Here is a 57,671-nt window from a genome sequence, read left to right as displayed (position 1 = left end):
TCATGCTGATGCAATCTGCTGAGGATTATTATCAGCGGTATATTGCGGCAACATGGATCCGCTGGATCCGATATATTTTTCTGATGGCGTCACTATTACTGCCCTCTATTTATATCGCAGTTACCACCTTCCATCCGGAGATGATCCCGGCCAGGCTGCTGATCACGGTAACGTCATCCAGAGAAGTTGTGCCATTTCCGGCTCTGATCGAGGCGTTTATGATGGAGCTTTCCTTTGAAGCCTTACGGGAGGCAGCGGTGAGGATTCCCAAAGCGATCGGTCAGGCAGTCTCTGTTATCGGGGCCCTCATTATAGGCACAGCGGCTGTTCAAGCGGGCATTGTATCGGCAGCGATGGTCATCATTGTTTCGCTGACGGGTATTGCCTCTTTTATAAGTCCACACTTCGATCTTGGCTTGGCCTTTCGGCTGCTGCGTTTTCCAATCATGATCTTGGCGGGGGCATTTGGTCTATTCGGGATTTCCTGCGGGATGATACTTATTTATCTTCATCTCATCAATTTGCGTTCGTTCGGAACGCCTTATCTAACTCCCTTTGCCCCTTTGGTGATAAGTGATCTTAAGGACACCTTTTTAAGAGTGCCTTGGTGGTTAATGAATAAACGTCCAATCTTATCAGGAGCCAACCGTACCAGACAGCAAGCCGATTCACGTAAATGGGCGCAATCACAGGAGGAGAATGGGGATTGAAAACCATATTTGTTAGCTTGTCCCTGCTATTACTTACAGGCTGCTGGTCATCCGTTGAATTGAATGATCGCGCATTTGTGAGAATGATGGTTCTGGATAAAACCAAAACCGGTATAGAGCTGTCTCTTGACTTTTCATTGCCGAATCGGTTAATTCCTGGATCAGCAGGGGGAGGAGGATCGGGAGAACAAGGCGGCAAGCCATACACGTACATAAGTGCAACAGGCATTGATATCAGTGAGGCTTATCGAAAAATACAGTCCGACCTGTCGCGTAAAATCAGCTTCGGACAAACACGTGTTGTGGTAATTGGCAGAGAATTGGCCGAGGCGGGAATCGAGCCTATTTTGGATTTTCTTGCTCGCGAACCGGCGATGCATATTAATGCCTACCTGTTTGTAGCACCTGGCAGAGCCCGAGAAGTTGAAGCCATCACGACCTTATTCGAAAGATTCCCTTCTGACATCTTAGCCGCATACGGCGAAACCCATGTAGTCCTGGATACGACTATAAAAGACTTTCTAGCAGCGAACTATAACGGGGGAGATATGGCTGTACCTATGCTCAAATTTGGTACGAGAATCATAACAAGCGAAAAGCAAAAACAACAAAAATGGATGGGAACCAGTGGGGCAGCTATTTTTAAACAAGGCAAAATGGTAAGTACGTTAAATGTAATTGAAATGCGGGGGGGACTATGGATCCTTGGAAAACTGAAAAATGCGGAGATTTCGGTTCCTTCGCCCACCGATGGCAAAAATATAAGTTTTATCGTACAAAGGGCAGATACACGAATCAATCCACGAATCAAAGAAGATCAGATCGAAATTCAACTTGAAAGCAGAGCTGAAGCCGAAGTGCTTGCTTCGAGCTCGAGGATTAATTTAAAGGATAAGAAGCAGTTAGAGAAACTTGAACAAAGTCTCAACCAGGTAGTCACGAAGCGAATAACGAATGCGATTGCGAAGACAAGAGCAGTAAGCTCAGATGCCTTTCAGCTTGGAAATTACATTGATTGGCATTATCCGCTGAATTGGAAAAGCATCAAGCCCAAGTGGCGTGACGTCTACAGCAACGAGCTAAAATTTGACGTACAAACGGATGTTACGATCACACGTCTGGGTACTTTCCAACATGCTATCAAAGAAACGGAAACGTCAGTCTCGGAGGCAGAGCAATGATTATTATCGGTATCTTGTTTGGCAGTATTGCTTGCTTTGAATGGCGCTATATGGTGTTACACAAACGCAAGCAGCGGACGATTCGATACGTACTGGGTACCATAGTGTTTTTGTTTCTCGCCTTAGAGGCCATCTTTTTCTTCAGAGAGCAATGGACGATTGGGGACGCCATCGAAATGGTGTTTGCCTCTATCGAAAAAATTATTCTCATGCAGCATTGAAAGGGAGGATCAACATTGGAACGGGTATCCCAGTCGCAGATTTATATGTTGTTCACCCATTTTTTGTTTACTACGACACTTGGTTTCTTTGCGAACATCCTTGTGAAAAATGGCCGTTATACAGTCTGGCTTCCCTTACTTATAGGTGCGACCCTCGGAATAATGATAACCTATTTTTCCTACAGACTGGCAATCAAAAGGCCAACTCAGTTTTTGGGGAATTACGGTAAGGAAATATTGGGTAAATGGTTGCACTATACATTGATCATTGTGTTAATATGCTCGTTTTTGTTTGCGGCCGCCTCGGTTTTACGGCAATTACAGGATTTTATGATAGAGGTTTACTTGCCCGCTACACCAGGATGGGCCGTTGCTGCTATGTTTGGAGTATGCCTTGCCTATGCAGTGCGGTCAGGAGTTGAAACGATCTTTCGCAGCTCGCAGGGGATTTTTTTCTTAAGCGTTGCTGGAGTACTTCTTGTTCCTTTTTTTGTGCACAAGGAAATCAATTATCATATGGCAATTGCGATGCTAAATCATTTCGAATTCAAAGGTATTTGGAACGGCACTTATATGGTCACAGCACTATTTGGAGAAATGGCGTTTATCCCCTTCCTGTTCCCGTATTTCACCCGTCAAAACAAGACAATGAGGTCGTTGATATGGGCCGTAATTACGTCTGTGTTTATAGTACTGACTAATTTAATTTCGATGATTTTGGTTTTTGGTCCCGACTTAGCGGCTAACCTGCAGTATCCGCAGCTTGAAATGATCCGATATGTTCGGGCCGCAGCCACTCTTGAAAATTTGGACCCTGTGCTTATTGCCATCTGGTTATCCAGTTTGTTTATCAAGATCAGTTTGTTTTTGTATTTAGCCATTCTCTGCGTCACGCATGTCTTTTCGTTAAAGGACCACAAGCCTTTCTCATTATCGATGACGGTTATGGTCGTTGGCATATCTTTATATATGGTCAGGTCAAAGCCTGAATTTGACGACCTGTATCGACATGGCGAATTCACGTATCTGTTGTTCACAGAACTGATCCCTGTTGTGTATTTGTTGGTGGATCGGATCCGTTCTTCTCGTTTGAAGCAGGGATAGCTCGGTAATTGTTTGGAAATCGTTGTTACAGCACCTTAACACAAAAAAGCTAAGTCCAAGGGCCCTGCACCCGGACTTAGCTTTTTTGCTATGCTCTCTACTCCTCCAACAGAGGAGTCAGGCGAATATAAGTGGAGCGGCCATGGTGTTCTGGAGAAGCGGAGCGTTCGCCTTTGTTTCCGGAATTTCACCTCTAAATGGTTTATCCATTCAGAAATTCTGGAAACGACAGCTAAGAGTTTGCCCAAGCAAACTGGCTTCGTAAGCATCCTCTTGTAAGAACACCATGGCCGCGCAGCGACACTCTTCACCACGCATACCTGTCTTATTCACTTATTCACCTGACTCTCTCCCGCCATACAACGTTCACCTTTACAGCCCTCCAGCTGTGATCGATATCATAGTTGATGCAGGCTGGAACCTTTTACAATAAGCACAGAAAGCACAGTTGAAAGGATGGAATCAGGATGAAAAAGGATCACAAGCACAATGATGAATCATTAAAAGGGACCCTTGTGTCGGTCCTGCTGCTCGGAGCTTTTATCGCAGTAAGCTGGTTAGGAGTTTATGCACTCTTTATAGCCCGCGGCTAATAACTACCATAGATCAAGGGGAGATGGTCACATGCATTTGCATCGATATGAAAAGATTTGGTTACTATTCGGGGTATCCATGCTGGTCGTGTTTTTAATCGTGCTGGGAGTCGGTGCATTCGCACAGGGAGCACAGCCGCCAGGCCAGCAGCATAGCGGACATGGTGCGCAGCGTGAGACTGTGAATCCGGAGACGGTGGAATCAACAGCGCCGTTCAATCAGCTGGGTCTGAAAAAAATCGGTGAGAACGAATACGACGCCTATATGCTTGCGTTCGCTTTTGGATACGGACCGGAGAAAATGGAAATTCCGCTTGGGGCAACAGTGCATTTTCACATTACGAGCAAGGATGTTGTCCATGGCTTTGAGATTCCGGGAACGAACGTGAACATGATGGTCGTACCTGGCGAAATCACCCAGATGACATACAAATTCACCCAGGCTGGAGAGCTGCTGGTGCTGTGCAACGAATATTGCGGTGTCGCACACGAAATGATGCAGACACGGATTATTGTGAAATGACTACATGAGGAGTGTTGAGTAAGATGATAACCGAAGAACAAGCATTTGACCGCCGCGATACGAGACTGGTGCTGGCTCATATTTTGTTCGCTTTTCTGGCATTGCTGCTGGGTGGTGTGGCGGGTGTACTCCAGGGTCTGGTGCGAAGCGGAAGCATCACGCTGCCTTATGAGATAGGCTATTACCAGCTGCTAACAGCACATGGTATCTTGATGGCGATCGTATTCACGACCTATTTTATTATTGGATTCCTGTATTCCGGTGTCGCTCGAACGTTGGGCGGCCAGCTGCTGCCCATATCCAGATCACTGGGTTGGCTTGGATTTTGCATGATGACAGCAGGTACGGTGATCGCGACGATTCTGATTTTGCTGAACAAGGCAACGGTGCTGTATACCTTTTATGCGCCGATGATGGCATCACCCTGGTTTTATGTGGCATTAGTGCTGATTGTCGTAGGCAGCTGGATGAGCGGGTTTGGGATTTTTATCCAATATAGATATTGGAAAAGAACGCATACAGCCAAGCTGTCGCCGCTGTTCTCCTTTATGGCGGTCGTTACCATGCTGTTGTGGCTGATAGCTACATTGGGCGTGGCTGTGGAAGTACTGTTTCAATTGATCCCGCTATCGTTTGGTTGGGTGGAAACGGTAAATGTGACGTTGAGTCGGACCTTATTCTGGTATTTTGGTCATCCATTGGTTTATTTCTGGCTGCTTCCCGCTTATATCTGCTGGTATGTGATCATTCCCAAAATCATTGGCGGCAAAATATTCAGTGATGCATTGGCCAGATTGTCATTCATTATGCTCTTGCTGTTCTCCATTCCGGTAGGACTTCACCATCAACTGATGGAGCCGGGGATTTCACCTGTATGGAAGTATGTTCAGGTTGTACTTACATTCATGGTCGTGATTCCTTCATTAATGACGGCATTCTCGCTATTCGCGACTTTTGAACTGCATGGTCGTTCCCTTGGTGCCAAAGGGCTGTTTGGCTGGTTAAAAATGCTTCCATGGAAGGATGTTCGCTTTTTTGCACCGTTTATGGGAATGCTGATCTTCATCCCGGCAGGTGCTGGCGGTATTATTAATGCGAGTGACCAGATGAATGCTGTTGTCCATAATACGCTATGGGTCACAGGTCACTTTCATTTAACTGTTGCAACCAGTGTGGCTCTGACGTTCTTCGGAATGACCTATTGGTTAATTCCTGCAATGACCGGACGGGTCCTTACACCGTTCTTGCACAAGCTGGGAATTGCCCAGACGATTACCTGGCTCATCGGTATGTTCTTTATGTCGGGTGCTATGCATACGGTAGGATTATTTGGATCACCGCGCCGTACTGCGTTTACAACGTATCAGGATCATCCTGACGCCATATTATGGATGCCCTACCATGTGGTGATGGCGATCGGCGGTACGATACTTTTTATTGGAGTATTGATGATGATTATGAATGTGATATTGCTGTTGAGAGCGCCTAAGGGTTATACGGAGTATCCAATTGGTGAGGTTACGGAGTCTGCAGAGCCGACGCCTGTTATTTTTGAAAAATGGAGCATTTGGGTGGCTGTATTGGTTGTTTTGATTTTTGTGGCTTACACAGTTCCTGTGATGGAGCTTTTGAATAATCCGGGGACAGGCGCTAAAGGGATGGTTACGTGGTAGATTATAGGGTATCCTTGCTTGAGACATAAGCTTATAAGAATAGAGGAATACACCTAAATGCCATTAATCAACTATAAGCTTGATGTTTTTAGTCCCAAATTGGAGCCATATTTAACCGAGCTATATGCATTGCACCGTAAACGTGCCTCTGAAATAGATTGGAGTTATCATGAATTTATACCTTGGGAATTAGGTCGGTCCTTCATCACAGAGCCATGGTCAATTGAACAAAGAAAGCTGCCTTTGCCCATTTATCTTGCTGTTGAGACCTCGCTATTGACTGAAGTCAACCTGCCGTTTTTTTATCATCATTTGGCTACAACCTTTAAGGGGTCGCTTAAGGTACTGCAGGATTTTGTTCACACCTGGGTATCAGAAGAGGATCAGCACTCCAACTTGCTCGAAACCTACCTGATCATTACCCGCAATGCGGACCCGCACGAGCTGCACCAGCTGCGCAAAACAGTGGTGGAGGGTGGATTTGTTCCTGATTTTGATACGGCCATGGAAACGATGGTGTATACAGCGATTCAGGAGCTTGCGACGATGGTTTTCTACAACAATGTAGCGAAGGCCGCTGGCCCTCATGATCCTTATTTGGCTAAGCTGCTGAGAAGGATTGCCAAGGATGAAACACTGCATTTTGCTTTTTATCGGGATGCGGTAAAGGGTTATCTGGGGGTCGATCATAATTTTGTGTATTACATCCATAAAGCAATGACAAGCTTTGCCATGCCGGGCACTGCAATGCCATCGTTCAAGGAACGGATGGATGTGATTGCCAAGGAAGCCAATTATGGACCGGTCTCTTACTTTAATCAGGTTTTTGATTATTTGATCCAATTTTGGGCGATTGCGAAGCTGCAGCCAAGTCGGGCTGATGCGTAAAGCGCCAGGCAGGATTTGCTGCAATACCATGTGAAGCTGCAGAGGATCAGCCAGCGGCTGGCAGCCAAAGGGGTTAGTTAAGCAAAATAAGCATAAGTCCCATGATAGGGCTTATGCTTATTTGTTGTGAGTTTCCGCACGCAGGTTGCTGTACATTGTAAAATGCAAGCATACGCCAAAGATTATGCAAGGTTGTCCTTGCGTATTCGGGACTCCAGGATAAAAGGACCAAAAGGGATAAATGCCGATAAAAACGCGCCTAACACACGGAGGATGGACCAGCGATTCATAATGGCCGCGAAAACAATCGCAACGCAAAAAATTACGAATAAAACGCCATGCAGCATACCGACAATGGGAACAGGATTGTAGAAATCGGTAAAGTATTTGATAGGCATTGCGATAAAGAGGATGACGAGGAAGGATATACCCTCTGCATAACCAATAATCTTCAACAAGGACAGGGACAGCTTCGACAATAGGAACGCCTACTTTCTAACATAATGGTGAGTGTACAACTCCATTTTAGTGGATAAATCGCGCCATGCATAAGATGAATGTGAAAATAATATGAATTCCAACAAGAACTTCAAGTTGATATGAAGTTACATGCAAAAAGCGCCCTTACTCTACGTGTGCAGGTGAAGGGCGCTTTTTGCATGTAACGATTAGATGTGCTGAATTTTAATCAAATTGGTTGAACCTGCTTTGCCAACTGGAACACCAGCAGACATCACAACCAGATCTCCTGCTGAGACGATTTCACTCTGTAAAGCGCTGTGGATAGCTGAGTCAAACATGTCATCTGTAGAAACGACTTCCCTGCCCGATACGGGAATGACTCCCCAGCATAAGCAAAGACGGCGTTGTACCTGTTCACTCGCAGTGACCGCGATAATAGGAGCCTGCGGACGGTATTTGGCTACCATGCGTGCGCTGAATCCGGTGCTGGTCGAAACCACAATCGCTTTGGCATCCAGATCGAGTGAGGAGCTAACTGCAGATTGGCTGATGACCTCGGTAATCGTGGCTTTCTGTTGAGCGGCTTTCACCCGAAGCATATCCTTGTATGGCAGTACCTCTTCGATATTGGCTGCTATGGACGCCATCATTCGAACGGATTCCAGCGGATACTTACCTGCGGCAGTTTCGCCTGACAGCATCAGGACATCGGTACCGTCATATACGGCATTGGCTACGTCACTGGCTTCGGCTCTTGTTGGACGTGGATTGTATTGCATCGAATCCAGCATATGGGTAGCCGTAATGATCGGTTTGCCTACTGCATTGCCTTTTTGGATCATCTGTTTTTGGATAATCGGGACATCCTCGACTGGAATTTCTACTCCAAGGTCACCGCGGGCAACCATTAAGCCGTCCGATACCTCCAGGATTGCATCTAGGTTATCGACGCCCTCCTGATTTTCAATCTTGGAAATGATCTGAATGTGGGACGCTCCGCGTTTTTCCAGCAGCTCGCGAATTTCCAGAATGTCGCTCGCTTTACGTACGAAGGAAGCTGCGATAATGTCGATATCCTGCTTAATACCGAATTCAATATGCATAATATCACGTTCGGTAACACCGGGCAGCGAGGTATGGATTCCCGGCAGGTTGACACCCTTGCGCGATTTGATCAAGCCACCGTTAAGAATGCGGCAGTGGATTTCGGTACCTTCAATGAATTCGACCTGAAGCTCGATCAACCCGTCATCAATCAGAATGCGGGAGCCTGGTTTGACGTCTCGGGTCAAATCCTGATAGGAAACCGAGATACGGTTGGCATTTCCTTTAATTTGTTCAGTCGTTAAAGTGAGGCGGGCATCGGTCTTCAGCTCATAGGACGACTCCTCAAGCAGACCTGTACGAATTTCCGGTCCTTTAATGTCCATTAATATGGCAACAGTTGCGCCTAGTTCCTTGGCAGCTTGTCTGACTCTATCGATTCTTCCCTTATGCTCGTCCAGATCTCCATGCGCCATATTCATCCGGGCTGCGCTCATACCAGCCTGAATCAGTTTCTTTAGCATATCGACGGAATCACAGGCAGGTCCCATGGTACACATAATTTTCGTTTTGTGATGTGTCATTGTTAGCACTCCTTTATTTCTGCTTGATTGGACTTATTGTAGGCAATAATATTGGATTAGACTATGAATTATAGTACTGCATTTGTATAATAGTATTTATAATCAATGAAGGTTCAAGTGCTGTAGTACGGAATTTACTGCTTTTTCAGAAGAGAGGTGCAGCAATGGTTGACATCAAGTATGTTCGGCTGGACGCAGGAACAAGCTGGTTTGAGGAGTATGAGCACGGGGCTTCTCATCACACCTTGATTATGGTCAGTTATGGCAAATGTGTGTACTGGCTTGAAGGAGAGAAGGTACTGCTGGAAAAGGGAGACCTGCTCTTTATTCCCGCCAGTAAAGTGTATTATGGCAAGTGCATTCCTACTGTTACGCATGAGAAATATGTTGTGTGCTTCCACGGCTCTGCGTCTTCGCTGCTGCCAATGGTGCATAATTCGCAATATTGTATATGGAAAACGGGTAAATACGAGCTGCTGCACCAGCGATTTCGGGTATTGCAGCAGGAGTGGAGTGATCGGCTGACCTATTATGAATCAATGTGCGGGGCGCTGGCGCAGGAGATTCTGACTCACCTGAACCGGGAAATTGATGATGGACGTCCTTCGGCATTGAAGGAGAAGCATGTGGGCCTGATGAAAGGCTACATCCAGAATCATTACCGTGAGAAGGTAACCAAGGAAGAATTGGGTGAAGTTATAGGAAAAAGTCCGAATTATGCGGCTGCGGTGTTCAGCGAGGTTACCGGTCAGACCATCGGGGGTTATGTTCATGCGATGCGTGTCAAAACCGCTGTTTATTTATTAAGTCATTCCCAAAGAACGATCGGTGATATATCCGATTATTTGGGTTATTGTGATCCGTCCTATTTCCACCGCGTATTCAAAAGAGAAACAGGCAAGCCGCCTGCCCAATATATCAAGGACAGGGATATTCCCGTTCATTAAAATATCACCGCAAACCGACCGTAAATCATCGGAACATTCAAATATAGTTAACATCTATTAAGCCCCGAAAAGTTCGGGGCTTAATGGATTCGAGAGCATCATATTCTTTTTCCATTTCCAGAAGTTCTTACACTACCCTTTTACAGAACCTGCTGTAATGCCTGCTATGATATACCGCTGCATAAACAGGAAAAACAGGATGATCGGTATAATCGCCATCGTCAACGCAGCCAGAGCCAAGTGCCATTCGTTGGTGTACTCTCCAAAATAGACGGAAGAGGCTAAGGGAATGGTTCGATTTTGCTTCGAGCTGAGTGTGATAAGAGGCAGCAGAAAGTCGTTCCATATCCAAAGAGAGTGCAAAATAGCAATTGTCGTTGTGATCGGCTTTAAAAGCGGCATCAGGATTCGAAAGAATACGCCTGCGGGCCCGCTGCCGTCGATAAGAGCCGCTTCCTCCAACTCCCGAGGAATGGACTTAATAAAACCGTGATACAGAAATAGCGCCAATGGTATTCCGAAGCCCCAATACATGATGATGATACCATGAAGCGAATTAATCAAGTGCAGATCCTTCGCAACTTTTACCAGTGGAATCATCATGGATTGGAAAGGGATAATCAAGGAGGATAGAATAGTAAGGAATATTATCTGGCTAACTCTGCCAGGGCGGCGAACCAATTGGTAGGCGGCGGCCGAACTGATCAGTAAAATTCCTGAGACGGATGTAACCGTGATTATTAGGGAGTTCATAAACACCCCAAGAAAGTTGATTTGCTTCCATACTACCGCGAAGTTTTTAAACTGAAATACGTGAGGGAGCGCCACAGTGGATGTTACAACCTCATTATATGTTTTAAACCCGTTGACAAAGGTCAAATATAAGGGAAAGAAGAAGGCTAGAGCAAGCACGATCAACGATAGCTCGAGCACCAATTTCCCTTTACCGTATCGGTCGTTGCTCATGCTTCGACCTCCCTGCGTTTCATTGCAGCCACCTGGATTATTGTGATGATAGCGAGTACAAGAAAGAATAAGACGGATTTAGCTGACGCGTAAGTAAACAGATTTTTTGTGAAGGCATCCAAATATATATGCAGCGCTAACGATTCCGTTGTCCCAAATGGCCCCCCCTTGGTGAGAGCAAAATTCAGGTCAAAGCCTTTAAATCCGTTTGAGATTGCCAAAAACAGGTTGATCGTCATAGCCGGACGAATTAATGGTAACACAACAAACCAAAGCTGCTTTAGACGTCCTGCTCCATCTATATCAGCAGCTTCCAGAATATCTTTTGGCACTCCTTGAAGTGCTGCTAAATATATAATCATGAAGTACCCGACGGAATGCCATATCGTTACCAATACAAGCGCCCAAAAGGCAAAGTTGGGGAGGCTAAGCCAGTTTTTCTGAAATAAGGCCCACCCAGTTGCGGCTCCAATCTCCGGAAACCATTGGGTGATAATAAACTGCCATATGAATCCGATAATGACCGAGCCAATGACATAAGGCAAGAAAAAAGCGGTACGAAGCAGGTTTTTAGTTTTTAGTGCAAGGTTTAACACCAGGGCCAGTGCCAGCCCAAGCAGGTTGAGCAAGATGGTGGTGACGATAACATACTTACTCGTGAAGATTAACGACTTTATAAAACCGGTATCGCTAAAAATCCTTTGATAATTGTCCCATCCAGCCCAACGAATGTCGCTGCTTATTCCATTCCAGTCTTGAAATGAATACAGGATCGCTCTTAGAAAGGGAATCAATATGATCAACGTGAAAATGATAACTGCAGGTGCTACAAAAACCGTATAAGTTAACAGCTGTCGAGTTTTTATTTTCGTCAAGTCCTTCTTCCTTCCTATCTTGATGTAGAGGAAAAAACGGTGCATAACCCTATTAGGAGGGTATGCACCGTCTTCCTAGTGGCTCGCTATTTTTTCACTCTTGCATTCCATATATTCTGTACTTCAGCCAATGCTGCTTCTTTATTCATTTGACCACCTACATAGGCTTGCAGCGGCTTCGCGAACTCTTGGTTCGAACCGGACGGCCAAAGCGTGTGTGCCCATGGAATGGTTTGGTTTTTCTCTACATAAGCGGTGAGGTCTGCAGCCAACGGGCCAAGATCCGGTGTCGTTTTCAAATCAGTGAATGCCGGGATCAGCTTAAAGGAATCAACCAGGTACTTTTGACCGTTTTGATGCAACCAATTCAGAAACTTCTTGCTTTCTTCCACGTTTTTAGAATTTTTGTTGACAACATAATAGCCAGGAACACCTACCGGCATTTTTGTATCGGACGCATTGTCATTCAGCGGAATAGAGAACATACCGATCTTGATATTCGGATTGATTTTTATGATGGAATCGATTACCCAAACTCCCTGCTGCATCATCGCTGTTTTGCCTGAGGAGAAATCGGCAACTTGATTATCGTAGCTTACCCCAACAGATTGCTCACCTTTACCGTATTTAACGGTCATATCCAAGACATCAAAGAAACCGTTCATGTTGACTATGTCGTTAACTTTAGCTTCACCTTTATTGATTTTTCCAATGGTCGCCACTGGTGCTTTCTCGTAAGCGAACGGTAGGTTGAACAAGTGCTGGCCGAGTGTCCACCATTCTTTATAAGCTTCGGAATAGGACGAAATATTTGCCGCCTTCAACTTTTCGTTTACTTGCTTCAGTTCAGTCAGCGTAGTCGGTACTTTATCGATGCCTGCTTTTGCAAACAAGTCTTTGTTATAAATAAATCCGTATCCTTCAATTGCAACAGGAAAACCAAGCTTCTTACCCTTCACTGTCATTCCCTCAATAGCAGATGGAGAAACTTTAGACATCCAAGGCTCGTTCGATAGGTCAGCGAGTCTGTCAGACCAATCTTCAATATCGGTGAATGCTTTGACCATGAATACATCCGGCTCTTCCCCAGAAGCAAAACGGGTCTTAAGCAGTGTAGCGGATTCTTTGGACACTTCTGCTTCAATGACTACGTTCGGGTTTTGCGCCATGTAATCAGCAGCCATCGCCTTTACTTTATCTGTGATTTCAACTTTAAATTGTATTAAACTGAGTTTCACCTTTTCTTTGTCTTTGGTTGTACTGTTGGTATTTCCGCTTGTTGACTTGTTAGCGTCTGTGGTTTGTGGTTCATTACCACCAGCGCAGCCTACAAGCGAAGTTAGGAGTAGTGCACTAACGGTAAACATAGATAGCGATTTTTTCATAAATCTTTGTTCCCCCTAAATAGAATATTTGTTATTTGAACTAATCCTACTTGCAAGTCAGTTAAAAAAACAGAGAATATCTTCGCCCAAAAGAGGAATCTATGAATCTCGCTGTTGTTTACGAAACTGCAAGGGGGAAATTCCATTTTGTTTTTTAAATACCTTACCGAAATAATTTTCGTCTGTGTATCCGAGAGAATTTGCCATTTCGGACACGGGCATTTCGGTATGGATAAGAAGTGATTTGGCTTTTTCCATCCGCAGTTCTATTAAGTAAGTCATTACGGTGGTGTTGTAAAGCTCCTTGAATTTTTTGGCAATATATTGGGGACTGAAACGGAATTGCTCGGAAAGCGTCGATAAAGACAGGTTCTCTTGAAAATGCCCATGAATATAATCGTGAATTGCTTGAATTCTTGAGTTACTGAATCCTTCGATCCCACTTTCTTCGATTAGCGCCCACCATTGTTGTATTAGTACCTTTTCCCATTCGTCCAAATCGCTAATCCACAGCGGTAAGAAAGTAATGGCCGATTCCCTGTGGGATAGTCGCACCCGGCTCGCTTGCTCCAAAAGCAAATTAGCTTCAATTGTGTGACCCTGCAGATCTTTTAATCTGAGGCTTCCGCGTATGCGCAACATTTGCGTGAAGGAGCGAATGATTTCTGCAGCATAGACCTTGTCTTCATTTTCCAAGGCTGTTTGAAGAAGCATTTTCTGATCCGTAAATCGAAGTTGTTCCTTGACTTGGTTTTTTGGGGGAGCAGGGAGCAGAAGCTCGTATTTCAACAGCGCTACCCTTGCGGCCCCGATCGAAGCGTTCAGTGTATCCGCATCCGTTTCGGTTTCGCATAGACCAATGAGTGCTTCCAAACCTAATGTAGACTTCCAGGCTTTCATCATCTTTTCCATATGGCGCCGATGTTCGTATTCTCCATTGTTGCCCTCGGCAGTCGTTAGCAAGAGCCATTGATAATCATCTAACCGACACAAATAATGAGATCCATAATTCTTCAAGGTTTCATGGGTGATGTTGTTGACAGCAAATAAAAACAGTTCTCCATCACCAAAAAAACGTTGATCCACCAATTTCATTTTGTTTTTTGGCAGCACCATGGCTACCCTGATATTGTTCATAGAAAACCCTATTTTATAGAACAAACTTCGCATTCCTTCATGAAAAGCGGCTTCACCCTTGAAATACGATGCTAATTTCTGCTCATCCAGAAGGGCATCAGCTCGGCGTATGCGATGCTTGGTTTCGCGTTCGTCCCGTAATGTGTTTTCCCGCTGTTTACAAGCAGCTATCGCTCGTTCAAGTGCTTGCTCCAAATCGTTCTTTCGAAATGGTTTTAGCAGATAATCCACTCCATTTGCTCGTATTGCCGCCCGCGTGTATTGAAAATCATCATACCCACTTACAACGATGATCTGAGTGTCCCAACCTTCTTCGCGAATTAAGCTCAGCAGCTTCATTCCATCCATTCCGGGCATACTCATATCACAAAACAAAACAGCGGGGTTATATAAACGAATCAACTCCATTGCCTGCGTTCCATCCTCTGCCATCAGCCGTTTAGAAACTCCAAACTTCGCCCAGTCAACGGCTAATTCGATACCTTCCCGTACATGTTCTTCATCGTCAGCTATCAATATCTTCAATTTCTTTTCCCTCCCTAGTAAGACAATCGATCGAAATTCGCAGCGAAATAACGGTCATTTCATAGGGTACACTTTGGATCTCCCAGTCAAATTCTTGACCATAATATAGACGCAGCCTTTGCAGTACATTGATTAGTCCGATCCCGCCTTCCTGCCCGGATTGAAGTTGAAAATCGGAGTATTCCCGATAGATTCGTTCAATGGTTTCGGGGTCCATACCCTTTCCGTTATCTATTATACGAATGCACAACACCTGATCCAGTTCCATACTGATGTGCAAAGTACCGGACCCACGACCTTTTTCAAATCCGTGAACTATACTGTTTTCAATTAAAGGCTGTAGAATCATCTTGGGGACAAGCACCTGGAACGCTTCGTTTGGACATGATAATGTATAGGACAATCTATTTTTAAAACGTCCCGTCTGCAAAGACATGTAGTGTTCAATATGCTTGATTTCCATTTGTAAGGTTACAGTTTCCGTCTTCAGGTCCATCGTGTATCTAAGGATGGCACCTAATTCAGCAATTTTATCATTGATCTCCTGGGAACCATGGCGAAGTGCCAGTGTTCCAATGGACTGCAGCGAATTGTACAGGAAATGCGGATTTATCTGTGCTTGCAGCATTTTTAATTGAGCTGTGGTTAATTCTATGCGATTTCGATATTCCCGGTTCATAAGGTCGTCTAAATTTTGAATCATAGTTTGAAAACGGACTTCCAACACGCCTAACTCGTCGTTGCGACCTGTCGTTAAATTAACGTGAAAATTACCGGTTTCTACTCGAGCAATACTGCGAAGAAGCCGTTTGACTGGCGAGATAGTCAGATACGACAGGACCGAGGCCAAGATAATAACAAAAGCGATCGCAATGAATTGAATGAAGAGTGACTGATTAAGTGTCCGATCGGCCGACTCATTGATGGCTGCGGTAGGTACAAATTTGACCATTGTAAGCGATAAATCCATATACTGATCTCTAACGTAAATAAAGACCCCTTCCCGACCGTCTAGCTTTCCCTTATATGATCCTTGATTACCTAACAAATTGGATTCCGAGGTACCTTCTCCTTTCCTAAGTTCTTCCCCTTCTCCAGAGGTATATAATAGCTTTAATTCTTTGTGTATATACAAAAAAACTCTATCCCCTGTTGAAGGTTTCGAATGGGAGCGGATGAGTATTCCGATTTCATCCAAACCTACATGAATAGACAGCAAACCTAATACTTTGGGACCCGGATAATCGACAAGCAGCTTATTCAAAACCAGAACTTTTTCTTTTCCCAGAATTTCTACTTCATATTTGCCGTATTCGTCCCAATTTTCTTCCTCGCTTTTTGGGATTAAGATATTAGAGGTTTGAACAGTCAGTCCAACGTTGGTACTCGTATATTTCTGTTCATTTAGGCTGCTTATATAGCGTACAGCGCGAAATTCGGGACGGTTCCTGTACAGGTTATCCACTTGATTGTTTATATATAGTATTTCAATGGGGAGAACTCTTGTAGATCTCAAATAATGCATAAGTGTCTGGTCCTGGTAGAAGGAAACAGAAACTCGATTCAAATCATGGAAATAACGCTTGACGTTTTCCATATTAATATTCATTAAATTTTGGTTCAACTCGATTACTTGATCCGCCATTGAGTTCGAAGTCGTATTATACGAAATGATGTTGGACAAGGAATAAGGGATTATAGCTGAGACCAGCATGCCTACCAACAATTTTGCAAACAAGCTTCTTTTGAGCCATATCATTGTACTTCTCCTTACTGTTTATGGGATTTGTATGGGTCAACACTTTAAACTGAATGATGCGTAACCTCATGTTACAGCAGAACTCCCTATCTGAAAAGTAATGCAGAAGAGCAGGTTATTATTTTTTATCAGTTTGATGTTGGAATATGGCCTGTGCCTAAACATTTTCAATCAAAGGCGCCTGCTCAATATATCAAAGACAGGGATATTCCGAGAAAGGTTATCCCTGATTGAAGTCAACAAAAAAAGCGGCGATGCAGCTGTCTGTGACAGGGACCGACGCTTGTTTGTATCTTAATTCGCAATTTCCAAAAATGACCGTTATTTCTTCCCGACCCATACCAGCATTTCCCCAGGTGCACGATTGCCCCATGCATAGTAAGGAACTGCCCGGAATGGAACAATCTCCTTGGCTTCATCATCACATCTGGCTTCGGCGCGTCGATACAAGCGGCCCTCCCAATTCTGAAGCGTGGAACGGCTGGCGGTACCTTCGAGAATGGTGATACCATTAAGCAGGGCTGCCTCATGGCGGGCCTTAGGCAATTCATTAAGGGACAAGCTCAAATCCCGCAAATTGGTGCTGTTATCGGTTTCCTCCAGGCAATAGACGATGGGGCCACGCTGCAAAGCGATTCGGCCGATATTGGCACGTACCTCGGGGTGAGCCTCTACAGCCTCCACGGGCATCTGCAAAATGAGCTCAATCTGATCATCGGGTGACCATGTGCGAGTAAGCCGTATATAACCTTTATTCACAAGTGGAGTGCAATCTATCGATTGACCATTAACCTTGACCTGGGCGTTGCGGCACCAGCCCGGCAGTCGCAGGCTGATGGAAAATTCGGCGACTCGCTCTGGGGATACCTTGATGGATACCGTTTCATCCCATGGATAGCTGGTCTGCTGCTGCAGCTCGATGTGTTGGCTTCCGATATTCAAACTGGCATGGCTTTCACCATACAGGTGAACGATTGCCTCTTCGCTGCCTTCGGCGTACATGTACTGCCCAAGCGAGGCAATTAACCGTGCGATATTAGGCGGGCAGCAGGAGCAGCCGAACCATTCCTGACGCTGCTCGGCGACCGCAGTTTTATTGAATTTCAAGGTGTTGAAATGATGGGCGGCAGGCAGCACCTCGAGATGGTTGGCGTAAAAGAACCGGCTACCATCCTGCGACACTCCGCTGATGGTACCGTTATATAAAGCGCGCTCCAGTTCATCCATATAGCGGCTGTCTCCACTTTGCAGAGCCATTCGATGTGCCCAAAATATTAATCCGATCGAAGCACATGTTTCAGCGTATGCGGTATCGTTAGGTAAGTCGTAATCATAAGTGAATCGTTCGTAATGATCAGTCGATCCGATACCTCCGGTAATGTACATTCGCTTTTCAACCATATGGTTCCACAACTGCTCACAAGCTTCATATAGCGAAGCGTCCTTGATTTCGGCTGCCAGATCAGCCACTCCACTGTACAAATATACCGCTCGGACGGAGTGGCCTTCCACCGTACGCTGTTCCCTGATAGGAAGATGTGCCTGATAATGATCGTAGGGTGCATATCCGGTTCGTGAAGGCTGCTTGCCTCGGTTCGCGGCTTCCTGATCAAAGAAGTGGGGCTGTTGTCCACGTTCGTCGACAAAAAATTGACATAGCTCTAAATAACGCTGCTCACCGGTTGTCCGGTACAATTTGACAAGAGCAAGCTCAATTTCAGGATGACCGTCATAACCACGGATTTGACCTTCATCGGGACCAAATACCGTATCGATATAGTCCGCATATCGGCACATGACATCCAAGAGCAGCCGTTTGCCCGTCGCTTCAAAATAAGCAACAGCCGCTTCGATCAAGTGTCCTGCGCAATATAACTCGTGACCATCCTTTAAATCCTTCCAACGATTGTGCGGCTCGACGACGGTATAAAAAATATTCAAATAGCCGTCCTCCTGCTGTGCCGCAGCGATCAGATCGATAGCGTCATCCACCTGACGCTCCAATTCGGCATCGGGGTGGGTAGTCAGACTGTAGGCTGCCGCCTCAATCCATTTGGCAATATCCGAATCCCAGAATCGGTGTGGCTGATTGGCGTCACCCTGCTTCCAGTCCAGCTTCCAGGCATTCAGTCTGCCGGTTGACTGACATTGCTCATATTGAATTTGCAGGGTGAGGTTGCGGTTGGTTTCTTGTCGCTGCAGCCAGAAGCCCCCGTCGATAGAAACTCTTTTTAATGGAACAGGTGTAATTTTGCGAATGTTGACAGCTTCATTGATCGTTGACAATGAAATTTCACTCCTTATTGTAATGAATCGATTTGTGAATAAAGAACAATAGTAATACCATTAGGATATCAATAGGGCGTCATGCTGTCAGTGGACGATTCATCAGAATAGGTGGAAAAAACCGACTATATAGGATTGATGGAGGAACGGCAGGATTTTGCAGGCAAATATCGAATTGTATAAGGCTGGGATACAAAGTATGAATGTTGACACAAAGCTGTACGAGGTTTTAACTTGAAGGGGAGAGACAGAATTGAATAACAATTTGCTGGATAAATATTGTGTGGATACGATCGGCTTCGCGGTTTCCAAGATTGGACTCATTAAAAAGGTGACCAATCGTACGATCCATGTGGATTGGGGCCATAAAGTGATGATTTATATAAACAAGGATTTCAGATGGGTGCCGTTAACCAAGGAAGAGATTGAAAAGAAATATAAAAAGAACAAGTTTACTGAGGATGCGCTGCGAAGAGCTGCAGCATTGGGGATAGTTATTCAATAATAAGTAAATGCCTATGTATCCAATAAAGTAAGGAAATATCGTCATCCTACTATGGCTGCTGAAGCAGCTTATTCAGTTGGAAGGACACGGAAATCAGTCGATGCAGTATATGACTTGATTTCCGTGTCTTTATGTCCGTTACGGGAGAGCTGGCGGTATCAGCAAGAAGGTCCTTTTACTTCCAGGACTTCTATATTTTTGGCTGATAGCTCTGTTTCCGACGTTCTGCCTCCGCTACCGCCAAACTACAATCCAGTAAATATCGTGCATACGCCATCGGATTGTCGTAGGTTGCTCTCCATTCCTGCAGCATACCTGCTTCACGAAAGCTGTAGCGTTGATCTTTGCCATTGCATTCGATTAGCATGGGAAAGCCTTCTATCGTAATTCCGACATCAAGTCCGAGATCGGCCATATGCGGCAGATGGCTGCCCAAATGCTCGGCCACCTTTAGTGAAAACTGCTCAATGCCTTTGATTACGGTCTTTGGCTGAAGGTGCGGATATTCTGCGATAAGAATGGGCTCCAGCCTGTAAACAGTTCCGCCTTGCGCGACATTGGTTAGAAAACAGCGTTTGGAAGCGACCTTCGCGACAATCCCGGTAACCTGCCACTGTCCCTTTGCTCCACGCTGCACGGAGACACGCAGGTCAAAGGGTAGACCCTCAAAGGTAGCAAGGGGGAGTCGCTGCTGCACGATATAACGTGCCCGCTGCAGTCTGCTGCGGAGCAGGAGTGGCAGTCGATTGCCTTGAAAAGTTAGCGTACGCCACGTTTTATTATGAATGCTTAATGATGCCGGATACGTAAGCTTCCAGCCTCGAGCTGTTTTTTCCAGCTTCATGACCCCGCGCCCGACACTGCTTTTGTTCGGCTTAATAATCAAATCATTATACAACTTCATCATCATGTTAATGTGGCTTATGGTTGCATCGTAGGTGATTGGAATGTGCGGACGTAAGCTCGGCTCCTTCATCAAAACATTTTGAATGTACAACTTTCCATAACGGTTCCATTGGTTAAACAGCTGTTTGCCTTCCTTGATCCATGAGTTAATTTGTCTAAATTGCTTGCGCCCGTTATAAATCGCACGATTGTGAATGACCTCAGGTACGGGTACGTTTTTGCGTATGAATTGTCCGCTGTCCATGACGTAAGCATTAACGGTTTCTGCACCCGGCTCTATATCGTCTATCCGGAAAAAGCAAGGGGTAAATCCATATTTGGCGCCTGCCTTCACATACAAGTGTACGGCTTCATACTTGGTTTTGCCTAAGGGGATGCAGCGATGCAGCTTATCATTCACGAGAATGCCCACACAGGGATAGGGCATGGTATCCACTCCCTCCAATGATTTGAGTTTCCCCTTAGTGTATGTGTAAGCGGACAGACCCGTTATGGACAGGTGCTGTAGGAATACAGTGGAATTTGACGAGTCTCTCTCTTATAGTGACCAGGTTCTAAAAAATGCTATCCAAAGCACCACAAAGCTGATTAAACATAAGGTCGATGTCGGTTGTGGACACGATTAAGGGAGGCATTAAACGAATGGTTAACGGATTGGGGGCGTTGATCAGCAAGCCCGCCTCCAAGCCCGCTGCAACCAATTCGGCGCCAACCGGCTCCGGCAGGTCAAAGGCTAACAGCAATCCCTTGCCACGAATGTGCTTCAGGTTATACTTGTCCTCAATTTGATGCAATCGTTCCACAATATAACGGCCCTGCTGCTGTGCATGAAGCGAAAGCTCCAGACGAATCAGCTCTTGAACGACGGCCTTCCCCACCGCCATAGCGAGCGGCTGTCCAGTGTAAGTTCCACCTTGATCCCCGACAGCAAAAATATTAAAGGCTTCCTTGGTCAGCATAGCCGATAGTGGAAATCCGCCACCTATGCCTTTGCCTAATGTCATCACATCCGCTTGAACCCCATAATGCTCATAGGCAAACAGCTTGCCTGTCCGGCCGAATCCGGTTTGTATCTCGTCAAAGATCAGCATGATGCCGGAGTCGTCGCAAATTTTGCGAAGCTGCTGCACATATGCCACTTCAGCCTCATGGACGCCACCCTCACCTTGAACCAGCTCCAGCATAATAGCACATGTATTGGGAGTGATTGCAGCCAGACAAGCTTCCAGATCGTTCAAGGGAACATGCTTGAAGCCCGGTATTTTGGGCGCAAATAGAGGCTCCCACTGCTGCTTGCCAGTTGCCGACATCGTTGCCAGTGTACGTCCGTGAAAACCATTAATGGTAGTAATAATTTCAAAAGCGCCGCCACGATGAATCGAGCCGTGTTTTCTGGCAAGCTTGATGGCTCCTTCATTGGCCTCAGCGCCGCTGCTCGTAAAGAAAGCCCGGTCATAACCAGTGAGGTCGGTTAAGAGCTTGGCAAATTGAATCATCGGTTTGTTGTAGAAGGAGGGACTGGAATGAACCAGTGCAGCCGATTGCTGCGTTAGGGCGTCCTGAATAACTGCGGGAGAATGACCCAGACACGTAACCGCCCAACCCCCGACAAAATCCAGATAGCGCTTTCCATCTGTGTCCCATAAATACATACCTTGTCCGCGCTCCATCACAAGCTCAGGCCTTACTGCGGTTGATAAAATCGAGGTATTTGCAGCTGCCAGTAAAGCTGCAGTGCTCATATCAGTTTGTATACCCATACCTATCACTCCTTTTCAATAATGAATTATTATACTTATAAATGAATAAATATACAATAATAAAATCGTTATCCTTTGCATGATGACTACGCTGCCGTGCCCGTGGTTTGTGGTGATGAATACACTGGTGTAATTGAAGCTGGCCAACGCTCGTGAGGCAGATTTCACTAAATTAGGAGGATTTCCATGAAGGCACCTGTCATTGCGATCATTACACCCGGGTCATTCGTAGTGCCCTGTGCGACGAGCAGCTCGGTAGAGCTTGTGGTCGAGCAGGTAGCACGTCGGGTGACAACTGAGGTGTGTCCAGTTATTTTTGGCAAGCAAAGTCCGGATATGCCGGGCTCAGAAATGGTGGATGGAGTTCAGTATATTCGGGTGCCGGCCCGTTCTCCGGTTGGCTATATATCGCAGGTTAGCCAAAGGCTGAAGGGACTTCGTCCATCCCTGCTGCAGGTGGAGAACCGTCCTCGGTTTGTCCGTTATTTGCGCAAGCGGCATCCACAGGCGGTTATTTGTCTTGTTTTGCATTCGACTACTTACATTTCGAGTCCTCATATTAGTCGAGTGGAGCTGCAAAGCTGTCTGAGAGCTGCTGACTACATCATGGTCAATAGCCGTTTTATGAAAGAGCAGCTTATTCATCTAGCACCGAGCATTCGCAGGAAAATAAGGGTGAATTACCTGGGCGTAGATACGCAACAATTTACTTCCCGTTGGTCTGCCGAGGGATCGGCACGAAGACAGCAATCAGTGGATCAGCTCGGTTTGGGCGGTAAAAAGGTCATCTTGTATGTAGGGCGTTTACTTCGGATGAAGGGTGTTCATCATTTGCTGGAAGCCATGCCGGAGGTTGTGAAGCGGGTACCTAATGCGGTTCTGTTTGTGGTTGGCAGCGCTTTTTACAGTTCCCACAGGACTACCCCCTATGCCAGAGGGCTTAAGCGCAGGGCTGCCAGACTGAGGGCTTCTATTCGATTCATTCCATACGTGCCGCATACGGGGATTGCCGATTGGTTTCGTCTGGCTGATGTGCTGGTGGTGCCCTCGGGGAAAAATGAAGCTTTTGGATTGGTAAACGTAGAGGCAATGGCTTCAGGTGTTCCCGTCGTGGCGACACATGTTGGGGGAATGAAAGAAATTATTGACCATGAGCGAACCGGATTAAGCATTAAACCTGCACACTTGAAAAGTGAACTGGCACCTTCTATTGTCAAGCTGTTGACACACCCGGAATGGAGTCGAGTCTTGGGCGAAGCGAGTGTACGCAGGGTTCATGAGCAATTCACGTGGGAACGAACAGCAGAAAGATGGCTGAAATTTTATAGAGAGCAAATAAATGTAAAAATGAAATAAAGTCCCTGTGTAAATCAGAGTATTCCCCTCTTCAAAGACGAATATTCGTTATATAACCGGATCTTTTTAAAAGCAGAAGAAACTTTTATACTATAGTTTATTCCAAAAAGAAATTAAGTGTTGTATAATGAATATAGAAGCTAAAGACAGGGGATGCTGCGACATGACTAACAATGAGCAGAAGTTGACAACTGTATTAGGGCAAATTTTTTGGTCCTTTTGCAAAATCAGTCCAATCTCTTTCGGCGGCGGCTATGCGATGATTCCGGCTATTGAGAAAGAAGTTGTTGAACAGCGTAAATGGATGGACGAGGAAGAAATAAGCGGTGCCTTGTCGATTGCCGGATCGGCTCCAGGTGGCATTGGTGTGAATGCGGCTACGATCATTGGGTATCGAGTGGCTGGACTCAGGGGAGCCATTGCAGCCATTATAGGTATCGGACTACCGACCTTTATAATTATGATGGCGCTGGCAATTGGTTACACTACCGTGGAGGACTCTGTGAAGGCTTCGGCTGCTTTTGAAGGCATTCATTCGGCCGTCGTCGCTTTCATTGCGGTTGCTGGCTGGCGAATGCTAAAGTCAGCGGTTCATGACAAATCGACACTGATTATCGTAGCAGGTGCACTGGCCGCGTTGCTGTTTACCTCGATCCATCCCGCTTTGCTGCTGCTGATCGGAACGATTGCGGGTATTTGGATATTTAAAATGAAAGAAAAGTTCAAGGATGTACCTCCACCAACGAAGACTGGCGGAAGAACTGCACCTGTACCCGGTCCGATCCAAGCCGGCCAATATATTTGGGGCGATGGGATTTAGTCGGATGGCTGAAGGGAGGGGACAGCATTCATGCTGTGGACATTATTGGTTACTTTTTTCAAAATAGGGCTTGTCTCGTTTGGCGGCGGTTATGCCATATTAAGTGTGATTGAGCGGGAGGCTTTAGCCCAGCAATGGATGACCTCCGTAGATTTTGCCCAAGCTGTAACCTTGGCCGGAATGGCGCCGGGTCCAATTGCTACGAATAGTGCTGTACTGATTGGGTACAAGGTTGCCGGGATTCCTGGAGCGGCGGCGGCAACAATCGGCATGATTTTACCTTCATTTATTATCATTATCGCTCTGGCACTGTTCTTTTTTAAAGTAGGTCGGGAACGCTTGCTCTCCATGATCTTTTATGGCTTGAAACCGATGGTGGCAGCGCTTATCGTCTATGCGGCGTATCGAGTAGGCACCAACGGACAACCACTGCTTGGGATCAATGGACATACACTGGCTGTGCTGCTGATTTTTATTTTTGCCATGATTGGAACGATGAAGTATCACTTGCATCCGCTTGTCGTATTGTCGGTTTCGGCGTTGATGGGGATTGCTTTTTTTATGTAAGCGTTGGTGTTAGTATGACCGGACTCAGAGCTGATTATTACTGACTGATCGTATAATCGGCGTGGTACAAGCTTGCTTAGATAAGCTATAGGAGAGGTGTGGGTTTATTAATCCATGCCTTTTTTTTATGGAAATTTTCAGATGAAGCTCCCATCTACAGCTCATTGCTGCGCCTATTTTTCCATAGGCGATGACTTCCTTCTGGGTGAATGCATATGTTACAAAAGACTACTAAATGCGGTGCCCAACATGAAGCATTACCAAAACGGGAGGAAGTGCAGGATGAAGAAGCCAACTAGCCGTGGTTTAAGTAAGAATAGACTGCTGCAGAAAAAGAGCGGGGCTTATATTAATGAACTAAAATGGCTGGACGATGTTCAGGAAGCGGATCGAATTAAGAAGTTGCAACCAGCAGATAGTGTGGATGTTACGATCAGTCGTACCCAACATTCTCAGCAGGTTAACCAAACTGATAAGGAACCTCTTATAAAAGTGGAAAAATCACAAGTGGAGAAACCACGGACTGACAGTGTACCCTTATTGTTAACGCGTAAGGCTGCTGACGGAGCAGGCAGCGGAGGCATTATTTACACGGACGATTTGGCTGAGGAATCGGTTACCGCTGAGAAGATTGCGCGGAATGCGATTGAGGGCAGTAAGGTTAAACGCGGTGCTATTGGAAACGAACAGCTGGCTGATTATGCAGTGACTGCCGCTAAGCTTGGGGATCGCAGCGTGACTCAGCAGAAGCTGGGACTGCGAGCGGTTACCGAGGAGCATATTGCATCCTTTGCTATAACGGGAGACAAGATTCAGGAGCGAGCGATTGGAGGTGAAAAGCTGCAGGATAACAGCATCACCTCTGAGAAGCTGGCAGATAAAACGATTGATGCCATGAAAATTGCCGAATATTCGATTCAAACCAAGCATTTGGCTGAGGAAGTGATTACTGGCGAGCTGATTCAAAACCAGTCGATCACATCCGAGAAAATTAAAAGCGGTACGATTCAGGCTACGAATCTGGCCAATTACATCATCAATACGGCAAAGCTGGCAGATTTGTCTGTCACTACAGAGAAGCTGCGTGATCATTCGGTAACGGCAAGTAAAATAGCGGATGGCGAAATTACGGCAGTGAAGCTGGGCAAGCAATCCGTGACAGAGGATAAGCTGGCAGCCTGGAGCATCAGTTCGGACCATTTGCAGTCCAAATCTGTTTTGCATGAGCATCTGGCCAACGGCGTCGTGCACAGTGATTCTATTGGTCCCAAGCAGGTAATTGGCGAGCATATTCTTGGCGGTGCCGTGACGAGTGAGCACTTGCGTGATCATACGGTAACCTCCGAGAAGCTGGCGAAGCAATCGGTGGGTGGTATACATCTACAGGATATGGCGATAGAAAAAAAACATCTTCAGCCTAAGAGTGTGGAAGCTCAGCATTTGATAGATGGCGCGGTAACCGCAGGCAAGATTGCTCCACAAAGTGTAGGTGAGGAGCAGCTAAGTGTGTCATCTGTAGGCGCAGATAAGCTGAAGGAGCAAGCTGTCACTTCGGCAAAACTGGGAAGAAAGGCTGTTACCGGTGAACATCTATCCGGCAATGCGGTAAGCAGCGGACACATTGCTGAGAAAGCGATACAGGCGCTTCATATTGGGTTGCTTGCCGTGGGTAAAGAGCATTTGCAGGATCAGTCCGTTGTGACGGCAAAGCTGCAGGATCGAGCTGTAACTTCGGAAAAGCTGGCAACAGGCTCGATCCAGCATCAGCATATTCAGGAGGGTGCTGTCCTATCCGGGCAGCTGGCTAATCACAGCATTACGACCTCGAAGCTCTCCAGTGAATCGGTATCGACGGATAAGCTGACTAACTTATCGGTTACGACGGCAAAGCTGGCGCAATCGAGTGTGACGTCGGATAAACTTGGCCGTGAATCGGTGCTTAGCGAGCATATTTCTACTGGAGCGATTCAATCTACCCATTTATCAAAGGCTGCTGTGAAAGCCGTTCATTTGGCGACAGAAGCGATAACTCGTGAGAAGCTGGCAGATCGAAGTGTGACCGCTGAAAAGCTGGCTGAGGGTGCCGTGACCAGTGCACATTTGAGCGAAGCCTCAGTGAAGGCGGCTCAGCTCGCTGATGGTGTTGTAAGTACGGTTCATTTGAGCGCGGGTGCAGTGAAAAGCGACCAGTTGGCAGAGGGTGTGGTGGTAAGTCGCCATTTGGGAGCGGGCGCTGTTAGTGGGCGCGAGCTTTCCTGGGGTGCAGTTAGTGGAGTTCATATCGCTGCGAATGCAATTAATACGACACAGCTGCATGCACAGTCGGTGACTGGAGCCAAGCTGGCACGTGGTGCGGTGGAGACAGAGCATTTGGCTGACGGTGCGGTGGGCAGCGACCAATTGGCAGAGGGAGCTGTAACAAGCCTTCAGTTAGCTGATGGCGCAGTTGGCAATCGTGAGCTGGCGCATGGAATTGTTAGCAGTAAGCATCTTGGCGAAAGAGTAATAGGTACGGATCAGCTCCAAGAACAAGCGGTAACAGGGACAAAGCTGGCGCCATGCTCAGTGGAAGCTGTGCATCTCACTGCGGGTGCCGTGAGTGGTGAGCAGCTGGCTGACGATGCTGTAGCGAGTCGTCATCTGGCGGAAGGCGCGATAGGCGGGCGCGAGCTGGCATTGGGTTCGGTAAGGGGCGATCATCTGGCGCTGTATGTGATTGGAACAGCACATTTGCAGGAGCAGGCGGTAACAGGAGTGAACCTGGCACCAAGTACAGTAGAAGCCGCTCACTTGAGTGCTGAAGCGGTGGGAAGTGAGCAGCTGGCTGATGGTGCCGTAACGAGCCGTCATCTGTCTGCAGGTGTTGTGAGCCGTCGTGAGCTGGCGTGGGGCGCAGTGGGCAGAGCCCATATTGCTGATGAAGCCATCGGCACGGCGCAGTTGAACGATGAGGCTGTGACCGGAGCTAAGCTGGCACCGGGAGCAGTTGAAAGCGCACATCTATGCGCGGAAGCGATAGGAAGTGAGCAGCTGGCCGAAGGTGCGGTAGCAAGTCGTCATTTAGCTGCAGGAGCGGTAAGCGGGCGAGCGCTTGCCTGGGGTGCGATTGGCGGTCCGCATATCGCTGAGGAAGCGATAGGAGCTGCCCAGCTGCAGGAGCATTCGGTTACGGGAGCTAAGCTGGCATGGGGCGCTGTAGGTGCCGCGCATTTGGCTGCTGGTGCTGTAGGTGAAGAGCAGTTGGCCGAAGGTGCAGTGGCGAGTCGACATCTGGGAGCAGACGTGGTCAGCAGCCGTGAGTTGGCACGGAGCGCAGTCGAGACGAGGCATATTGCTGACGAAGCAATCGGTACGTCGCAGCTGCAGGAGCAAGCTGTGACTGGAACCAAGCTGGCATTCGGAGCCGTGGATACGGTGCATCTGAGTGTCGGGAGCGTGGATAGCGAGAGGTTGGGTGCTGGTGCTGTAACGAGTCTTCATCTCGCACTTGAAGCTGTGAGCAGCGGGCACATTGCTGAAGAGGCAATAGGAACAGCACATCTGCAGGAGCATTCGGTGACAGGAGCGAAGCTGGCATGGGGAGCCGTAGAGGCAGCTCACCTGAGCAATGGAAGTGTGGGTAGTGAGCAGATCGCTTTAGATGCTGTGGCCAGCTGTCATATTGAAGCTGGTGCGATAATTGGTAAGCATATTGCGGAGGGAACGATTGACACTGAGCAGTTGGTTGATCAGGCAGTGACAGCTGCTAAGCTGGCTCCGAGTGCAGTGGACTCTGTGCATCTGAATACCGCTTCGGTTGGCAGCGCGCATTTGGCTGAGCATGCGGTGACAAGTCGCCATTTAGCGTATGGTGCTGTAGGAAGCGAGCAGTTGAGTAACGATACGATTGATGGCCTCCATATTAAACAAGAGTCGATCTCAGGCTACCACCTGCTTCCTGGGAGTATAACTTCGATACACTTGGAAACCGGACTGGTAGAAAAGCTGCTGTTAGCGGCAGCCTCGAGACTTCAAGCAACGGCCGTTCAGCCATTGGATACAGAAGCTGCGGAAGCGGAGGTTGTGGATACAACTGACGAGACGTCCGATGTGATGATTGCAAGTGGAGAGGAAACAGACTTTGTCGACACAAATGCAGTAGATGTAGAGTTTAGTGAAACAAGTACAACCGAAGTAGAGTTTCCGGATGCAGCCTCAGCTGAGATTTTGAATACAAGCCCGGTCGCATCCACCAAACCCGCTGCTCCTACGCAGCAATTCGGTATATGTTCCTTTCTGATGCGCGTAGAGGAAGAAACCATAGAAATCCGGGTGCATTTCGATGAGCCATTTGTCGATGAGCAGTACGCGTTAGTCGTCACAACGGATCAAACCAACAGCTATGGTGTCATTCAACAAAAACAATGCGATAGTGCTATCATCCAGATCGTTCGAAGCCGTTATTCTCCTCAGTTGGAGGGAGTTGTGAACTGGATCGCGGTTGGTCGAACCTCATAAGTCGGTTGTGCCCATAATCAGCAGCGCTTTTAAAGGCTGCTGATTTTTTTGGTCATTATCGTGATTGAAATTATCATAATAAACCCCTATACTATCAACATAGATGATGGATATACAAGGAGAGGGAAAGGGATGAGCGAACAGGATCTATCCAAAGGCGAAGAACGGCGCAGCAGGATTATGAATGCTTTAAAAGCTCATGGCCGGCTGACCATTCAGGAAATAATCGAAAAGTTTCATTGCTCGGAAGCGACTGCACGCCGGGATTTGGATGTTCTGGTGAAAAAGGAAGGGATCATCCGTACGATCGGCGGCGCACAATGGGAAGGCTTTACAGGACATCGTGAAGCGTCCTTTCAGGAAAAAAAGCAGCTGCTCTGGTTGGAAAAGGAAGCCATAGCTGCTACAGCGGCTGCTTTGATTGAGGAAGGCGACGTGATCGGATTATCTGGTGGAACGACGACCTTTCTTATCGCCAAAGCGATTAAAAACAAAAGGAATATTACCGTTGTCACCAATGCTGTCAATATTGCAATGGAGCTTGCTGACAGTGAGGGTGTACAGGTGGTTTTAACAGGTGGTGTGATGCGAAAAAACAGCTTTGAGCTGTGCGGACCGCTTGCAGAAAAGGTCATTGAGGATTTGAACATCGGTAAAATGTTCCTGGGGGCCGATGGCTTATCATTGGAGCATGGGATTACGACTTACTCCGAGCTGGAAGCCCAGATTGGACGCTTGCTGTTGAAGCGCTCCAGAACGAAGATTGCCGTGCTTGATCATTCGAAGGTCGGCAAAGCCTCATTGTTCGGCATAGTTCCGCTATCCTCGCTGGATATTTGTGTGACCGATGCTGTTCTGGATCCAGAGCTAGCTTCAGCTTTGGAACAATCGAACGTGACTGTTTATTTGGCTGATCAACATACATAGCCATAACTATGGGAAAGGTAGTGAAGGATGGATTTTTTAATAGGAATCGATATTGGAGGCACGAATGTTGTATGCGGCTTGACCGACGCCTCCGGCACATTACTGCATAAAATCAAACAGCCTACAGAAGCGCTGCGGGGCAGTGATTATGTATTTGACAAAATAAAATGTATGGTGGACGAGCTGCTGGCGCTTGGTGGCATTCAGCGTGAAGCGGTGAGGGCTATCGGTGTCGGAACGCCGGGTTTTATTGATCCTGATAAAGGAATAACCCTGTTTGCCGGGAATTTGCGTTGGACCCAGGTCCCTACAGCCGAAGAGATTCGTAAACGTACAGGAATTCCTACCTTTATTGATAATGATGTCAGAATGTATGTGTACGGTGAAGCGGTTTGTGGTGCTGCACAAGGTTATGAGCATGTGCTCGGGATTACGATTGGAACGGGACTTGCTGCGGCTGTCATGAACAAGGGTAAGCTTTATTATGGTGGCGGCTATATGGCGGGTGAGCTGGGACATATCATTATGCCGGAAATTCCTTATACTTGCGGGTGTGGAATGCGCGGCTGTCTGGAAACGGCAGTGTCCGCCACGGGTATTGCCCGTCAGGCACAAGAGCTGGTTCAGAGTGGCAGACCCAGCATACTTCGGGAATGGATGGAGGCCGCACCTGACAAGAGCATTGCGGCGGCCGATGTATCCAAAGCCTATGATCAGCACGACTCGCTGGCTGTTGAGGTGATGAACCATACGGGCATGCTGCTTGGTAAAGGACTGGCGAATGCCGTGACCCTGTACAGTCCCGACGTGATCGTGATTGGTGGTGGTGCTGCGCTGGCGGGTGAACGCTTGTTTGCGCCAATGCGGGAGCAGCTGCAGCAATCGGTATATCATGGCTATTGGGAGCGGCTGACGATTGTTACGGCTGCAATGATAGATGATGCCGGAATCGTCGGAAGTGCGATGTCTGCAGGCAGCAGAGCAATGGCAGATACTTGAAGACGGCAAGAAATCCAGACTCTGGAATGATCTGTAACTAACCTGTTGAAGCCATTTTCATTGTCGGTACCGGTATCATACAAATAGGCTATCCGTTAACAGTAGCATACATCACTGTTTGGATAGCCTTATTTTTATGGGTGCTCCCTAAAGCTTACAGCTTCATATCTTCACGAACAATTCCTGCAAGAATGAGCTGCCAGACCAGCTCGAAATCATCCTGTTTGGTAACGGCATTCCACTCATAAGCATGGGCGGGATGATGGAAGCGCACAGTAGCCATGAAGATAGCTCTTGCTGTCGCCCCCGGCTCTCCGCTTTTAAACATCTGCTTATTCATGCCTTGCTGGACAATTCTTGACAGTTGTGTGATCAAATATTGCAGATGATTCTCGATCAACTCGGTACCTTGTGAAGTGACCGCAGTATAGATGACGAAGAGTTCAGGATCCTCTGCCGCCGATTGCTGTTTGCTTTTAATTAAAGTTTCAAGCCAGATACGCAGACGTTCTTGCGGATTGCCGTCCTGCTGTATGGAGATCGCTTCAAGTGGAAGGGAGAGCCGATGCAGCCAGCGCTCGGTTACGGCTTCCAGCAGTGCCGCTTTACTTGCAAAATGGCGATACAGGGTACCATGACTGACACGAAGCACCTTGGCGACATCGACAACGTTAGTTTTATCCCCATAACGCCGCAGCACCTGCTCGGCCGTATCCAAAATCGTTTCCTTGCTTAACGTAGATTCAGTGGTCATGACTTACACGAATCCTCCGTTAACCCTGATCGTCTGACCGGTCATCCAGCGAGTTTGCTCACTGGCCAGAAACAGTACTACATCGGAGATATCCTTCGGTTCACCCAAGCGTCCAAAAGAGTTCATTTTTACTATCGCATTGATCTGCTCCTCTGACTTGCCTACCGTAAACAGCTCTGTATTGACGGGTCCGGGAGCAATAGCATTGATGGTAATGCCTTTGGGGCCGAATTCCTTGGCCAGCTGCCTGGTGAATTGCTCGACTGCACCCTTGGTGCCTGCGTACACGCTGTACGCTGGGAACATGGCGCCTGCAACCGAGGTCGAGAAATTGATAATCCTTCCGCCTTGCTTCATGTGAATGGCAGCCTGCTGGCAAGCAAAAAAGGTGCCTTTGACATTAATGGCAAACTGTTTATCAAAATCGGCTTCAGTCACCTGCTCAATGGGTTTCGTAATCATGATTCCTGCATTATTGACCACAATGTCTATCTGTCCGTACAGCTCGAGAGCGCTGCGGAACAGCAGCTCCACTTCCGCAACCTGACTGATATCCGCTTGAACTGCCGCTGCTTCGCCGCCATTCTGTTTGATTGCAGCAATAACCTCGTCCGCAGTTGCTTTGTTACTTGAATAATTAACGATAACCTTGGCCCCGAGCTCCGCAAAATCCTCCGCGATTTTCCGCCCGATTCCTCTGGAAGCACCTGTGATCAGAACGACCTTGCCTGCTATTTCATTGCTCATGATACATCTCCTTCGATTCGTTATATGGGACTTTGAATACATGTAGTATATACAATAGGTGGACAAAAATCAAATGACAATATCACAATTTTGTCATTTTGCAATTTTCATAGATTCATTCATTTCTTTCTGGTGCTGATCGGCTTCGTATGCTCTTCATTTACAGCGGCTGAGCCTGCCTTTTGGGGACATGTTGCTTATTTTTCCGGATGCCTCGGCAGGAGTCCATGTGTTTCTCTGCTTCAGGCATATGTTGTTAGAGGGTGTCTTGCAAAATGGTTTCAAGAAAGGGGTAGATCCATGAAAGGGGTTATTTTGGCTGGGGGATCAGGTACGCGGCTAAGACCTATGACGAAGATTATTAATAAGCATTTGCTGCCTGTGGGGCCCTTTCCGATGATTCATTATGCGATTTCCAAAATGGCTGAGGCGGGGATCAAGGACATTATGCTGGTTACTGGTAAACAATCGGCAGGATTATTTATGGAATATATCGGCAGTGGCAGCGGCTGGGGGGTGCGTCTCACCTATAAGCTTCAAGAGGAAGCCGGAGGTATTGCTCAGGCACTGGCACTCGCTGACGGGTTTATTCAGCCACAGGATAAGTTTGTGGTATTGCTGGGCGATAACTTGTTTGAGGATGGTTTGGAATCAGCAGTACGGATGTTTGCAGAGGCGGAGCTGGGGAGCGCCATGGTTTTTCTGAAGAAAGTTGCGGATCCCCGTCGATATGGCGTTCCTGAGATGAGAGGAGACCGAATTACAGCTATAGAGGAAAAACCGGCATATCCCAAATCGGATTATTGTGTGACGGGCATTTATATGTATGATTCCAGTGTCTTTGACAAGATTCAGGAAATTCAGGCATCGGAGCGCGGGGAACTGGAGATTACCGATGTGAACAACCGATATGCGGCACATGGAATGCTAACCTATCGTCTGCTGAAAGGCTGGTGGACCGATGCGGGGACGCACCGATCACTGCTTGAGGCCAGTATATGGCTATCGGCAAGTGACGGTTTATGAGGCTATTGGTCACCGGTGGCATGGGATTTATTGGTAGCCGATTTTTGCATTATTGGTTGGAAAAGCATCCGCAGGATACCGTTGTCAATCTGGACCTGTTAACCTATGCCGGTAACAGCCACAATGTTGCAGATATTCGGGAGCTGCCTGGTTATTTGGAAATTCGCGGCAGTATTACGGATGCTCATCTTGTGGAGCGGCTTATGGCTGAGGAGAAGATCGATACGGTAGTTCATTTTGCTGCCGAATCTCATGTAGACCGAAGTATTTTGGACCCGCAGCGGTTTATCATGACGAATGTGCTTGGTACCCAAACACTGCTCGAAGCCGCGAAAAAGCATACGGTCGGCAAGTTTGTGCATATTTCCACGGATGAGGTATACGGAACGCTTGGCGATCAGGGAAGCTTTAATGAACGGACGCCTCTTGCACCGAATAGTCCATACTCGGCAAGCAAAGCAGGCTCGGATCTACTCGTACGTGCTTATTATGAAACGTATGGACTGCCGGCAGTCATCACACGCTGCTCGAACAACTATGGTCCATACCAATTTCCTGAGAAGCTGATTCCGACGATTATTACGCGTGCCCTACAGGATGAAGCTGTGCCCGTATATGGTGATGGACTGCAAATTCGTGATTGGTTGTTTGTGGACGATCATTGTGCGGCTATCGATCTTGTGATTCACGGTGGCCGCTCAGGAGAAGTCTACAACATCGGCGGCAGCAGCGAAAGAACCAACCTCGTTATGGTCAAGCGGATTTTGCGGGAGCTGGGAAAATCGGAGAAGCTGATCCGGTTCGTGCCCGATCGGCTTGGTCATGATCGGCGATATGCGGTGGATACGTCAAAAATCCGCAGGGAACTGGGCTGGAAGCCGATGCATACTCTGGATGAAGGGCTGCTCCTCACGCTTGACTGGTATAGAAGCAATGAATCCTGGTGGCAGGGTATTCTTGATGGAACGTATCAATCGGATACTTTCCACCCTGACAAGGATGGTGACAGTTCGTGAAAATCGTGATTACAGGAGCGGGCGGGCAGCTGGGCCATGATTTGATCCGCGCTTTGTCACCAACCCATGAGCTTCTGCCGCTCTCCAGAGAGCAGCTGGATGTTACGGATGAGCTGGCCGTCAAGCAGCAAATAATGGCGTATTGTCCGGATGTGATTATTCACGCTGCTGCGTTTACCCAGGTTGATCTGGCCGAAACGATGCTGGATAAAGCTTATGCTATCAATTCCACAGGAACACGTAATGTTGCATTGGCTGCACATCATTGTGCTGCCAAGCTTGTTTATATCAGCACGGATTATGTGTTCGATGGAACCAAGGCAGGAAGCTACACAGAAATGGATCGAACCAATCCGCTGAGTGTGTATGGAAATTCCAAGCTTCATGGGGAAAAGTTCGTGGAAATAATCAACCCGCGTTATTTTATAGTGCGCACCTCCTGGTTGTATGGCAAACACGGGAGCAATTTTGTGACGAAGGTGCTGTCGATGGCGGATCGGCAGTCCAGACTAACGATGGTTCACGACCAAACCGGTTCTCCAACCTATACGTTAGACTTGGCACGATTCGTAGGGGAATTGATGGTAACTGAGAAATACGGCTTGTATCATGTGTCCAATCAAGGCTGCTGCAGCCGCTACGAGTTTGCCGAGGCTATCCTGCAGACGGCTAATCGAACAGATATTAGTCTGGAAGCCGTAAGTGCCTCGACCTTCTCGCTGCCTGCGCTACGGCCTGATAATTCCGCTTTCGATGATTTGGCGATCCGGCAAAACGGCTTCTCCCGCATGCGGGAATGGAAGCTGGCACTGCAGGATTGCATTCAAAATGATATCCAGTATGTGAGGTCAAATGAGGGGTGATAGTATTGAAGGTTGTCATTATGGCCGGTGGTAAGGGCAACCGGTTTTGGCCGAGAAGCACAGAGGAAGTACCCAAGCAATTTCTAGCTCTGACGTCAACCGATACGATGCTCCAGGAAACCTATCGGCGGTTTCTCAGGTGGATACCGGCAGCCGACATCTATGTGGCAACGGTTCAAAAATATACGCAGCTCGTATCGGAGCAGTTGAAGGAGCTCGACTCTCGGCAGCTTATTATCGAGCCGGAGCAGAGAGACACCGCGCCCTGTATGGCATTGATAGCTCGGCATTTTTTGCTTGAAGGTCAGGATGAGCCTTTTGTGACGGTTCCCTCCGATCAGTATATCGGGGATGACGGAGCTTACATTCAGGCGATTGAGCAGGCGGTGGAGGCAGCCCGCGAGGAAGGTGTGATTGTGACTCTTGGCATCGTCCCGACACGCCCCGAGACGGGCTACGGCTATATAGAAGCAATAGGAAAGGCGCAGGATGATGGCCGGGCTTACAGAGTTAAACGGTTTATTGAAAAGCCTGACCTGGAGAAGGCGACCAAGCTTGTCAACATGGCGAATGTGTACTGGAACTGCGGTATTTTTGCCTGGAGACCATCAACAATAGCCGCTTATTTGGAACAGTTCGAGCCTGCTATGTCGCGTCTGATCAGTCTAAGTGATGAGCAGCTGGAGCAGCTGTATCCGCTGTTGCCTAAGGTTTCGGTGGATTACGCGATACTGGAAAAGGCTGATTTGATCTACTGTATCCCTGTCCGGTTTGGCTGGGATGATGTAGGGACGTGGACGGCATTGACTCGCTTATATCCAAGCGATGAGCAGGGGAATCTGATCAGCGGATCGGTTCATATGCTTCGTGCCGGAGATAATATTGTTTTTTCAGATAAACAAAAAACGTTAGTCATAGGGGTCGCCGATTTAATTATCGTTTCTACACCAGAGGGATTGCTGGTGTGTCCCAAATCGGATGAGCAAACGATTAAACAGGCATTGCTGGAGATGGAGCAAATACGAGAGCAGCAAGAACCATAACCGCAGTAAACCGCAAAATTTCTGATGAATCCTCCCAATTTTAAGGGAGGATTTTTTGAGTAAGCCAAGATCAGGAGAGTACCTATGTACGAGAACCATTATCTCCACATGTCATGAAGATGGTGGTACGTGTCCATACAAAACTCACTACCCCCAAGAACTGTGAGTTTTGTACACGACTTTGTAGCTACAATTTCTTTTGTGCAGCAGCCTAATAAAGGCTTCATCCCAAGTAACCTTCATAATATTCAATAAACAGCAGTCGGTAGCGCTCATACTCTCCAAGATTGGCTGCTCCGCAATCATGGATACACCAAGGTGCTGTCTGGTTACATACCGCAACCTCATACCCTGCTTTAATCATCTCGAGGCTTTGTGACGTGTCATAAAAAAACGGACCCGCGAATATATCTTCCCGCCAGGGAAGGTCGATTTGGGTTGCCATGATCAACCCGTCAATTGCCCGAACACGCTCATAAGACTGTTGAACGGGACGAAATTCAAGCGGATACATACGACCCGAATGGCTGCTGTAGACCTTTCCATACCAATTCGGACACTCCCACCAAATTCCAGTCGAGGTACCGATGCAGCACCGATGACTCCAACCATTTTTCAATGTGCTACACCTCTGCTTTACAGTTTAGTCCTGCAAGATAAAAAGGCCTTGTTGTAATATATGAATCAGGTATGAAATAGCAACGGCTCAGTAACCATGCTGCGGAATCCTTGCAGGACGGCTTTTTGCCGTGCCATTCCAGCCAGCGGCGGCATAATTTAATACAAGTCTATTGAACTATCAGATAGATAAGAAATTTATGGTGAAGGAGCATCCGATTATCCATGCCTAGTGACCTGACTGCCGATACCCCCTTTATTTCCGGTATGACCTCGATCATCATTTTAACACGCAATGCGATGGAATATACGAAGCAGTGTATGGACAGCATCATGAAGCATACTCATGAAAGCTACGAGGTTGTTTTTATTGACAATGGTTCCACGGATGAAACGGTCTCGTATTTGCAAACGATCCCTAATTCCCGGCTTATCGCAAATTCTGAGAATAGGGGGTTCGCGTTCGGCTGTAATCAGGGCATGGCTGTGGCTCGAGGCGAATATATGGTTCTGCTAAATAACGATACCGTTGTAACCAAAGGATGGTTGACTCATTTGCTGGGTTGGCTGCAAAGGGATGAGTCGATTGGCATCGTAGGGCCACGCTCTAATTTTGTGTTTTCAGCACAGCAAATTCATCCGGTTCCTTATCAAACGATGGAGGAAATGGCGCAGTTTGCAGAGCTTTATATGACGAAGTTCGAAGGATCAGGCTTTGAGGCAGAGCGCTTGGTCGGGTTTTGCATGGCTTTCCACCGAAGCTTGGTTGAGACCATAGGTGGGCTGGATGACCGATTTTTCCCTGGCTGCTATGAGGATGATGATTTCTGCTTGCGAACGCAAATTAGCGGAAAAAAGCTGTGGATCGCATCGGATTCGTTCATTCATCATCATGGCCACATTAGTTTTCATGCCAACAAGGAGGATATCTTCGGTTCAGTCATGCGTGAAAACGGGGTTAAATTTTGGATTAAATGGGGTCTCACAGACAGGTATGTGGGCTCGGAGATTGTTCAAAGGGAAGCACCGTTTCGAAAGGATCGGCACTATGTTCCACTAGGCGGGAAATAATGGATGGGCGGCTTTGGACATTGGTTCACCGCATACAAGGGAGGATCTATAATAAATGAAAGCATTAATAACAGGCATCTCCGGTTTTGTAGGCAGTCATTTAGCTGAATATTTATTGAAAAATAATACGGAGGTTTATGGAACTATACGGCATCGCAGCCGGATGAACCATATTCAGCATCTAATGAATGATGTTAATCTCGTGGAATGTGAGCTGAGAGACCCGTTTTCTGTAGAAAATTTAATTCAGGACGTCAAGCCTGACCTTATATTCCACCTCGCAGCACAGAGCTTTGTCCCAACATCATGGAATTCACCGATCGACACCATTCATAACAATGTTGCTGGACAAGTCAATATCTTTGAAGCGGTCCGGCGGTTTAACCTCGATTGTAAAATACAAATCGCCTGCTCTAGTGAGGAGTATGGCTATGTAGATCCGACAGAGGTTCCGATTAACGAGCTAAACCCCATTCGACCACTGAGTCCTTACGCCATCAGCAAGGTCGCACAGGATTATTTGGGCTATCAATATTATAAAAGCTATGGTCTGCATGTCGTGTGTACACGTACCTTTAATCACACGGGACCCCGACGCGGCGAAAATTTTGTAACTTCAAACTTTGCCAAGCAGATCGCCGAGATTGAGAAAGGGCTTAAGGCTCCAGTGTTATATGTCGGCAATCTGCAAGCTCAGCGTGACTTTACCGATGTTCGCGATGTCGTCCATGCTTACTGGCTGGCACTTGAAAAGGGCGATCCAGGTGAAGTTTACAATATTGCATCGGGCTCCTGCTGCACGATTCAGGAAATGCTTAATTTGCTGCTATCGTTGAGCACGGCTCAGATTGAAATCAAAGAGGATCCGGCTCGTCTGCGTCCATCTGATGTTGAAATACTATTGGGTGACTACAGCAAATTCCATGCGAAAACTGGCTGGAAGCCGGAAATTCCGTTCACACAAACGATGGAGGATTTATTGAATTACTGGAGGGCACTCGTATAATTCACATAACAAAAAGGGTCCTGCACAAACCAAGCTGTGCAGGATCCTTTTTGTTAGCATATCCGATTATTCAGGACCATCAGGCTGGTAAGGCAGCAATAATTTTCGATTGTTTAGCATCATTTCATCATCAGGATGGTAGGTAAGAGCAATTTCATTATGATAATAGGATTTGATCATATCTCCTTTCCGGTAATAGCAAATACACAGCTGTACATGGGGGAGCCATGTCCAATAGCCTGATTGCTGCATGCCCCAGCTTTCTTGAGGAGGTTCAAGCGTAGTCGCCATTGATAGCCAGAAGATCGCTTGCTCCAGTGCGTCTCTATGCATGAAATAACGCCCTAATCGAAAGACAGACTCAGCCCTTGGAACCGCATATTCCAACGATTTCAGAATAGCTGCCAAAGCTTCATCAATCTTATCGATCGCTTCATAGCAATCCGCGATTTTACAGCTGGCTGCTATGACATCCTCGATCCAACCTTGCTTCGTATCCAGAAAGGCCTGGTACTGAATAATGGCGTTCTCGAACTGGCGATGGTCTTTTAATTCGTTGGCATAGTAGTACGTTTCCCGTGGTGAGAAGGGAGTCTGTTTGGCTCTGTGCTCCTCATAAATATCGAGATTGCGGCTCGTGTACTCTTTATTTTTTTGGTGCGTGACGGCGATAGCGCTGGGGACAATATTGCCGTGAACGGCCAAATACTCATGGACAAAACCATGCCATTGAAAGCCGCAGGCTCTTCGGACGATCCGATTGCGTTTCATGCTGAAGGTTGGCTTGCCATCGGGTCCGGTGTTCAAATGGTAATCCATCGCCAGCGAGTCAATGCTCCTATCAAACGTACTTTTCAGCTGAAGCAGCTTTTCCCTGTCCTTTTCCAACAGGACATCGTCGGCATCAAGCCACCATATATATTCCATAGTCGCTAATGAAAAGGAATAATTCCGGGCTGCGGCAAAATCGTTAATCCACTCAAAGTCATATATCTTCGCGTTATATTGCTCAGCAATTTCCTTGGTCCTGTCTGTTGAGCCTGTGTCGACAATAATAATCTCATCTACGAGCGATTGAACAGAACCCAGACACCTTCCTAATGATTCTTCCTCATTCTTAACAATCATACATAGGCTGATCGTGATCACTGTTGGCACTCCTTTCATTGGAGATTCCTATTCATTAGCGTATGCAACCGGTGCAGTTCAGTGACTTTTGCCGTGACGAAGCGTTTGCTAGTCTAATATACTGTAATACTTTGACAAGAGCTGTAAGAGGAGTGAATCCCCGTATGGATGCATCGCAATTAAGGAATAGCAGTAAGGAACTTAGTAAAAAGCTAGAAAAGGGAGAGGGTCTGATTGCCTTTGAAATTATTGGCGAGCTTATGGATCTGGAGGAGGAGCTGTTCATTTGGGAGCTGTATAAGCAATTATTGCTGCGGGAGCCGGATGAAGCCGGATTTCACTCCCATCTCACTCAGCTTCAAGGAGGATGTCCGAGGCTTGTGCTGATGGATGCCATCCTGCAAAGTCAGGAAGCCGCAGCGTTATATGATAATTCATCCAGGCAATTCTCCGATAAATTCCCGCTGGCCCGAGTGCTACAGCGACTTGTCCATGCTGATCATGGGACATTTATTAGAGCATTGTATCAGGAATTTCTTAATCGACAGCCGGATGATCAGGAACTGCAAAGCTATATACAGCAGCTTGAAGCAGGGACAGCACGCACAGCAATTAGAAGCGGATTTTTGTTATCTGAGGAGCTTCAGGAATTGTTAAGCAAGCATCGTCCTTTTTTGGTGAAAAACTCTTCCTACAACTATGCAATGAAGCACGCATCTAATGGGTCTATGAAGCATATAGGTGTATTTCTTGGTTATCACCACCCCGTAACACTTTCCGGCGAAGGTATTGGGAGCTTTATCGGCAGGCTGGTGGAAGGCTGGCTGCGCAACCGCAGCGATGTTATGGTCCACATTGCCATAACACAGCCAAACAAGGGGCAAGCAGAGCAGTTGTTGAGCAAGCAGCTCTCCACATATTCAAACCGGCTATGGATTCACAGCTTTCCGAATATGGGTTGGTTGAATCGGCATCTGGATGTGGATATTTGGTGTGTTCCTTATGTTGGCTTGAAGTGGGCCTTGGAGCTGAGCAAGCCTTATGTGCTTTGTGTGCATGATTTGGTCTATCTGCATTTCAAGGAGCTGTACGCCGACCAGCAGCCGGAGTTTCTAACCCATCTGCAGCCTATCGTCGATGCTATGGCTGGCAAGGCGGCCAAGGTTGTATTTAACTCCAATTACATCCGGGATCATGAAGGATTGAAATTTCTCAAACTGCCTTTGCATCAGACGCGGGTCATTCGTTTGGCGCCGCCTTTGGAGGAATATCGATCGCTGGGTGTGCGCTTTGAGACCACATTCCGTCGCAAGTACAATTTGCACAATCCATATCTGGTTTTTCCTTCGGTTATGCGATTGCATAAAAATCATGACCGCCTGATCGAGGCATTTCTGAATTTCAAAAAAACGTCTGAAGGCAAAGCTTCAGGGCTTCGTCTGGTGTTGACCGATGACTATAGGAACCGCCCCTTTGAAAAAAGGATCCGTGAACTTATGGAGCGTTGTCACAGTCAGGAAGAGCGAAACAGTGTTGTGTTTTTGGGAAGACTCACGTCGGCTGATCTTCCTTCGTTATATAAATATGCTGTTGGTACGATAGTCCCCACTCTTTTTGAAGGAAGCTGTCCGTTTCCCATATTGGAATCCTTGACGGTTGATACCCCTGTCGCAATAAGCAGAATTGATGTGGCAACAGAGGTCATAACCGATATGAGTGCTTTTATTTCTTTTGACCCTTACTCTGTAAAAGAGATTGAAGCCGCGATTAGAAAGCTATGGCATGCTCACGAAGGGCTGGCTCCATTACAAAAAGCTGCACTAAGAGGGGTACTCAGGAGGACATGGTCAGATGCCGCTCGTGAATATGACAGCTTGTTTGATGAAGTGTTGAGCAAGAAGCAATAATAACGAAAGGAAGAGCGGCATGTTACCCAAAACGAAGGTGGTTATTATTGGCTGCGGCGGACATGCCAAGGTTATCATCGACATCCTGAAATCTGATCCTGAGATTGATATCGTTGGTTGTACGGACCCTTATGCCAGGGGATGGGTCTCAGGTATAGCGATTCTGGGGGATGATACCATACTGCAGGAATTGTATGATTCGGGAATTCAACATGCTTTTATTGCGATCGGTGATAATGCCGTAAGGCAGCGGCTATCCCGCAAAGCTGCCTTCATTGGTTTTCATTTTGTTAACGCAATCAGCCGATTTGCTTACGTGGCATCTTCAGCACAGTTAGGTACGGGCATTGCCATCATGCCTGGCGCGGTCATACAGGTAGATGCCCACATTGGCGACGGGACCATTATTAATACGAATGCATCTATTGATCACGATTGCAAGATCGGGCCTATGTGTCATGCAGCACCAGGGGTAACTCTATCGGGGCATGTTGTCGTCGAAGAGGGCGTATTTCTTGGGACAGGAACCAAAGTTATAGACGGCATGCATATTGGTGAATGGTCCATATTAGGTGCAGGAGCTGTCGTGGTCGATATAATTCCGCATCATTGCCTGGCCGTAGGAGTGCCTGCCCGGGTAATGAGACAGCGGGATTAAAAATGCTGCATCAGTAGGTAATCACGCTAAAACAAGACTGTGACAGGTAGCCAGTGGCATTGAAAAAGACGTTTCCCGACATGAGGAAACGTCTTTTGTCTATAAGTAGAAAAGAGGATATGTGTGATCAGCCTGGGAATTCAGTTATGCAGCACATCCGATAACACCTTTTTGAAGCTGTCACTTATAAAATGTATCTCTTCAGCGGTCAGATCTCCCGAGCTCGGCAAATTAATTCCCTGGGAACTGATCCGGTTGGCTACAGGAAACTCAGATTGAGGCTGCAAATGCTGATAAGGAGGTAAAGCATGCATAGGGTGAAAAAAAGGTCTCGTTTCGATTCCAAGCCTAACCAGCCGTTCTATCAGTACGTCGCGCCCAGCTTCGGTTACGTCATTCAGCAGTACACTGAATAGCCAATATACGTTTTTGGCCCAATCCTTTTGAACGGGCATTGTGAGGGCTGAGCATGATTGAAGCTGTTCTTTATAAAGTCCGGCAATACGTATTCTTTGCTCAACGTGCCATTGTATATTTTCCAATTGTGCACAGCCGATGGCGGCCTGAATATTGGTCATTCTATAGTTATATCCAATAACAGGGTGCCAGTAGCGGCGATTGGGATCCATGCCTTGACCTTTTAACAACCGGATCCTTTGTGTAAATTCGTCATCGTTTGTGGTTACGATCCCACCCTCACCTGTCGTAATGATTTTATTGCCAAATAAGCTGAAAATAGCACTATTTCCGATAGAGCCCACTTTTTTTCCCTTATATTCGGCTCCAGTCGCCTCAGCTGCATCCTCAATAACAAATAAACCGTATTTATTAGCGATTTCCATAATAGGGTCCATATCGGCAGGATGTCCATAAAGATGAACAGCAATGATGCCTTTGGTGCGTGGAGTTATTTTCTCTTCAATGAATAGAGGGTTTATATTCCAGGTATCGGGTTCAGCATCAACGAATACAGGGGTGGCTCCGCAATGTGCTACGGCATTGGCTGTAGCAACGAATGTAAATGAAGGAACGATCACTTCATCATGTTCTGTAACCCCGTGTCCCATTAGAGCGAGATGAAGTGCCGTTGTTCCATTACTGCACGCTATGGCATGCTTGGTTTGAACAAATTGAGCAAATTCCTGTTCGAATTTATGAATGTAGGATCCATTAGAAGAGATCCATGTGGAGTCCAAACAATCCATGACATACTTTTTTTCATTTCCATTCAGTATGGGCTGTGCCACGTTGTGAAATTTTTCCATCCCTAATTATTCCTCCCAGTACATGCTCCGCAGGAAAATGCTTTCCAAACGCGATTCGCGATATCAATCAAGTTATCGTAATATATGCGTTGGCCTGCAAAATGGACTCATGGTGAGGAGGGACAATAAGCCCATTTCTTCCTTTTAACACTTCGTACTACAATGGCTATCCCCTTGCCGGAAGCAACATTCTGCCATATATAGGTTATGGCTGCACGATTACTTTCTCCTTGCATGAAGCACAAAACTTGGCATATTGGATACACGTTTCTAATGTATCATCCGGTTCCATAGGCCACCAGCGGATGGCGCCCATGGGTGCTATCGACGCAAAGATCTCGACTTCAGCAGGAACACGACCTACGACAACGACTTCGATATCTGTAAAGCCCGATTCCATACCCTTTTGAAGAGTCTTAAGTAATTGCGGGTGCTCATTTGTAGAATGGGAGTGGGGGATAGGAAACAGAATTGAAACTCGGGATTCTTGTTCGTGAATGATATGAGCAGATTTCCGTGCAGGGTGATCTGCAGCCGTCTCCCATATACGATTATAGGGTATATCATCGAGTAAACCGAGTTCATCCACTCTCGTATGAATTCTTTGACTGTAATAGCTATACAGTGCGTTGACCAGAATCTGAATCTGCCCATTTCTGTGAAAAGTAGAATTATCTCCATTTTCATTGCGATATTGGATATAGAGTAAATCAGGTATCGCTACAAATCGTGTACTAAGAAACGACCGGACCAACAGATCATAATCGTCTGCAACCAATAATTCTTCGCGATGTCCTCCAATCTGATGGTAAAAATCCCTCGTCCACGCACGCGGATGATTCGGTAAACCAACCAAATGTCGAATCGTATTCCCGTTGATGGTAGAATGCTTTTGCACATTTTGCCATCGATTCATCGTATGAACCCATACCCGATAATACATACTGTATCCAAAACCGCAATCCCAGCCGTACCAGTGAGCATGATGGGTCCCTATAAATACCTCTGAACAGTCGCCATAAGCAAAGCCGCTTTCCGGGTGCTGTTGGAAAGCAGCGACGATCTTCTTCAGACAATCAGGAGTCAGCTCGTCGTCATGATCAACCTCTACTAAAATATCCCCCGTACATAAACCTGCTGCATACCGCTTGATAGCTCCTATATAGCCATTACGTGAGTCCTGGCGATATCTCCGTACACGGGGATCATCTAAAGAGAGTAAGTCCTGGTTGTATGTCTCGTCCTCATCACCGGAGTCATCTACAATGACCCATTCCCAATTGGAGTAAGTCTGATTCAATAGAGAGCGATAAGGTCGCTGGATTTTGTCTTTGGACCTGTAGCTTGCTGTGAATATGGACACTAAGGGATGATCTGAAGAAAAACGAGTCGGACTTAGGGTTTTATTTTCAGGGAGAGGTTCGGTCTGCTTGAACCAGCAGTAAAATAATAGGGAGGGTTGAATTTCATCAGGAGATTTATAATGCAGCCAACGTTTCCTCTCTTGAACTGGCAAGGCATTCAATGTCTTAAATGGTTCCCATCCTGTTCCCAATGAAACATAGACTCGGGGACTTTTGGGGTTTATAGCCAATAAGGCATCCTCAGGTTCATACAACTTTACTGTGATGCCACTTTCATCCAGTCTGGCCAACATATTTTCGAATCCATCCCAAGTGTCATTTTTGGAAACAAACAGATGAGTTGTCAATAATGGAGTTTGATTCGCTGACACGTTCATCCCCCTTTTAAGATAGCCAACACAAACTTGAGACCCGTGTTGAGTATAGGTAAGTAGGTATACATCGATTTATATATATCGGGAATATCGGAAAATATGACCCCATGCCCATTCAATATTATTAATCATCAGTTGGTGTCTATGACCAAAGCGATAGTATGACATATATATATCTAAGGTAAAGAAAGGAGCTGACAAAATATCCCATCATGATAAAAATTCCATTTTTACGACCTAATCTGGTCAAGCATGATACGCTGATCCCTTATTTGACAGAGATAGAATCGTCTCGAATTTACAGTAATTTCGGCCCCCTCAATACACGCTTTGAACATAGAGTAATGGATGAATACTTTGACCACCTGGGAGCTGCTACAACAGTTAACAATGCGACCATTGGTTTGATATTGGCTATTTCCCAAAGTAAACGTCCCAAAGGAAAATATGTCTTGATGCCGAGCTTTACATTTGCTGCTACCCCCTTGGCTGCCATATGGTGTGGCTTGGAACCGTTTTTTGTAGATATTGATTCGGATAACTGGTGTATGGACGAGAAAAAGGTGAGTGAGTGCCTGCAAATATTGGGTGATGAAGTTGCCGCCGTTCTTCCATACGCTACCTTTGGAACCCATATGAACCTCGATTTCTATCGACAGATTCATGAATCCGGGATACCTGTGGTTGTAGATGCAGCTGCCAGCTTTGGAGTGACGGATAGCCACAATCATTTTGGAAAGGGATTTCCTGGTTGCGTCGTGTATAGCTTTCACGCTACCAAATCGTTTGGTGTCGGAGAAGGAGGATTAATATACAGTGCAAATCCGGAGTTAATTTCCCGTATTCGTCAAGCGGAAAATTTCGGATTTTCTACGAATAGAGAAACGACCCTGCTTGGATTAAATGGAAAAATCTCCGAATATACGGCGGCGATTGCCTTATCCACTCTGGATATTTTTGATGACAAAATCAAAGCGAGACAGCAAATTTATACCTGGTACCTGGAGCAATTAGATCAAAAGGATCTATTCAATAAAGGCTGGACTGTTCAAAAGGCTGTAGGGGAAATTCCTTATCAATTTATGTCGATGTGCTGCCCGGATGGTCTATACAATCGTGACATCATTCACTCGCTTGCGAGTCAAAACATCGAAGCACGTACTTATTTTGCTCCTCCTTGCCATCAACACCCACTATTGAATGGGTATCCACACACGCCTTTGCCAGTTACGGAGCAAATATCCAGTCGCATCGTAAGCCTACCTCTATGGGAAGAAATGACCAATCAAGATGTTCATTTGGTTGTAGAAGGGATGATTCCATCATAAAGTCACTTGTGATATGGGGATGTGGGGGTCATGCCCGCGAGGTTCTTCACCTTTGTGAGCAAATCGGAATAGAAGTGACGGGGTTTCTGGATGAACGGCCTGAATACAAAGGGCAGATTGTAGATGATGTTCCGGTTCTAGGTGATTTGCCAGATATCTCTTCGCTACAAGAGAAGGTAAAAATTGTATGCGCTGGAGTGGGCAGTCCAGCTTTAAAAAAACGATTAGTGGAAAAAACGAAAAAATTAGGTTTTCAGTTTGCAGAAACGTTGGTACATCCTTCTGTATTCATGTCTAAACGGAATCGTGTAGGAGTAGGTAACGTCATTTGTGAAGGAACGATATTAACCACAAACGTGGTAATAGAGAATTTCGTTATTATAAACCGAAGCGTGAATATCAGTCACGATGATCGAATCGAGGATTATGTGACGATTGCTCCCGGTGTTCAGATCGCAGGGAATGTTACGATTCAGGAAGGAGCATATATCGGAATCGGTTCATCCATCCGTGAAAAAACGACAATTGGACCCTGGTCCGTCATTGGTGGAGGTGCCTTTGTAAAGGAGGACGTGCCAGAGCAAACCTTGTACGCTGGAGTACCTGCCAAATTCAAAAAAAACTTGCTGTAAGTCGGAGAAAAGGAGGAATACTCGTGGGACTTCCGTTAGTCAGTGTCGTCATACCGGCGTACAACCGACCGCATACTTTGCAAATAGCGATCGACAGTGTATTGGAGCAATCCTACCCGAATATCGAAATCATTATATGCGATGATAGCACAGATGATCGAGTACAAGAAATGATGGTTCCTTATTTACATGCGTACTCTCAAGTCCAATATCATCGAAATGAACGCAATTTATTTCTGGCCAATTGGCACAAATGTTATGATTTGGCTTCAGGCGAATATATCAATTACTTGATGGATGATGATGTTTTTCATCAAGATAAAATCAAGAAAATGATGTACTTTTTTAATGAATTTGACAACATTACTCTTGTCACATCTTATCGTCAAACCATCGATGAATCAGGTCAGTTTCTCCCTCCGATCCATGCTACAGCTAGACTATACCAAGAAACAAGGATAATGGATGGAAAAATGCTGGGCAATGTTGCATTAGCCTGTTGTCTCAATGTTATTGGTGAACCGACAACGGTCATGTTTAGAAAAAAAGATCTTACCGAGCTATATGGAATGTATAAAGGGAAGCAATACTCGCTTATCAATGATATGGCTGCCTGGTTATCATTGTTATCCAAAGGAAAAGCTGTGTATATTTCAGAAGCTCTGAGTTATTTTCGAAGACACCCGAATCAAAATAACAATACGATGGGTTTACAAGCATTTAGTGAATGGTTAGATATTACGATTGCCTCACGAGAAGATGGATTTTTGAATACGAATGAGTTATTCAGGACTGCTCTGAAGTCTTATCTTGAACGAGTAGGGGATCATCCTCAATTTGTAGGAGATATCGCACGAATTGAAATGATTCTGGCAACCTTGGAGTAATAGTTAGGCTGTATGACGACCCTGTCCATAAAATTGAAAAGCTCTCGACTACCTGACACCAATAGAACTTGGCAGTCAGGTAGTTTGGTTTTTTGCGTAATGCTTGGCTTACATTATGAAATTTGATCGAATCTATTAAATTCCGCTGTGGCCTGTTTCACTGGATAATGAATTCGGAATGAGGTTCGCGATGTCAATCAAGTTACCGTAATATATACATTTTCCTTTAAAACCGATTCATGAAATGTATGGTTAACAAAGCCCTTTTTTCTATTTTATGTCATTTTATATTAATAGCCTGAGTCATATACCGTATCCATAAAAAATCAAATACATATACTTTATTAGATTCATAAGAAAGGGGTAAATGAAATGGCAGATGGACAGACGGGCCAAACCGGTCAGACAGGTCAGACAGGTCAGACAGGTCAGACAGGTCAGACAGGCCAGACCGGACAGACAGGTCAGACAGGTCAGACAGGTCAGACAGGATTGACGGGATTGACGGGATTGACGGGATTGACGGGTAAAACGGGTCCTGCAGGTCCAAGAGGAGCAACAGGAGCAACAGGTCCTTATGGCGAAGGAGGAACGGGAGCTACAGGTCCTCAAGGACCTCAAGGACCTCAAGGCATTCAAGGCACTCAAGGGCCTCAAGGTACTCAAGGAACAACAGGTGCTCAAGGTACTCAAGGGACAACAGGCGCTCAAGGTACTCAAGGACCTTCAGGAGGACCTCAAGGACCTCAAGGTACTCAAGGCACTCAAGGCGTACAAGGCCCGCAAGGAGCAACAGGAGCTCAAGGTCCACAAGGCACTCAAGGGGTCGCAGGACCTCAAGGCGTCCAAGGGCCACAAGGAGCAACAGGCCCTCAAGGCCCACAAGGTACTCAAGGGGTCGCAGGACCTCAAGGCGTCCAAGGGCCACAAGGAGCAACAGGGGCACAAGGTCCACAAGGTGATCAAGGAGCCGCAGGACCCCAAGGCGTACAAGGCCCACAGGGTGATCAAGGCATTGTAGGACCTCAGGGAGCACAGGGCCCACAAGGCACTCAAGGAGTCGCAGGACCTCAAGGCGTACAAGGTCCACAAGGAGCAACAGGAGTTCAAGGAGCTCAAGGCCCACAAGGCGATCAAGGAGCCGCAGGCCCGCAAGGTGTCCAAGGCCCACAAGGAGCAACAGGGGCACAAGGCCCACAAGGCGATCAAGGAGCCGCAGGCCCGCAAGGTGTCCAAGGCCCACAAGGAGCAACAGGGGCACAAGGTCCACAAGGCGATCAAGGAACAGCAGGCCCGCAAGGCGTCCAAGGTCCACAAGGAGCAACAGGAGTTCAAGGAGCTCAAGGCCCACAAGGCGATCAAGGAGCCGCAGGCCCGCAAGGTGTCCAAGGCCCACAAGGAGCAACAGGCGTCCAAGGAACACAAGGAACACAAGGTGATCAAGGAGCCGCAGGACCTCAAGGCGTACAAGGCCCACAAGGAGCAACAGGAGTCCAAGGAACACAAGGTCCACAAGGTGATCAAGGAGCCGCAGGACCTCAAGGCGTACAAGGTCCACAAGGAGCAACAGGGGCACAAGGTCCACAAGGTGATCAAGGAGCCGCAGGATCTCAAGGCGTACAAGGTCCACAAGGAGCAACAGGTGTTCAAGGAGCTCAAGGCCCACAAGGCGATCAAGGAGCCGCAGGCCCGCAAGGTGTCCAAGGCCCACAAGGAGCAACAGGAGTCCAAGGAACACAAGGTCCACAAGGTGATCAAGGAGCCGCAGGACCTCAAGGCGTACAAGGTCCACAAGGAGCAACAGGAGTCCAAGGAGCCCAAGGCCCGCAAGGCCCGCAAGGCACCCAGGGATCGCAAGGTCCACAAGGTTCACAAGGGCCAAGTACTGGTGCTATCATTCCATATGCATCGGGTGGTCCAGTTACTTTGACTACTATTGCTGGTGGACTTGTAGGCACAGCCAGTCTGGTTGGATTCGGAAGTTCAGCTACTGGTATCAGTCTTGTAGGCGGAGCTATAGATCTAACCGGTACAGTTGCAGGTCCACTGATCAACTTTGCTTTTTCGGCGCCTCGCAACGGAACGATCACTTCAGTTACTGCATACTTCAGTACTACAGTAGCCCTAAATCTTGTAGGTTCTACGGTAACCATCACAGCACAATTGTTCAGTTCAGCTACACCTGACAACACCTTCACTGCAATTGCGGGTACTGATGTAACGCTGGCTCCAGCATTAACAGGAGTCCTCGGACTTGGTGCCATCAGTAATGGAATCATTACCGGATTGAGTATCCCGATAACTGCACAGACACGTTTATTACTGGTATTTTCCGCGACAGCGGAAGGTGTGACTCTTATTAATACTGTAACTGGTTATGCGAGTGCGGGTATTACCATCGAATAGTTAATATTTTGGTATTACAAATGCTCAGTAGAGTCTGATTCCGAGTGTCGAGTATAAGCGATACAATAAAATATTTCTGCAGAACAAGCCAATAAGCTTGTTCTTTTTTTGCTCCAGGCAACTGTATCGAGATGTTACGGGGGGTTGAAATAGCAATTTGGTTTGGTACCGCCAGCACGCCAAAAGGATCGCAACCGCTCATCATTGTCGGAGAAGATGATGATATCATTACAACAAAAAATGACCGCCAGTTGGCGATCATTCGGTCTTGCAGTGTATGAACTTACACGCTGCCGTTCGGATCAAAATCGACAAAGAATTCACCCGGAAGAATGGGGAGTTTGGCGACTAAATTCAAACCGCCAGTTCCGTCATCCAATACAACGGTCATGTGGATATCGGATAAGCGTACTTCTACTTCAAATGCATTGGCTGCTGGAGCACCTGCAGTCAACAGGAAATTGACTGCACCGTTAGCTCCAACAGTTGCGAGCTCTTCAGCAAGAAGAACCTTGGGACTGAGTCCGTTTGATGTGTTCCACAGCAAAGCACGGAACGTTTGAATTGCGTTAGTTCTGTTATCAATGTTTACACGAATATGGTTACCAGTAGCTAGTGCACGAGAAATAGAGCCGGTGGAGTATACAGTAACTGCCATAGTAATTCACCTCCTCCCGTTTTACATATAATAGTAAATGCAGCGGGAGGGGGACTTGTTCGGGCATTACTCCGAGGGTATTCCTACATTTTCAGATTGCTAGACTAATCCGAGACCTCGCAGGCGTTCTTTAATCATTTGTCCTACAACCTGTGGCGAATACTCATTGCGGATGGTCTGTTGGCCATTAACAGCTATTGAATGACGCCATTCGGGATTGTTGACAAGACTATGCATAAGCTGGGCTGCATGATGCACATCCGGCTCTGCCCAGGTTTGATAAGCTTTATAAGGTCCCCAATCCTGACCTACCTGCACGAGCTGATAATTAACGGGGCAGGAATTGGTCGGGTTCATAAAGTCCGTATTACCTGACCAGTTCGTCGCAACGACCGGTTTCCCCAAATACATGGCTTCGGCAAGACCAAGACCGAAGCCTTCCGAACGGTGCAGGGAAACGAAGCAGTCCGTAGATTGAAGCAGGGAATTGACCTCTACACGGGACAGGATACGATCGATGATGTAGATATTGCTGTGTCCACTGACGAGCTCTCGCAGTCCCTCCAGGTCTGATGGTTGGAAGCTCATGTTATTGATTTTCAAGACGAGGCCAACATGCGGATTATTCATTTCAAAAGCAAGCTTGAATGCTTCAATAACGGCTTGAGGGTTCTTTCTCGCTGTATGGCTTTGTACATCATACATCATGTAGAAGAGGAACTGGTTGTTCGGAAGTCCAAACGTGTCTCGGTTAATGTCCGGTGAAACCTCGACTTCGATTCCGTGTGGAATGCGGACGACAGGCACCGGAGATTTTTTGGATACGGATTCGTGTACGAAGCTGGTTGGGACCCAAACTTCATTGACCAGATCAAATCCTGGCAAGTTTTCATCCGGGAAGTCAGGCAGCTCCCAATGCCAAAATCCGATATTATAGCGACCTTGAAATAGCTCTTGACCAAAATGCATTTGCGCATGAAGCAGGGAATCACCATTCATATGGAGGATGTTCGTATTGTAGGCCGGGTGCTGTGTTTCTTTATGTGCCCAGGTCATATCATCCATACGACTTGCGACATTTAAGGGGAAGTCGAGAATGCCAAAAGGGACATCTGTTGTTTGAATTGCCCGAGCCGCCAGGCGCGCTGATTCTCCAAGTCCAATTTCAGCACGGATAAAACCAATCAAGTTAATGCCGGGTGCATTCCCTGGTCCTACAGAGGGCGGTTCCGCCGGTGGTGCTGCAGCTTCTGCAACAGCTTGCTGTGGAGGAGCGGAAGCACGTTTTTTTCGTCTGGCTTTCATTCTTTTTTTGTTGAATTTTCTGTGTTTTCTGGAAAGCTTCCATTTTCTTCGACGGAGATTTTTTTTACGTTTCAATCTACGTTTAAGACTGATTTTGCGTCTAACTTTCAGTTTGCCTCTTCGTTTTAACCTTCTTAATTTTAATGTACCTTTTAAGCGGGTTTTACTTCTGTGCTTTTTTCTTCTGAGTCTGAGTTTTCTTTTAAGCTTATTACCGGAACGATCTGCTGCTGCCAGAGACCTCTTTTTCTTTCTTACTTTGATGGCTAAAGTCATGATTGTCACCCTTTCCGGGAAAGCATTTGTTGGCATTCTTTTAGAATACCTGCTATTTAACGAGGCTTTGTATGCGCAAACCAGCTTGTGGAGCGAATAAAAGGCAGCAGTGGATATGCACTTGACTCCATACTATGCAGGCGTAGTGAACGACTTATAGACCCTTGACCCCTCCCCGTAAAAAACGGCGTTTGACTATGGCTAAGGAAAGGAAATCTATTTTCATGTTTGCCTCTGGACGGGCTTTTCGCCCGATTTTACAGCCTATGGAACGAATGCCCTGTTTCACCTGACGGATAGACATAAGATGGAGAAGGAGAAGAGACTACTAGCCTGGAACAGGAGTTGGGAATCCATGAAAATGCCGCTGCGACAAACTCTTGTCCGTAATGCCTCGAAGCCTAAGGTTTCGATCATCATTCCGGTATTCAATGAGAAAAAAACATTGGCGCGCGTGATCCATCAAGCTTATGCCGTTCATAAGGCTTGCGAGGTTATTGTCGTATGCAATGGCTCCAAGGATGGCACGAAGCAGTTGGCCAAGAGACTTGGGGCAATTGTGATCGAGTTCAAGGAGCAGTTGGGTCATGATATTGGCAGAAGCATCGGGGCAAAGGCGGCTAAGGGTGATGTGATCCTGTTTTTGGATGGGGATATGGTCATTTCGGCTCGTGAGCTGCGGCCCTTTGTGAAAGCTGTGAGTGATGGAGTCGATGTGGCGCTCAATAGCTATTCCGGGCTGACAAACCGAAAAGAGGTCCATCAGGTTGTGGCAGCCAAACATGCGTTGAATGCGATACTGGGCAGAACTGACTTGAAAGGCGCTTCGATGACGACGATACCCCATGCCATTAGCAGGAAGGCACTGCACAAGATTGAAGCGGAGAATTTGGCAGTGCCGCCTAAATCACAGGTGATCGCCCAGGCGGCCAAGCTTCGTATGGAAGCTGTTCATTATATTAACGTATTAAAGCTGAATCCGCTGCGCCGTAAAGGCCGAAGGCTGGATCCGGTTGGTGATCTAATAGTAGGAGATCATCTGGAGGCGATTTATTGGCTCACACGAGAGCATGGGGAACGTTATGGCAAAACAGATATGGGCAGAAAGAGAGAGCTGGTGAGGTGATAGCTATGGAGCTTCGCAAAAAAAAAGGTGCGTTTGCTGGAAGCAGCATGAAGCGTAAAGCTGTTTCAAGCCGCAATGAGCGCTTACAACGTCCAGTGGGATCACTTCGGCCTGGGAAGAAACGAAATTTGTCAAAATTTGCGCTTCGATCATCGCCTCGAACATCTATTAATTGGAAATTATGGGGCGAACTAGCGGGTCGAGAAGATGCTCTGCATTACCCTAAGCCAGAGGACGGCATCCAGAGAAAATGGGTAAATAGCCTATGGCTGGAAAGACTCAAACAGAAACCATTTGATAATAGAACCTGGAAGCATTATTGGGATGCTGTAAAAGGTTATCTCACAGGCTATAGCCTTGTGTCGGGTATTAATATTAAAGAATGGATGCTGCTTCCAACTGATCGCACAGTGAGTGTCGTCATTTCCGTAATGAATGAGGAAACGACGGTAATGAATGTGCTGCATCAGCTTCAACGAATGCCATTGAAAGAAATCATAGTCGTCGTGAACGGTTCTGGCGATTCGACCTTCCAGAAGGTTCGCAAAGGATCGAATGCGATCGTTGTCCACTACCCGGAGCCCTTGGGCTATGATGTGGGCCGGGCCATCGGGTCAAAGCTTACGGGTGCTGACATTGTTGTATATGTGGATGGAGATATGACCATTGCTGCTGAACAATTAATTCCATTTATAGCTGCTATTGATCGTGGGGCGGACGTGGCGCTGAATCACATCTCGCCTTATTTGAAAACATATGCGCATTGGGATGCGGTTAGTAAGGTAAAGAAGCTGATCAATGTATCGCTTTCTCGACCTGATCTGGGCGTGGATTCGTTAACGGCAGTACCTCATGCCTTATCGCGCAAAGCGCTGGATACGATTGGCACAGAACATCTGATGGTGCCGCCTAAAGCCCAGGCGCTTGCACTTGCCAAAGGGCTGGTTGTAACCGCTCCTTGGAGTGTGGATGTGATTACAACGAACAGGGTTAATCAACATAATGCAGGCGCACACAATTCTGTGTCCGATATGATCATCGGGGATCATATTGAAGCGCTCCATGCCGTACAGAAGCTGGGCGGGGAAAGGCTGTCCTTTATCGATCTCATTCGAAAAAGGTCATATCTGGCGTAGGGAGGAGGCTCACAAGAATGAAGATGACGAGTATTATTATCACCAATACCAATGGACTTCCTTTACTGCAGCGGTGTCTTCAGTCCATACAGAAGTATACGGATACCCCCTATGAAATCATTGTTGTCGATGGTGGTTCTACGGATGGCTCCGTCGAGTACTGCCGCCAGCAGCAGATCCACTTCATTTCCACTCCATCCAGCCGTGGATTTACGAGATCGTTTAATCTGGGACTGCATCTGGGAAGCGGAGATGCGCTGCTGCTGCTAAGTAATGATGTTATCGCTTCTCCCCGTTGGCTCTCTAACATGTTGAACTGCCTTTATAGCAGTGATGAAATCGGGATTGTTGGCCCTGGGACATACTTTTCAAGCAGTAAGCAAATGGGGGATGAACCCAGCAGCTCCCCAAAGGCTTCAGCCGAAAAGACGAATATACCGGATTCACGGAAATGGCAGTCGGTTGAACGGCTGGCTGGATTTTGCTTTTTAATCAAAAGAGAGCTTGTAAAGCGCATTGGTTTTCTCGACGAACAGTTTTCGCCAGGCTACTTTGAAGATGATTACTGCCATAGGGCACGTTTGAGTGGTTATCGCTTAATGATGGCGGGCGATACTTTTGTATTTCAGCTGAGTGGTTCCAATCCTAATAAAGAAGCCAATCTGCAAGCCCAAAGTCTGATTAACTCAGACGACCACAAATTTGTGCAAAAATGGGGTGTTGGTCCCCGGAGCCTCGTGAAAATCGAAGGGGGATGATACAGCATGAAAACAAGGCGTAACGTGCGGAGAATTGCGCTCAAATCTAAATCGAAAGCAGGAAAGAAAACCCGATGGACAGTCAGACGGAAGATCAAATCGATCGTTCCACACCATGATATAACCAATGGTTATGAAGAAGGACGACGGGATGGTTACACACATGGCAGAAAATACGGACTGCATTTGGGAGGCTGCGAGGCGGTTATAGGTAAGGGAGCTCCGGAGCCGGAAGCGCATTGGGATGTACACATCTTTTATGTAAAGGAAGGTTTTGTTTCCCTTGATGATGGAATTATTGCAGCTCTCCAGAGGTTAGTCAGGGTGGTCACCCCGCTTCATGAGGGAGAGGACGCTTCTTCGATGGCAGAACAGCTGCGCCCTGATCTGGTTATTGTCTTGAACGGTACCCGCTTCCCTCCGTCACAGGTTGACGCTTTGCGGGCGCAAGGTATCCGAACGGTCGTATGGACGGTGGACGATCCGTATCATTCCGACATCAGTGCTGTGCTTGCTCCGCATTATGACGTTGTGTTTACTCACGAGATGAATTGTGTTGCCTGGTATAAAGAGCTTGGCTGTGCACAGGTTCATTACCTTCCGCTGGCAGCAGCAATGCATCTGTATGCACCGAAGAAAGTGGATATTGCTTATCATACGGATATTTGCTTTATAGCTAATGGTTTCTGGAACCGGATCGCGTTTATTGAACAGGTGGCCCCTTTTTTGGCTCAGAAAAAGACAATGATCGCTGGCTGGTGGTGGGACCGTCTGAGCAACTACGAGCTGCTTAGGGATAAAATCAAGCCTAACATTAATTGGATGCCTCCCGAGGAAACAGCGAGCTTTTATAACGGAGCGAAGATCGTCATCAATCTGCACCGTTCGGATCAAGATCCTGCTAACTTTAATAGCAGAGGTATTAACGGACATTCTATTAATCCACGTACGTATGAAATATGTGCGAGCGGTGCTTTTCAGCTAACCGATCTACGTACGGATTTGCCACAGCTTTACGTACCCGGACGAGAGATTGCAACCTATGAGTCGCCGCAGGATTTTATCGAAAAAGCGAGCTATTATCTCGAGCATGATGAGGTGCGGGAGGCTGTTGCGCTT

The 57,671-nt window shown here is 46.9% G+C and carries 50 protein-coding genes and 2 pseudogenes (2 of these 52 running past the window's edge); 34 read left to right on the top strand and 18 right to left on the bottom strand.

Going from position 1 to position 57,671, the window contains the following annotated elements; translation table 11 throughout:
- The 8 genes and pseudogenes from LRL21_RS04375 to LRL21_RS04340 form a co-directional block, all read left to right on the top strand.
- Positions 1–710, top strand: the 3' end of a protein-coding gene (locus LRL21_RS04375) for a spore germination protein (RefSeq protein WP_240414542.1). The gene continues 892 nt to the left of window position 1, outside the view; the window shows 710 of its 1,602 coding nt (coding positions 893–1,602); its start codon lies beyond the left edge, outside the window; its stop codon occupies positions 708–710.
- Complete coding sequence (locus LRL21_RS04370; protein WP_240414541.1) at positions 707–1,891, top strand: Ger(x)C family spore germination protein; 1,185 nt, start codon at positions 707–709, stop codon at positions 1,889–1,891. The genes LRL21_RS04375 and LRL21_RS04370 overlap by 4 nt, the downstream gene beginning before the upstream one ends.
- The gene (locus LRL21_RS04365; protein WP_240414540.1) at positions 1,888–2,112 is read left to right on the top strand and encodes a hypothetical protein; all 225 of its coding nucleotides are present in this window, start codon (positions 1,888–1,890) and stop codon (positions 2,110–2,112) included. The genes LRL21_RS04370 and LRL21_RS04365 overlap by 4 nt, the downstream gene beginning before the upstream one ends.
- 15 nt (positions 2,113–2,127) lie before the next feature.
- Positions 2,128–3,216, top strand: coding sequence for a GerAB/ArcD/ProY family transporter (locus LRL21_RS04360; RefSeq protein ID WP_240414539.1), 1,089 nt, complete (start codon positions 2,128–2,130; stop codon positions 3,214–3,216).
- A 467-nt stretch (positions 3,217–3,683) separates the two neighbouring features.
- Positions 3,684–3,809 carry a cytochrome c oxidase subunit 2A gene (locus LRL21_RS04355; RefSeq protein WP_240414538.1) on the top strand — a complete coding sequence of 42 codons (126 nt, stop codon included), beginning with the start codon at positions 3,684–3,686 and terminating at the stop codon, positions 3,807–3,809.
- A 31-nt stretch (positions 3,810–3,840) separates the two neighbouring features.
- Positions 3,841–4,332, top strand: coding sequence for a cytochrome c oxidase subunit II (locus tag LRL21_RS04350; protein WP_240414537.1), 492 nt, complete (start codon positions 3,841–3,843; stop codon positions 4,330–4,332).
- Positions 4,333–4,355: 23 nt separating this feature from the next.
- Positions 4,356–6,005 carry a cbb3-type cytochrome c oxidase subunit I gene (locus tag LRL21_RS04345; protein WP_240414536.1) on the top strand — a complete coding sequence of 550 codons (1,650 nt, stop codon included), beginning with the start codon at positions 4,356–4,358 and terminating at the stop codon, positions 6,003–6,005.
- Positions 6,006–6,062: 57 nt separating this feature from the next.
- Positions 6,063–6,890, top strand: a pseudogene (locus LRL21_RS04340) (acyl-ACP desaturase); the annotation flags it as partial.
- A 185-nt stretch (positions 6,891–7,075) separates the two neighbouring features.
- Here LRL21_RS04340 and LRL21_RS04335 read toward each other — a convergent pair.
- Both LRL21_RS04335 and pyk read right to left on the bottom strand, forming a co-directional pair.
- Complete coding sequence (locus LRL21_RS04335; RefSeq protein WP_240414534.1) at positions 7,076–7,372, bottom strand: DUF3817 domain-containing protein; 297 nt, start codon at positions 7,370–7,372, stop codon at positions 7,076–7,078.
- A 189-nt stretch (positions 7,373–7,561) separates the two neighbouring features.
- Entirely contained in the window at positions 7,562–8,983 is a 1,422-nt protein-coding gene (pyk, locus tag LRL21_RS04330) for a pyruvate kinase (protein ID WP_240414533.1), read from the bottom strand.
- Positions 8,984–9,147: 164 nt separating this feature from the next.
- Here pyk and LRL21_RS04325 point away from each other — a divergent pair, with 164 nt between their 5' ends.
- The gene (locus tag LRL21_RS04325) at positions 9,148–9,930 is read left to right on the top strand and encodes a helix-turn-helix domain-containing protein (RefSeq protein WP_240414532.1); all 783 of its coding nucleotides are present in this window, start codon (positions 9,148–9,150) and stop codon (positions 9,928–9,930) included.
- A gap of 132 nt (positions 9,931–10,062) precedes the next feature.
- Here the strand turns inward: LRL21_RS04325 and LRL21_RS04320 are convergent, their stop codons facing one another.
- The 6 genes from LRL21_RS04320 to LRL21_RS04295 all read right to left on the bottom strand — a co-directional run bounded on the left by LRL21_RS04320 (position 10,063) and on the right by LRL21_RS04295 (position 18,863).
- The gene (locus LRL21_RS04320) at positions 10,063–10,896 is read right to left on the bottom strand and encodes a carbohydrate ABC transporter permease (RefSeq protein ID WP_240414531.1); all 834 of its coding nucleotides are present in this window, start codon (positions 10,894–10,896) and stop codon (positions 10,063–10,065) included.
- The gene (locus LRL21_RS04315; RefSeq protein WP_240414530.1) at positions 10,893–11,771 is read right to left on the bottom strand and encodes a carbohydrate ABC transporter permease; all 879 of its coding nucleotides are present in this window, start codon (positions 11,769–11,771) and stop codon (positions 10,893–10,895) included. Before LRL21_RS04315 ends, LRL21_RS04320 begins: the two co-directional genes overlap by 4 nt.
- Before the next feature lie 86 nt (positions 11,772–11,857).
- Positions 11,858–13,156, bottom strand: coding sequence for an ABC transporter substrate-binding protein (locus LRL21_RS04310; protein WP_240414529.1), 1,299 nt, complete (start codon positions 13,154–13,156; stop codon positions 11,858–11,860).
- Positions 13,157–13,255: 99 nt separating this feature from the next.
- Positions 13,256–14,818 carry a response regulator gene (locus tag LRL21_RS04305; RefSeq protein ID WP_240414528.1) on the bottom strand — a complete coding sequence of 521 codons (1,563 nt, stop codon included), beginning with the start codon at positions 14,816–14,818 and terminating at the stop codon, positions 13,256–13,258.
- Positions 14,799–16,577 (bottom strand): histidine kinase, encoded by a 1,779-nt coding sequence (locus LRL21_RS04300; RefSeq protein WP_240414527.1) that lies wholly within the window; start codon positions 16,575–16,577, stop codon positions 14,799–14,801. Before LRL21_RS04300 ends, LRL21_RS04305 begins: the two co-directional genes overlap by 20 nt.
- Before the next feature lie 321 nt (positions 16,578–16,898).
- The gene (locus LRL21_RS04295) at positions 16,899–18,863 is read right to left on the bottom strand and encodes a glycoside hydrolase family 127 protein (RefSeq protein WP_240414526.1); all 1,965 of its coding nucleotides are present in this window, start codon (positions 18,861–18,863) and stop codon (positions 16,899–16,901) included.
- 253 nt (positions 18,864–19,116) lie between these two features.
- On the opposite strand from LRL21_RS04295, the gene LRL21_RS04290 reads away from it, so the two are divergent.
- The gene (locus LRL21_RS04290; RefSeq protein ID WP_240414525.1) at positions 19,117–19,368 is read left to right on the top strand and encodes a hypothetical protein; all 252 of its coding nucleotides are present in this window, start codon (positions 19,117–19,119) and stop codon (positions 19,366–19,368) included.
- A 190-nt stretch (positions 19,369–19,558) separates the two neighbouring features.
- On the opposite strand, the gene LRL21_RS04285 is transcribed toward LRL21_RS04290, so the two are convergent.
- Both LRL21_RS04285 and LRL21_RS04280 read right to left on the bottom strand, forming a co-directional pair.
- Positions 19,559–20,686, bottom strand: coding sequence for a YheC/YheD family endospore coat-associated protein (locus LRL21_RS04285; RefSeq protein ID WP_240414524.1), 1,128 nt, complete (start codon positions 20,684–20,686; stop codon positions 19,559–19,561).
- 142 nt (positions 20,687–20,828) lie between these two features.
- Positions 20,829–22,034, bottom strand: a complete 1,206-nt coding sequence (locus tag LRL21_RS04280; RefSeq protein WP_240414523.1) for an aspartate aminotransferase family protein — start codon at positions 22,032–22,034, stop codon at positions 20,829–20,831.
- A gap of 186 nt (positions 22,035–22,220) precedes the next feature.
- On the opposite strand from LRL21_RS04280, the gene LRL21_RS04275 reads away from it, so the two are divergent.
- The 6 genes from LRL21_RS04275 (at position 22,221) to LRL21_RS04250 (ending at position 31,200) form a co-directional block, all read left to right on the top strand.
- The gene (locus tag LRL21_RS04275) at positions 22,221–23,390 is read left to right on the top strand and encodes a glycosyltransferase family 4 protein (RefSeq protein WP_240414522.1); all 1,170 of its coding nucleotides are present in this window, start codon (positions 22,221–22,223) and stop codon (positions 23,388–23,390) included.
- A gap of 163 nt (positions 23,391–23,553) precedes the next feature.
- Positions 23,554–24,210 carry a chromate transporter gene (locus tag LRL21_RS04270; RefSeq protein WP_240414521.1) on the top strand — a complete coding sequence of 219 codons (657 nt, stop codon included), beginning with the start codon at positions 23,554–23,556 and terminating at the stop codon, positions 24,208–24,210.
- Positions 24,211–24,240: 30 nt separating this feature from the next.
- The gene (locus LRL21_RS04265; protein WP_240414520.1) at positions 24,241–24,777 is read left to right on the top strand and encodes a chromate transporter; all 537 of its coding nucleotides are present in this window, start codon (positions 24,241–24,243) and stop codon (positions 24,775–24,777) included.
- 282 nt (positions 24,778–25,059) lie between these two features.
- Positions 25,060–29,274: a WIAG-tail domain gene (locus LRL21_RS04260; RefSeq protein ID WP_240414519.1), complete on the top strand. Its 4,215-nt coding sequence runs from the start codon at positions 25,060–25,062 to the stop codon at positions 29,272–29,274.
- Positions 29,275–29,406: 132 nt separating this feature from the next.
- Positions 29,407–30,201 carry a DeoR/GlpR family DNA-binding transcription regulator gene (locus tag LRL21_RS04255; protein WP_240414518.1) on the top strand — a complete coding sequence of 265 codons (795 nt, stop codon included), beginning with the start codon at positions 29,407–29,409 and terminating at the stop codon, positions 30,199–30,201.
- 27 nt (positions 30,202–30,228) lie between these two features.
- The gene (locus LRL21_RS04250; protein WP_240414517.1) at positions 30,229–31,200 is read left to right on the top strand and encodes an ROK family protein; all 972 of its coding nucleotides are present in this window, start codon (positions 30,229–30,231) and stop codon (positions 31,198–31,200) included.
- A gap of 154 nt (positions 31,201–31,354) precedes the next feature.
- On the opposite strand, the gene LRL21_RS04245 is transcribed toward LRL21_RS04250, so the two are convergent.
- The gene (locus tag LRL21_RS04245) at positions 31,355–31,954 is read right to left on the bottom strand and encodes a TetR/AcrR family transcriptional regulator (protein ID WP_240414516.1); all 600 of its coding nucleotides are present in this window, start codon (positions 31,952–31,954) and stop codon (positions 31,355–31,357) included.
- A gap of 3 nt (positions 31,955–31,957) precedes the next feature.
- On the bottom strand, positions 31,958–32,701 hold the full coding sequence (locus LRL21_RS04240) for an SDR family oxidoreductase (RefSeq protein WP_240414515.1): 744 nt from the start codon (positions 32,699–32,701) through the stop codon (positions 31,958–31,960).
- 300 nt (positions 32,702–33,001) lie between these two features.
- On the opposite strand from LRL21_RS04240, the gene LRL21_RS04235 reads away from it, so the two are divergent.
- From LRL21_RS04235 to LRL21_RS04220, 4 genes are read left to right on the top strand one after another with little or no spacing between them, the layout of a single operon-like run.
- Positions 33,002–33,727 (top strand): sugar phosphate nucleotidyltransferase, encoded by a 726-nt coding sequence (locus LRL21_RS04235; RefSeq protein ID WP_240414514.1) that lies wholly within the window; start codon positions 33,002–33,004, stop codon positions 33,725–33,727.
- Positions 33,724–34,743, top strand: a complete 1,020-nt coding sequence (gene rfbB / locus LRL21_RS04230; RefSeq protein WP_240414513.1) for a dTDP-glucose 4,6-dehydratase — start codon at positions 33,724–33,726, stop codon at positions 34,741–34,743. Before LRL21_RS04235 ends, rfbB begins: the two co-directional genes overlap by 4 nt.
- Complete coding sequence (gene rfbD / locus LRL21_RS04225; protein ID WP_240414512.1) at positions 34,740–35,606, top strand: dTDP-4-dehydrorhamnose reductase; 867 nt, start codon at positions 34,740–34,742, stop codon at positions 35,604–35,606. Before rfbB ends, rfbD begins: the two co-directional genes overlap by 4 nt.
- Before the next feature lie 5 nt (positions 35,607–35,611).
- Positions 35,612–36,649 carry a mannose-1-phosphate guanylyltransferase gene (locus tag LRL21_RS04220; protein ID WP_240414511.1) on the top strand — a complete coding sequence of 346 codons (1,038 nt, stop codon included), beginning with the start codon at positions 35,612–35,614 and terminating at the stop codon, positions 36,647–36,649.
- A gap of 223 nt (positions 36,650–36,872) precedes the next feature.
- On the opposite strand, the gene LRL21_RS04215 is transcribed toward LRL21_RS04220, so the two are convergent.
- The gene (locus tag LRL21_RS04215; protein WP_240414510.1) at positions 36,873–37,268 is read right to left on the bottom strand and encodes a glycosyltransferase; all 396 of its coding nucleotides are present in this window, start codon (positions 37,266–37,268) and stop codon (positions 36,873–36,875) included.
- A gap of 224 nt (positions 37,269–37,492) precedes the next feature.
- Here LRL21_RS04215 and LRL21_RS04210 point away from each other — a divergent pair, with 224 nt between their 5' ends.
- Positions 37,493–38,338, top strand: coding sequence for a glycosyltransferase family 2 protein (locus tag LRL21_RS04210; RefSeq protein ID WP_240414509.1), 846 nt, complete (start codon positions 37,493–37,495; stop codon positions 38,336–38,338).
- 55 nt (positions 38,339–38,393) lie between these two features.
- Positions 38,394–39,344, top strand: coding sequence for a GDP-mannose 4,6-dehydratase (locus LRL21_RS04205; protein WP_240414508.1), 951 nt, complete (start codon positions 38,394–38,396; stop codon positions 39,342–39,344).
- A 66-nt stretch (positions 39,345–39,410) separates the two neighbouring features.
- Here the strand turns inward: LRL21_RS04205 and LRL21_RS04200 are convergent, their stop codons facing one another.
- Positions 39,411–40,511: a glycosyltransferase gene (locus tag LRL21_RS04200; RefSeq protein WP_240414507.1), complete on the bottom strand. Its 1,101-nt coding sequence runs from the start codon at positions 40,509–40,511 to the stop codon at positions 39,411–39,413.
- A 125-nt stretch (positions 40,512–40,636) separates the two neighbouring features.
- Between LRL21_RS04200 and LRL21_RS04195 the strand changes: the two genes are divergently transcribed.
- Both LRL21_RS04195 and LRL21_RS04190 read left to right on the top strand, forming a co-directional pair.
- Positions 40,637–42,379 (top strand): DUF4214 domain-containing protein, encoded by a 1,743-nt coding sequence (locus LRL21_RS04195; protein WP_240414506.1) that lies wholly within the window; start codon positions 40,637–40,639, stop codon positions 42,377–42,379.
- Positions 42,380–42,398: 19 nt separating this feature from the next.
- Positions 42,399–43,037: an acetyltransferase gene (locus tag LRL21_RS04190; RefSeq protein ID WP_240414505.1), complete on the top strand. Its 639-nt coding sequence runs from the start codon at positions 42,399–42,401 to the stop codon at positions 43,035–43,037.
- Between the two features lie 140 nt (positions 43,038–43,177).
- On the opposite strand, the gene LRL21_RS04185 is transcribed toward LRL21_RS04190, so the two are convergent.
- Both LRL21_RS04185 and LRL21_RS04180 read right to left on the bottom strand, forming a co-directional pair.
- The gene (locus LRL21_RS04185) at positions 43,178–44,302 is read right to left on the bottom strand and encodes a DegT/DnrJ/EryC1/StrS family aminotransferase (RefSeq protein WP_240414504.1); all 1,125 of its coding nucleotides are present in this window, start codon (positions 44,300–44,302) and stop codon (positions 43,178–43,180) included.
- A gap of 205 nt (positions 44,303–44,507) precedes the next feature.
- Positions 44,508–46,037 (bottom strand): glycosyltransferase, encoded by a 1,530-nt coding sequence (locus LRL21_RS04180; protein WP_240414503.1) that lies wholly within the window; start codon positions 46,035–46,037, stop codon positions 44,508–44,510.
- A gap of 215 nt (positions 46,038–46,252) precedes the next feature.
- On the opposite strand from LRL21_RS04180, the gene LRL21_RS04175 reads away from it, so the two are divergent.
- The 6 genes and pseudogenes from LRL21_RS04175 (at position 46,253) to LRL21_RS04145 (ending at position 51,293) form a co-directional block, all read left to right on the top strand.
- Positions 46,253–47,368 (top strand): DegT/DnrJ/EryC1/StrS family aminotransferase, encoded by a 1,116-nt coding sequence (locus LRL21_RS04175; protein ID WP_240414502.1) that lies wholly within the window; start codon positions 46,253–46,255, stop codon positions 47,366–47,368.
- A gap of 8 nt (positions 47,369–47,376) precedes the next feature.
- Entirely contained in the window at positions 47,377–48,000 is a 624-nt protein-coding gene (locus LRL21_RS04170; RefSeq protein ID WP_338044574.1) for an acetyltransferase, read from the top strand.
- A 23-nt stretch (positions 48,001–48,023) separates the two neighbouring features.
- On the top strand, positions 48,024–48,887 hold the full coding sequence (locus LRL21_RS04165; RefSeq protein WP_240414501.1) for a glycosyltransferase family 2 protein: 864 nt from the start codon (positions 48,024–48,026) through the stop codon (positions 48,885–48,887).
- 367 nt (positions 48,888–49,254) lie between these two features.
- A complete protein-coding gene (locus LRL21_RS46170; RefSeq protein ID WP_338044573.1) occupies positions 49,255–49,383 on the top strand; it encodes a hypothetical protein in 129 nt (42 codons plus the stop codon).
- Positions 49,383–50,780, top strand: a pseudogene (locus LRL21_RS47335) (collagen-like domain-containing protein); the annotation flags it as partial. The gene LRL21_RS46170 and the pseudogene LRL21_RS47335, both read left to right, overlap by 1 nt.
- A 33-nt stretch (positions 50,781–50,813) precedes the next feature.
- Complete coding sequence (locus tag LRL21_RS04145; RefSeq protein ID WP_240414656.1) at positions 50,814–51,293, top strand: exosporium glycoprotein BclB-related protein; 480 nt, start codon at positions 50,814–50,816, stop codon at positions 51,291–51,293.
- 283 nt (positions 51,294–51,576) lie between these two features.
- On the opposite strand, the gene LRL21_RS04140 is transcribed toward LRL21_RS04145, so the two are convergent.
- On the bottom strand, positions 51,577–51,951 hold the full coding sequence (locus LRL21_RS04140) for a hypothetical protein (protein ID WP_240414500.1): 375 nt from the start codon (positions 51,949–51,951) through the stop codon (positions 51,577–51,579).
- A gap of 99 nt (positions 51,952–52,050) precedes the next feature.
- Positions 52,051–53,256 (bottom strand): glycosyltransferase family 4 protein, encoded by a 1,206-nt coding sequence (locus LRL21_RS04135; RefSeq protein ID WP_240414499.1) that lies wholly within the window; start codon positions 53,254–53,256, stop codon positions 52,051–52,053.
- A gap of 583 nt (positions 53,257–53,839) precedes the next feature.
- Here LRL21_RS04135 and LRL21_RS04130 point away from each other — a divergent pair.
- The 4 genes in view from LRL21_RS04130 to LRL21_RS04115 are tightly spaced (at most 17 nt apart) and all read left to right on the top strand, a layout consistent with a single transcriptional unit that may run on beyond the window.
- Positions 53,840–54,658 (top strand): glycosyltransferase family 2 protein, encoded by an 819-nt coding sequence (locus LRL21_RS04130; protein WP_240414498.1) that lies wholly within the window; start codon positions 53,840–53,842, stop codon positions 54,656–54,658.
- Positions 54,586–55,794, top strand: a complete 1,209-nt coding sequence (locus LRL21_RS04125; RefSeq protein WP_240414497.1) for a glycosyltransferase family 2 protein — start codon at positions 54,586–54,588, stop codon at positions 55,792–55,794. Before LRL21_RS04130 ends, LRL21_RS04125 begins: the two co-directional genes overlap by 73 nt.
- Positions 55,795–55,811: 17 nt before the next feature.
- Positions 55,812–56,552, top strand: coding sequence for a glycosyltransferase family 2 protein (locus LRL21_RS04120; protein ID WP_240414496.1), 741 nt, complete (start codon positions 55,812–55,814; stop codon positions 56,550–56,552).
- Positions 56,553–56,558: 6 nt separating this feature from the next.
- A protein-coding gene (locus LRL21_RS04115; protein WP_240414495.1) for a CgeB family protein crosses the window boundary here: on the top strand, positions 56,559–57,671 show its 5' portion. The gene runs 81 nt beyond the window's last position; 1,113 of the gene's 1,194 nt are visible here — the first part of the coding sequence; the start codon lies at positions 56,559–56,561; its stop codon lies off the right edge, out of view.

The sequence above is a fragment of the Paenibacillus periandrae genome, from assembly GCF_022458865.1.
Classification (GTDB): domain Bacteria; phylum Bacillota; class Bacilli; order Paenibacillales; family NBRC-103111; genus Paenibacillus_S; species Paenibacillus_S periandrae.
This window is presented reverse-complemented; position numbering and strand designations above follow the sequence as displayed.

Bases quoted from the DNA above. Each gene is read 5' to 3' on its own strand.
- LRL21_RS04355 (WP_240414538.1), top strand. From the start codon at position 3,684: ATGAAAAAGGATCACAAGCACAATGATGAATCATTAAAAGGGACCCTT.
- LRL21_RS04310 (WP_240414529.1), bottom strand. From the start codon at position 13,156: ATGAAAAAATCGCTATCTATGTTTACCGTTAGTGCACTACTCCTAACT.
- LRL21_RS04185 (WP_240414504.1), bottom strand. From the start codon at position 44,302: ATGGAAAAATTTCACAACGTGGCACAGCCCATACTGAATGGAAATGAA.
- LRL21_RS04365 (WP_240414540.1), top strand. From the start codon at position 1,888: ATGATTATTATCGGTATCTTGTTTGGCAGTATTGCTTGCTTTGAATGG.
- LRL21_RS04270 (WP_240414521.1), top strand. From the start codon at position 23,554: ATGACTAACAATGAGCAGAAGTTGACAACTGTATTAGGGCAAATTTTT.
- LRL21_RS04245 (WP_240414516.1), bottom strand. From the start codon at position 31,954: ATGACCACTGAATCTACGTTAAGCAAGGAAACGATTTTGGATACGGCC.
- LRL21_RS04350 (WP_240414537.1), top strand. From the start codon at position 3,841: ATGCATTTGCATCGATATGAAAAGATTTGGTTACTATTCGGGGTATCC.
- LRL21_RS04265 (WP_240414520.1), top strand. From the start codon at position 24,241: ATGCTGTGGACATTATTGGTTACTTTTTTCAAAATAGGGCTTGTCTCG.
- LRL21_RS04280 (WP_240414523.1), bottom strand. From the start codon at position 22,034: ATGGGTATACAAACTGATATGAGCACTGCAGCTTTACTGGCAGCTGCA.
- LRL21_RS04175 (WP_240414502.1), top strand. From the start codon at position 46,253: ATGATAAAAATTCCATTTTTACGACCTAATCTGGTCAAGCATGATACG.
- LRL21_RS04235 (WP_240414514.1), top strand. From the start codon at position 33,002: ATGAAAGGGGTTATTTTGGCTGGGGGATCAGGTACGCGGCTAAGACCT.
- LRL21_RS04190 (WP_240414505.1), top strand. From the start codon at position 42,399: ATGTTACCCAAAACGAAGGTGGTTATTATTGGCTGCGGCGGACATGCC.
- LRL21_RS04275 (WP_240414522.1), top strand. From the start codon at position 22,221: ATGAAGGCACCTGTCATTGCGATCATTACACCCGGGTCATTCGTAGTG.
- LRL21_RS04200 (WP_240414507.1), bottom strand. From the start codon at position 40,511: ATGAAAGGAGTGCCAACAGTGATCACGATCAGCCTATGTATGATTGTT.
- LRL21_RS04325 (WP_240414532.1), top strand. From the start codon at position 9,148: ATGGTTGACATCAAGTATGTTCGGCTGGACGCAGGAACAAGCTGGTTT.
- LRL21_RS04130 (WP_240414498.1), top strand. From the start codon at position 53,840: ATGGAGAAGGAGAAGAGACTACTAGCCTGGAACAGGAGTTGGGAATCC.
- LRL21_RS04300 (WP_240414527.1), bottom strand. From the start codon at position 16,577: ATGATATGGCTCAAAAGAAGCTTGTTTGCAAAATTGTTGGTAGGCATG.
- LRL21_RS04210 (WP_240414509.1), top strand. From the start codon at position 37,493: ATGCCTAGTGACCTGACTGCCGATACCCCCTTTATTTCCGGTATGACC.
- rfbB (WP_240414513.1), top strand. From the start codon at position 33,724: ATGAGGCTATTGGTCACCGGTGGCATGGGATTTATTGGTAGCCGATTT.
- LRL21_RS04195 (WP_240414506.1), top strand. From the start codon at position 40,637: ATGGATGCATCGCAATTAAGGAATAGCAGTAAGGAACTTAGTAAAAAG.
- LRL21_RS04250 (WP_240414517.1), top strand. From the start codon at position 30,229: ATGGATTTTTTAATAGGAATCGATATTGGAGGCACGAATGTTGTATGC.
- LRL21_RS46170 (WP_338044573.1), top strand. From the start codon at position 49,255: ATGAAATGGCAGATGGACAGACGGGCCAAACCGGTCAGACAGGTCAGA.
- LRL21_RS04140 (WP_240414500.1), bottom strand. From the start codon at position 51,951: ATGGCAGTTACTGTATACTCCACCGGCTCTATTTCTCGTGCACTAGCT.
- LRL21_RS04345 (WP_240414536.1), top strand. From the start codon at position 4,356: ATGATAACCGAAGAACAAGCATTTGACCGCCGCGATACGAGACTGGTG.
- LRL21_RS04120 (WP_240414496.1), top strand. From the start codon at position 55,812: ATGAAGATGACGAGTATTATTATCACCAATACCAATGGACTTCCTTTA.
- LRL21_RS04205 (WP_240414508.1), top strand. From the start codon at position 38,394: ATGAAAGCATTAATAACAGGCATCTCCGGTTTTGTAGGCAGTCATTTA.
- LRL21_RS04260 (WP_240414519.1), top strand. From the start codon at position 25,060: ATGAAGAAGCCAACTAGCCGTGGTTTAAGTAAGAATAGACTGCTGCAG.
- LRL21_RS04255 (WP_240414518.1), top strand. From the start codon at position 29,407: ATGAGCGAACAGGATCTATCCAAAGGCGAAGAACGGCGCAGCAGGATT.
- LRL21_RS04240 (WP_240414515.1), bottom strand. From the start codon at position 32,701: ATGAGCAATGAAATAGCAGGCAAGGTCGTTCTGATCACAGGTGCTTCC.
- LRL21_RS04320 (WP_240414531.1), bottom strand. From the start codon at position 10,896: ATGAGCAACGACCGATACGGTAAAGGGAAATTGGTGCTCGAGCTATCG.
- LRL21_RS04135 (WP_240414499.1), bottom strand. From the start codon at position 53,256: ATGAAAGCCAGACGAAAAAAACGTGCTTCCGCTCCTCCACAGCAAGCT.
- pyk (WP_240414533.1), bottom strand. From the start codon at position 8,983: ATGACACATCACAAAACGAAAATTATGTGTACCATGGGACCTGCCTGT.